Raw genomic sequence first — 57671 nt, forward strand, 5'->3', positions numbered from 1 at the left:
AATCATGGCAAATTCCATGTCCGGACATTGCAGGGCAAAATTGGCATTTTCATGTGGCAAGGTAAAACTGTCATACTGGCCACAGGCCACCAGCACCTTGCACTGCGGAATAGGAACGTGAGTCAGGCGCAGCAGACGATTACAATTGATATCATAGCGTTCCTGTTCGGTGGCGGTGAATTCGGCCATTTGCCGGAAGAACAGCCGCTTGGCGGTTGGCGACATGCGGGTCGCTTCCAGCTTGGCATGATTGACCAGATATAAAATCACCGCCTGACCAAACTCATCCATACGCTGCTCTTTCATTAAATGCAGCGATTCTTCCAGCAGCATACGCCAGCTTTTCCGGGTCTTTTGCATGACACCCATCAGAATCATGCGGTCTATCAGTTCCGGACGCTGATGTGCCAGGCAGGATGCCACCACAGAACCGAGGGACATGCCCAATACCGCGACCTGACTCAAGCCAACGATATCCAGCCAGCGACCGAGCATGGCTGCCAGATCTTCCAGCTCCAGCGTACCGGCAGATACGCCGCTATCAATATTGCTGATTTGCTGGTTGGCGCCCATGGAAGGTAAATCAATCAGGATAATCGGGCCGGCATCAAACAGTTGTTCAACACAGTATTTATAGGAGTTAAAATTCTGAAAAGCGCCCCCGATAATCACCATCGGCGTCATGTGCAAGGTGTCTGGGCGAGCAATCGCCATGTATTCAATCTTCCAACCGTCAATCCAGGTTGTACGCGCTGGCTGTTTGAAACTGTGCTTATCGTAAAGATCAAAAAAACCAAAGTGAGCACTTGACTGCCCGACTTCCGAGTCCATTTGGATAATGGAATTCATATTCCTTTCCTCCATTCTCGCGCTTATTTTTATTGTGCAAGAGATGATTTCTAAAATTGAGCAAAAATCGCATCCTGCTCTTTCATTGTTATTTGTATGACTTCAATGTCCATCGTGTTTCATTCTATACAGGTGTCGTTTTGACACGCAACCTCTTCTGCAACCACTTGTCTGCTTTTAAACAGGAAACAATTTCAAAATGTTTAGCGCTTTTCCGGCTTTCCTGCGGAAAATTCCATCAAACTGCTTCATTGTCCCGACCTAGACTGTTAATATCGAGGAGAAATTTCTAAGTGATCAAACCGCTATGCACGAGTCTATTGAACAATATATGCAAACGGTAGGACAACAAGCGCGCCAAGCTTCCGCAGTTCTGGCAAGTGCTTCTACCCAAACAAAAAACCATGCTTTATCTGCTATTTACACTGCGCTTGAAAACAGTGAAACAGCAATTTTAGCTGCCAACCAGATTGATATGACCAAAGGTCGCAACAACAATCTGGATAGCGCCCTGCTTGATCGCTTAGAACTGACTCCCCCGCGCTTTAAAGGCATGTTACAGGGCCTGAAAGATGTAATTGGCCTGCTTGACCCGATTGGTGAAATTACCGATATGGCCTATCGTCCGTCGGGCATCCAGATTGGTAAAATGCGTGTGCCTTTGGGTGTAGTCGGCATGATTTATGAATCACGTCCGAACGTGACCTTAGAAGCAGCTTCGCTGGCGCTAAAATCAGGCAATGCCATTATTTTACGTGGCGGTTCAGAAGCGCTGGAATCGAATAAAGCCATTGCCGAAGCCATTCAGTACGGTCTGAAAACTGCAGGCTTGCCAGAAACGGCGGTACAGGTCATCAATACCCCAGATCGTGCTGCTGTAGGCCAGTTAATTACCATGTCGGAATATGTCGATGTGATTGTGCCACGTGGCGGTAAAGGCTTAATCGAGCGCATTACCAATGAAGCCCGTATTCCAGTAATTAAGCATCTGGATGGTAACTGTCATGTCTTTGTCGAAGCACAGGCTGACTTGCAAAAAGCCCTACCGATTGCCCTGAATGCCAAAACCCATCGTTATGGCGTCTGTAATGCCATGGAAACCTTGTTGGTGGATGAAGCCATTGCAGATGAGTTTTTACCACGTATTGCCGAGCTGTATGCGGAAAAACAGGTCGAGCTACGTGGCTGCGCCGAAACCCAGCGCATTTTAGGCGACAGCGTTCAAACGGCTACCGAAGACGACTGGTATACCGAATATCTGGGTCCGGTTCTGGCCATTAAAGTGGTGTCGGGTCTGGATGAAGCGATTACCCATATCAATAAATATGGCTCACACCATACCGATGCCATTATTACTGAAAACTTCAGTCTGGCGCGTCAGTTCCTGGCCCGTGTTGATTCCAGTTCAGTGATGATTAACGCCTCTACCCGCTTTGCCGATGGCTTTGAATATGGTTTAGGGGCGGAAATTGGTATTTCTACCGATAAAATCCACACCCGCGGCCCAGTCGGTCTTGAAGGTCTGACCTCGCAAAAATGGGTGGTGTTTGGAGATGGCCAGATTCGCCAATAACTCACTTTTCTAAAGATATGAATGTTCAGCCTTTGCGGAGGCTGAACATTTTTCTGCTGTTTTCCCTGTCTATTCCACCGTACACTGTCTTAAGAATGAGAATAAGAGGTGGACAATGTTCTATTATTTAATTGTGACCACATTTGTTCTGGCACTGCTGGTGTCATTTGTGGTGATGCGTATTTTTTCCAGTTCCATTAACCGTATTCTGGCGCGTATTATTCATGATCCGATTCATGAAGCTTGGGCCAGATATACCAAATTTGCCGGTATGGTGGTTGGGACATCCTCCGGAATCCGGATTTATGACATGGAAAAATACATTACCCCGCTCACCTATAGCGAAAACGACCAGAAAATTATTATTGAACTGACGCAGGAACGCTGGTTTCTGGAAATTTACCGCACCTTAATTGAAACCCTGCAAGGCTTGGCCTGGATGATGCTGGTATTTTTTATGGTGGCGCTATTTGCCTATGTGATTGTGCGCTGGTCGGAAATGAAGTATCAGAAACCTTAAATATGAAGGAATAAGAAATATTTTCAAACAGTTCTGTCAGATGCTTTGATTCAAGGCGTGTTATGGTAAACAGAAGAACAACGCGACTGGACATGACTACTATTTTATTAATAAATGAAATCTATCAACCGATAAATTTTAGTTATTATTTCCGAAAGGGTCGATAGTGCTTAAGTCTAATCTCCTAAAGTCTATCTAGAAGCGATACCCATCCCATGATAAAAATTAGTTATTGATCAAGATTGCACCGTGTTGGAACAGGTGCAGATCAATACGGGATACAAATATTTCAATTAGAATTCGGGTAAAACAACGTGTCTAAATCAGTATTAGTTATTAATTGTGGCTCTTCTTCAATCAAGTTTGCCCTATTGCTTGAAGAACAGAATTTCCGTATTCACGGCTTAGCTGAGAACTTAGGCACAGAAAATGCCCGTATTAAAGGTGTGACTGTCGGCAATGAACCCGTCGATATTCATATTCCTTTTGCAGATCATAAAAAAGCATTAGAAGTAGGTTTAGAGCGTTTGGCGAACTACAAGCCGGATGCCATTGGTCACCGCGTGGTACATGGCGGCAGTCTGACCAAAGCTGAACTGATTACTGACGAAATTATTGAAAAAATTCGCGAAGCAACTCCACTTGCGCCTTTACACAATCCGGCTCACCTGATCGGGATCGAAGCGACTAAACGTTTATTCCCAGATTTGCCACAAGTCGCAGTATTCGACACAGCTTTCCATCAAACCATGCCGGCACATGCTTACCGTTATGCCCTGCCTAAATTCCTGTACACCGATCATAACGTACGTCGTTACGGCTTCCACGGCACCAGCCATGCCTATGTTTCTGAACGTGGTTCAGAACTGGCCGGCAGCCTGAAACAAGGCGGCTGGTTAACAGCGCACCTCGGCAATGGTAGCTCGACCTGTGCCATCTGGAACGGTGAAAGTGTAGATACCTCTATGGGCCTCACCCCACTTGAAGGCCTGGTGATGGGTACCCGTAGTGGTGATGTTGATCCATCTTTACACACTTTCCTGGCCAGCAACCTGGGTTGGGATATCTACAAAATTGACAAGATGCTGAACAGCCAAAGCGGTCTACTCGGTTTATCTGGCCTCTCTAACGATATGCGCACCCTGATTGAAGCCTCTGAACAAGGCAATGAAGATGCAGCTCTGGCCATTGAAGTGTTCTGCTACCGTTTAGCAAAATCTTTAGCAGCATTAAGCTGTGGCTTACCGCGTCTAGATGGCCTGTTCTTCACAGGTGGTATTGGTGAAAACTCGGCTTATATCCGTGAAAAAACCCTGTCTTACTTACCACACTTCGGCTTTAACTTTAGCAAAGAGAAGAATGACAGCCTGAAACGTGGCACCGAAGGTCGTATCGATAACGGTACCGGTCCACAAATCTGGGTGGTTCCAACCGATGAAGAAGGCCGTATCGCCAAAGAAACCAGCGCGGTGGTGGAGTCTGAGTTGGGAGCAACTCCGGCAAAAAAGTCTGAATTAGAAACTGCGATTGCTTAAGCAATCGCAGTTTTACCCTGTTTACTTTTGGCTGATTTGAATAATACCTTATGAAAACAATTCTACTTGTCCCAACTGGAGAAGGTGTTGGTCTAACATCTGCATGTTTAGGTCTGGTGTATGCTTTGGAATGCCAGGGCATTAAACCCGGTTTCGTCAAACCTTTCTCTCAAGAATTACAGCCTGAAAACGAACGGACAACAGCGCTGTTTGAGCATGTCTCTAAAACCAAAACGGTTCAACCCATTCCTTATGCACAGGTGGTGCATCAACTAAGCCATGACCAGCAAGATGAATTGCTGGAAGAAGCGGTTCGCTTACACCGCCAAGTGGCCAAACAGCATGACCTGATTATTGTCGAAGGCCTGTTACCGAATTTCCGTGACAGCTTCGCAGATGACCTGAATGCCCTGCTGGCTCAAGCCCTAGATGCACAGGTAGTGATTGTCAGCGGTGCCGACATCAACAATCCGCTTCGCTCTGCTGAACGAATTGAACACCAGATTCGTAACTTCGGTGGTGCAGAATCGAACCGTTTACGCGGTGTGCTGTTTATGCGTACCAAAGGTTTGCCAGAAGATTCTGCGCAAATTCCTGTGACGATTGATCCAAACCTGCGTTTACTGTCAGATACCAGCAAGTTTGTGGCCAGCATTCAGCAAACTTATAGCTACATTGGCACAGAAAAACTGCCAGTGATTGGTTTGGTACCATTTAGTAATACCCTGAGCGTGCCGCGCCTGTCTGATCTGGCGGCGCATATTTCTGCCCAGTGGATTCATGAAGGCGAAGCCAATACACGCCGTGTGTTACATAGCAGCCTGATTACTTCGAATATCGAGCATGAACTGCACAAGTTTGTGGCCGGTGAACTGATTATTACCGCAGCTGACCGTACCGATGTACTACTGGCCAGCAGTCTGGCAAACAGCAATGGCATTCCTTTAGCAGGCTTAGTCTTAACCGAGCAGCATCAACCGAATGAACAGGCCTTAAATTTCTGTCAAACTGCCATCAAGCAAGGTTTACCAGTATTACATACCCCTTTAACCACCTTTGAAACGGCGCAACAACTCTCGACTTTCGGTAATGAAATTCCGGTCGATGATATTGAACGCGCTGAACAGGTAACCCGTTTTGTGTCCAGCCATATTGATCCGGAATGGTTAAACTCGCTGATTAGCGGTGCGCATAGCCCACGTTTATCGCCTTCTGCCTTCCGTCATGAGCTGGTACAAAAATCAATTGCAGCGAAAAAACGCATTGTTTTACCTGAGGGTGATGAGCCACGTACAGTTCAGGCTGCGGCCATCTGCCAATCGCGTGGTATTGCGCACTGTATCTTGCTGGCCAAACCTGAAGCCGTAGTTGAAGTGGCCAAAGCCCGTGGTATTGAATTGCCGCATGACTTGGAAATTATTGATCCGGACCTGATTCGCGAAAACTATGTCGAGAAAATGGTTGAGCTGCGTAAAGGCAAACTTAACGAATTACAGGCACGCGAACAGCTTCAGGATACGGTAGTTTTAGGTACCATGATGCTGGCACTGGATCAGGTTGATGGCTTAGTTTCTGGTGCAGTACATACCACTGCCAATACCGTACGTCCGGCCTTCCAGCTGATTAAAACCGCACCTGAATATTCACTGGTATCTTCAGTATTCTTTATGCTGCTGCCAGATGAAGTTTATGTGTATGGTGACTGTGCGATTAACCCGGACCCGGATGCAGAACAACTGGCTGAAATTGCCATTCAATCTGCTGACTCGGCCAAAGCCTTTGGTATTGACCCGCGTATTGCCATGATCTCTTACTCAACCGGAACTTCAGGTGCCGGTGCCGATGTAGAAAAAGTAGCGCAAGCGACTGAAATTGCCAGACAGCGCCGTCCAGACCTGCTGATTGATGGCCCGCTGCAATACGATGCTGCATCGGTTGAAAGCGTTGGTCGTTCTAAAGCGCCAAACTCTCAGGTGGCTGGTCGTGCCAATGTGTTTATTTTCCCTGATCTGAACACGGGTAATACCACTTATAAAGCAGTACAACGCTCTGCCAATGTGGTGAGTGTTGGCCCAATGTTGCAAGGTTTGAATAAGCCGGTAAATGACCTGTCACGCGGTGCATTGGTCGATGATATTGTGTTTACCATTGCTCTAACTGCAATTCAGGCTGAACAGCAGTCTGCTTAAACAACTGTTTTTAACAAGCTCCGCTTCACCCACCCTGTCGAAAGATAGGGTGGTTTTTTAATTTAGACCAGACGTATCAAATACATCTCATTTTCTGTATAGGTTAGGTGGTAATCACATGCCTTTAACATTAAAAAATAACAACGAAGTTTTTAAACAGATCTTTGAAATCGCCAATCAATTTGACAAAGAGCAAGAAAATTATCTCATTGCGTATTCCCATTTTTTAAATTATTTCAAAAAAACAGATGTACTCACCCTGGATGACATTGTTATCGGCATCAGCTTTACCTATTCGTGGATGCCGACTATTTTGAAAAAAATTGATTTAACTGCAGCAGATGATCTGATCAAAATATTTAACAAAGCAAAACAAGGTCATCAATTAACAGTACCAGAACTTCAAACACTCAAAAGTGCATTCAATAACTCTCTTGTCGGTGTATCTAAATTGTTGCACTTTATTCATCCTGAACACTATGCGATTTGGGATAGCCGTGTATTTAGATTCTTAAGCGGCAACGAACCCCATAACTTCGCATTTAAACGTCCTGAAACTTATCTGGAATATCTAACGCTTCTGGACGAATTAAAAAATGAGGCGGTTTTTGAAAGTTTTTATCGTTTAATGCAAGACAAAGTGGGGTATCAGATTTCAGCATATCGAGCTTTAGAACTTGCCTTCTTTAAAGGAGGATAAAGCAAAGCTATAAACAAATTTTGAGAATTGAGAATTGAGAATTGAGAATTGAGAATTGAGAATTGAGAATTGAGAATTGAGAATTGAGAATTGAGAATTGAGAATTGAGAATTGAGAATTGAGAAAAATATTATTTTTATCAGCCTAAAATGAAAAAAGAAGATAAAGCTTAAGCTTGATCTTCTTTTTGGCCATACATCCAAGTTGCAGCGATATATACACAAAAGCCCGCAACCATCAAAATACCTGTTGTCATCTTTAAGGTCTCATTTTTGGATGTGACAATTATGCGAAAGTTTTATGACAGTTATATGACAAAACCGAAATATTTAAATTTTATTAAATAATTAAAATTCAACAACTTAATGAAATTTCATCTAAACTTAAGCTGTAATATGACATTAATTTCAGCTCAAATATGACAAAACCGCCCGCCAAATACAGTAAAAATCACCCAAAATCCTGTGTAAAAGCACCACTATAAACTTTCGGCCAATCCACTTCTAAAACGCCCACAATGCCGTCATTTTGTCTTATAATTTAGCCCGCTAGCTATCAGCCCGCTCAAGAGAATTTTGATATGACAACTATTATCAAGCAAGATGACTTGATCACATCGGTTAAAGATGCGCTTCAGTTCATTTCTTACTATCACCCACAAGATTTCATCCAAGCGATGAGCCGTGCGTATGACCGTGAAGAAAACAAAGCTGCAAAAGATGCGATTGCACAAATCTTAATTAACTCTCGTATGTGTGCAGAGGGTCACCGCCCAATCTGTCAAGATACCGGTATCGTCAACGTATTCGTTGAAGTGGGCATGGATGTTAAATTTGATTTAACAATGAGCTTAGACGACGCAATTAACGAAGGTGTACGCCAAGGTTACTTAGAAAATTCGAACGTCCTGCGTGCATCTGTACTTGCTGACCCTGCATTTGGTCGTAAGAACACCAAAGACAACACCCCTGCGGTGATCTACCACAAACTGGTTCCAGGCAATAAAGTCGACATTACTGTTGCAGCCAAAGGTGGCGGTTCAGAAAACAAATCTAAACTAGCAATGCTTAACCCATCCGACTCTATCGTAGATTGGGTACTGAAAACTGTTCCAACCATGGGTGCAGGCTGGTGTCCACCAGGTATGCTCGGTATCGGGATCGGTGGTACTGCTGAAAAAGCCATGATGCTTGCCAAAGAAGCACTCATGGAAGAGATCAACATGGACGAACTGCTTCGTCGTGGTCCACAAAATAAACTTGAAGAACTTCGTATTGAAATCTTCGAAAAAGTAAACGCACTCGGTATTGGTGCACAAGGTCTGGGCGGTTTAACCACTGTACTTGACATCAAGATTAAAGATTACCCTTGCCACGCTGCGGGCAAACCAGTCGGTATGATTCCGAACTGTGCTGCAACACGTCACGCACACTTCACTTTAGATGGTTCAGGCGTTGCCCATATTCAGGCACCACGTCTTGAAGATTATCCTGAAGTCACTTGGGACTCATCTTCTTCTAAACGTGTTGACCTCGACAACATCACCCAAGAAGAAATGAACTCTTGGCAACCAGGTGATACGCTGCTGCTGAACGGTACCATCTATACCGGCCGTGATGCTGCACACAAACGTATGGTTGACATGCTCAACAACGGTGAAGAATTACCGGTTGATTTGAAAGGCAAGTTCATCTATTACGTAGGCCCTGTTGATCCAGTCGGTGATGAAGTGGTTGGCCCTGCAGGTCCGACAACAGCGACTCGTATGGACAAATTCACACGTCAAGTACTAGAAGCGACTGGCCTTTACGGCATGATTGGTAAAGCAGACCGTGGTCCTGCAGCCATTGAAGCGATTAAAGACAACAAAGCAACTTACCTAATGGCTGTGGGCGGTGCTGCGTACCTGGTATCTAAAGCAATCCGTGAAGCTGAAGTGGTTGCTTTTGAAGACTTGGGTATGGAAGCGATCTACAAGTTTGTAGTAAAAGACATGCCGGTATCTGTCGCAGTTGACGTAAACGGTACTTCTGTACACGCGACTGCGCCAAAAATCTGGCAAGCTAAAATTGGCAAGATTCCAGTGGTTGATGCCGCTGCTGGCTAATTAACGCTGTTGAAGCGATTAAAAAAGCACCCAAATCTGGGTGCTTTTTTATTTCTCAATATCAAGCATTTTTACCAGGTGCGTGGGTCCCACAATTTAAATGGCTTGGTCAACTGCACATCGCTGGCCGGGTCATAATCAGCATGTTTGATTTTTTGTGCCTTGGAGCGAATTTTACCGGTACTCTGGTCTTCAGCCACAAAGTTATAACTGTGCGATTTCAATTGAGTAAAAGCAATTTCATTGAGGCCTACTGTTTCCGGCATCATAATTAAGGGGCCAGAAACCGTGCGGCGGGTACTGCTATTTTCTTCATCATATTTAATAAAATAGGACTTGCCTGCTTCAACGGAAAAATCCAGATACTTTGGCTTTTGAAAATGTTGCACACCTAGAGGACGACTGGTAGATAAACGGTAATCCCCGGCTGGCAATTCAATCCAGTAATAATGATTATGCAGCAGGCTTGGAATGCGTTCGCTATTGATAAATAGGCTGGAGGCTACAATTTCCTGACGGTTCCAGCGTGAATCCGGACGATATAAATACACCACGGCGGCCTGATCATGCTGCGGCTGAATGGCCTGAAAGCGCTGGCCCAATTTCTGATTGACCCAACCGCCAATGGTAAACATGCCAAAACGGTACTGTTCCAGCAAACTAGGCTTTTCGTTCTGATCAATAGCTTTTAACGTAGAGGTGGGCGGCAGCTGCGCCTCGGTTGACGACTTCCCATGACAGCCAGCCAATGCGACAGCCAGAAATACGATTGATATAGCACGCATGAACATCCCTCATTCCTTCGTTTTTATTTTTACACTTAACACTTTTTCAATATTTTTATTGGGTTTGGCATCCAGGCCCTGATGCAGAGATTAGCACTCTGTCTTGTTTTTTCAAATAAAAAACGTGCGAAAACCGTTGATTTCCGCACGTTTCTGACGAATAGCGTCTTAAGCCGTTTTTGAATTCACGACTTTTAAATCGGCTTTCGGCTGTTCTACCGCAGCTTCTTTACTTTGACGTTCCGGTTTTAATTCTGGCTTGGCCTGACCATTAATCACTGCCTCCGTGATAATAACCGTGCCTACATCACTACGACTTGGCAAGTCATACATGATTTCAAGCAAGGCATTTTCCAGAATTGAACGCAGACCACGCGCACCTGTATTACGCTCCAAGGCTTTTTTCGCCACTGCACGTAATGCGGCATCATCAAAGATCAGGTCGACATTTTCCATCTCGAACAGATATTCGTATTGACGCGTCAAGGCATTCTTCGGCTCGGTCAGAATCTGCATTAATGCATCTTCATCCAGCTCATCCAGCGTTGCAATAACTGGCAAACGGCCAATAAATTCCGGAATTAAACCGAATTTCACCAAATCTGTTGCTTCAACCTGACGGAACAGTTCAGACAGTTTTTTGCTTTCATCCTTGTTACGTACTTCAGCGGTAAAGCCAATACCACCTTTTTCCTGACGTTGCTGCACAATTTTCTCTAGACCCGAGAATGCACCACCACAGATAAACAGGATGTTTGAAGTATCAATCTGGATAAATTCCTGCTGCGGATGCTTGCGGCCACCCTGCGGCGGAATAGACGCCACTGTGCCTTCAATCATTTTCAGCAAGGCCTGCTGCACACCTTCACCCGATACATCACGGGTAATCGACGGGTTTTCAGACTTACGGGTAATCTTGTCGATTTCATCGATATAGATAATGCCTTTTTGCGCCTTTTCGACATCATAATCGGCTTTTTGCAGCAGCTTCTGCACGATGTTTTCAACATCTTCACCCACATAACCGGCTTCGGTTAAGGTGGTGGCATCGGCCATGGCAAATGGAACATCCAGCAAACGCGCTAAGGTCTGTGCCAATAAGGTTTTACCCGAACCGGTTGGACCCACCAGCAGGATATTACTTTTGGCAATTTCGACTGCATCATTGGTTTTCTGACCGTTATGCGTCACTTTCAGACGCTTATAGTGGTTGTAAACTGCCACTGATAAAGTCTTTTTCGCCAGGTCCTGACCAATCACATACTGATCCAGTGCAGCGCGAATTTCATGCGGTTTTGGCAACGGACGGGCGGCCCAGTCACTCGACTCAACTTGTTGACTGGTCTGAACCAGATCCAGGCATACGTCCACACATTCATTACAGATATATGCGTCCTCGCCTGCAATCAGCTTCCCGACTTCAGACTGCGTTTTACCGCAAAATGAACAATGTTTTTGTCCTTGAGGATGTTCGGACATATTCTCTCCAATTTAAATCTTTAAAACTTATGGACGCTTAGATAACACTTCGTCCACTAAACCGTATTCTTTGGCCTGCTGTGCAGTCATAAAGTTATCACGGTCGGTATCTTTGGCCACTTTTTCATAGTCCTGGCCACTGTGCTCTGCCATTAAACGGTTCAAGCGCTCTTTAATGAACAGGATCTCACGCGCATGAATTTCAATATCAGAAGCCTGACCACGGAAACCGCCTAAAGGTTGGTGAATCATGACCCGGGCATTTTCCAGGCAGTAACGTTTGCCTTTGGCACCGGCATTCAGCAGGAATGCACCCATGGACGCTGCCTGACCCATACAGTAAGTCACCACATCTGGCTTGATAAACTGCATGGTGTCATAAATCGCCATACCGGCAGTAACTGAGCCGCCTGGCGAGTTAATGTATAAATGAATATCCTTATCTGGGTTCTCTGCTTCTAAAAACAACATTTGCGCCACAATCAAGTTGGCCATGTTGTCTTCAACCTCACCCGTTAAAAAAATCACCCGTTCACGCAAAAGACGTGAATAAATATCAAAAGAACGCTCACCACGAGATGATTGCTCAACGACTACTGGAACCAATGCGTTATCAATTGATGGAACATACATACGTTTATTTATTCCTAAATTCTTGTGAGTTCACCCATGATCACAATATGAGGGATAATCATCTAAATTGCAAAATATTCACCCACAATTCATGGATATTTTTTGCATAAGCTTTGTAAACTTTAAAACCATCCAAGTTTTTATATTATATAAAAAAGGCGCCTTAGGCGCCTTTTTTACTTCAGCTGAAATTAGCCTTGTTGACGAGCTTGTTGCTCTTTCAATAAGTCTTCGTAGCTGACTTGTTTGTCAGTCACTTTTGCAGCTGCAAGAATGTGATCAACCACCTGGTCTTCTAACACAACTGCTTCAATTTGAGCACGTTGCTGTTTGTCATTTTTGAAGTATTCAATTACTTCGTTTGGATCTTCATAAGAAGATGCCATGTCTTCGATGTAAGCATCAACACGTGCAGCATCCACTTCAAGTTTCGCGTCTGCTAAAACTTTGCTCACCAATACGCCAAGTTTTACAGATTTTTCAGCTTGTTCTTTGAACAGTTCGTCTGGAAGCATGCTTGAGTCAAATGCTTTCGCACCTTGCGCACCAAACTGCTGCGTGAACTGTTGGATCATTTGTTGACGTTGACGGTCAATTTCTTGCTTAACCATAGATTCTGGAACTTCGATTTCGTTCGCAGCAACCAGCGCATCAAACGTTGCACCTTTCACCTGGTTACGAAGACCGTTTTTCACTTCACGTTCCATGTTTTTACGAACGTCAGCTTTTAACTTTTCAACGCCTTCTTCTTCAGTTAAACCGAAGATTTTTAAGAATTCAGCATCAACTTCTGGAAGCTTTTGTTTTTCAACCAGTTTTACATTGATTTTGAACTGAGCTGCTTTACCTGCCAGCTGTTCAGCTTGGTAGTCTTCCGGGAAAGTTACATCAATAACTTTCTCTTCACCTTTTTTCATGCCCACGATGCCGTCTTCAAAGCCCGGGATCATACGGCCAGAACCTAATACCAGTTTGAAGTCTTCAGCAGAACCGCCTTCAAATTTCTCGCCATCTACTGTGCCTTCGAAATCAAAAGTCACTTGCATGTCTTTTTTCGCCATGCCTTTGGTTTCAGCCCAAGTTGCACGCTGTTTTTGCAGATTTTCGATCATTTGATCTACATCTTTGTCGCTAACTTCAGATGCTTTACGCTCAACTTCTAGACCTTCGAATTTCACTTCAACTTCTGGATAAACTTCAACAGTCGCTTCATATACTAAAGCGTCGTCTTTCATTTCAGTTTTTTCAATATTTGGCATACCAACAGCATTGATTTTTTCTTGTTGGATTGCTTCAAATACGGTGTCACGAATGATGTCGTTGACAACTTCTTGATAGATACCCGCGCCATATTCACGACGTACAACGTTTACAGGCACTTTACCTGGACGGAAGCCGTTAATCTTCGCAGTTTTAGCTGTGCGTTTTAAGCGAGCTTCGAACTGCTCGTTAATACGGCTCGTCGGTACAGATACATTTAAACGACGGGCAACGCCCGAAACCGCTTCAGAAGTTACTTGCATGGCTTCCTCGATATTTAGTAATAACAGTTTTTAAAAAAGTGCCATATTATATGACAACATTTAAAGATATACAAAATAACAAGCGATCAGAACAATTTTTCGGCTTAAATTCTTCATATTCCCTTCGCTATTTTTATCTATTGTCTAATATTTGTTGCAAATGATAAGTACTATCATTAATATTCAATGGTTTTTAACTCATATTTTTAACTATTCTTCTTATATCCCAATACTGGAATTCGGTTATGCGCACCTTTAACCTTCGCCCGCTTTCGCTCGCGATTCTTGGAATTTCTGCTAGTTCCGCATTTGCAAATACAACCACTGAAACTACAGCTGACCCGACACATCAATTATCCACGATTGTGGTTTCTGCGGCAGGTTTTGAACAAGATATTAAAAATGCACCTGCTTCTATTAGCGTGGTCACAAAAGAAGATATTGAAAAGAAAAATGCCACCAGTATTGCTGATTTGTTAGTTGATGTACCTGGTATTGATATTCGTGATGGTGTAGGCAAAACCTCCGGCTTAAATATTAAAATGCGCGGTTTAGGTAACGAATATTCTTTGATTTTAATTGATGGACGTCGCCAAACCACCTCTTCTGATGTTGCGCCTAATGGTTTTGGTGAATCATCAAATGGTTACTTACCGCCTCTTTCATCAATTGAACGTATTGAGGTCATCCGTGGACCAATGGCAACCCGCTATGGCTCAGAAGCGATGGGTGGTGTAATCAACATCATCACCAAAAAAGTCAGTAATGAATGGAATGGCAATGTCACGGTTAGTGGCAATGCAATGGAACATAATGGTGAAGCTGATTCCTGGAAAACTAGCGTTGTTGTTAATGGTCCGATTATCAATGATCGACTTGGTATGCAACTACGTGGCTCATATTTAGACCGTCAACGTTCAGAGCGAGTACCTGGCTCAACAGGTCGTGATCCACGCCCAAGTAAAGCAGACAATTATGATGCAGGTGCTAAGCTTACTTACCAGTTAAATGATACAAATACTTTATGGATAGACGGCTTCCATTCCAGTCAAAAATATAAAAATGAAGACAACCGTTTAGGTAATATTGATAAACCTAACAAAGCAAATGGCTATAAAGATGAATTAGAGTTTAACCGTACACAAGTTTCTGTAGGACATGATGGTGACTATAGTTTTGGTCAATGGAAAACTTATGTTAGCCATACTGAAACAGAAACTATAGGCCGTACGATTCCTAATGGCACCTTCCCAAACAATGCATATGAAGGCCAAGATCGTACTTTAGAAAATACAGACTTAGTTGTTGACTCACACATTGTCATGCCTTTGGCAAATCACACCGTGACTGCAGGTGCTGAATATAAAGATGCAACAGTTGCTGATGATATTGCAGGTATTGGCCAAGAATTCTCTAAAGATTCCTGGTCGTTATACGCAGAAGATGAGTGGGCATTACGAGATAATCTCCGTTTTACCTTTGGGGGACGTTACGAAGATCACTCAGGTTTTGGTGGACAATTTAGTCCACGTGCTTACTTAGTTTGGAACACCAACGATATCTTCACTGTGAAAGGTGGTGTGAGTACAGGTTATAAAGTTCCATCTCCAAAAGCTTTACATGACGGAATTATTAACTACAGCGGACAAGGTGAAACTCCGACTTTAGGCAACTCAAACTTAAAGCCTGAAACTTCGATTAACTATGAATTAGGTTTTAATTTCCAACCTAGTGATCAATTAAATCTAACTGCAACAGCTTTCTTTAACCAAATTGAAGACAAAATTATATCTTCACGATTCAACTGCCCGGCCTCTCCTGAATGTGCCAATTTAGCTACAGGTGTGACCGAATACACACAAAGTGCCAATGCAGATGAAGCTGAAACAAAGGGTTTAGAAGTTAGCCTAAATTATTCAATATTGCCAGAATGGGATATTAAAACAGCCTATACGCTGATGGAAACTGAGATCACCAAAGGTAAAAATAAAGGCGCTTACTTCAGCAACGTACCAAAACACGCGCTGAATACGACCTCGACTTGGCATATTAACCCTGCTTTAGATATCTGGTTACAACACGAATATCGTTCAAGTAAAGACCGATTCCAGACCCAACCCAAAACACCAGCATCTGGACTTGGTTCTTCAGACTATCAAGAGTCTTTGATTTTTGGAGATAAATTTGCAGGCTATAACGTGTTTAACTTAGGTGCAAGTTATACAGTGAATGATCAGATCCGAATTAATATGGCGGTAAATAACTTATTAGACAAAGATTTTACTGAAGACAATCAAACCTACCAATATGATTCAACTGATAAGAACGGTAATCCAATTATCGCCAGCGCAACTGCTTACAAATACTTAGACATTGCCTCTGGTATGTCTGGTACTTACCTCCCAGGCCGCAACTACTGGTTATCTATCTCTTATGACTTCTAATCCAGATTTCACATAAGAACCCAAAACCCTGCCCCGGCAGGGTTTTTTAATTCTTAAAACCGATCAAATTAAATCAAAAATACGATTATTCAAATATTCTTATTGATTTATTTCATTAAATGCGAGCAATCCATAAATATTTTCTTGATTGTTTAGCTTGTTTTAACCAATTTCCATATTGTTACTGAGAATTATTATCACTAAAATTCGCATTACTTATTGAACGCATACAATAAGTCCATCATTACTCTGCATTTGAACTGCGCACTCAAATCATTGTGGTAAGGGAATTTTGTCATTCATATCAGGAAATACACCACCATGGCACAGATTAAGAGCCGTAAACATCAACGCACTGCATCATTCGTTGCCCTTGCAGCCACCCTGCCGCTCATGGCACATGCAACCACAGCAACCGAAGAAGTCACCCAGCTTCCTGAAATCACGGTGAAATCTCAGGCTGAAAATAAATATAAAACCACTCAGCTCAGCTCCGCGAAACAGACCCAGCCACTGGTCGATACCCCACAAACAGTTTCTGTTATTAATCAAACCTTATTAAAAGAACAAGGCGCGACGTCACTGGTTGAAGCGCTACGCAATACCCCGGGCATTACCTTACAAATGGGTGAAAATGGTAATACCAGCGCCGGCGATACCTTCCAGATGCGTGGTTTCTCTACCCAAACCTCTACCTATGTCGATGGTATCCGTGATTTGGGCGCAGTCAGCCGCGATGTATTTAACCTGGAACAGGTTGAAGTCGTGAAAGGCCCGGCCGGTGCCGAAGCCGGTCGGGGTTCAGCATCCGGTTATATCAACCTGGTCAGCAAACTGCCGCATCTGCAAAACAGTAGCGAAGTCTCTGCCAGCTACAACACCGCAGAAAATGCCCGCCTCTCGGCCGATATCAACCAGGCCATCAATGACAATACCGCTTTTCGTCTCAATGTCATGGGACAAGAAGGCGGCGTGCAAGGCCGTGATGTGCTCGAAAACAACAGCTATGCCATTGCCCCATCTGTTGCCTTTGGCCTGAACACCCCGACCCGCCTGTATTTATATTCACAACACGTCCGTCAGCGTAATATTCCAGACGGCGGTATTCCAACCATTGGTATGGAAGGCTTCTGGAATGCCAATCCGGATATTGCCCAAGCTGGCAAGGTTAATCGTGAAAACTATTATGGCCATGTAAATGACTACGAAGATGTCGATGCCGACATATTCACCGCAAAAATTGAAAGTGATCTGGCAGATAATCTGAAACTGACCAATATCACCCGTTTGGGCAAAACCCAGATGAACCGAGTCCTGACCGGGATTAACACCATTTCTGCACATGATTCGACCAATCCAGCCGACTGGACCATCAGCCGTTCACGTCAGGGCGTCGATCAGGAAAATAAAATTCTGGCCAACCAGACCACTTTAAATCTGAACCTGAAAACCGGTGCCATTGAACATGATGTGGTGGCTGGTCTGGAATTTTTAAAAGAGCAGCAATACACCCGCAATCTGGCCACCCAAATGCCGGATGAACCAACAGCATCCACCACTGAAGCCAACCTGTATAACCCAAACCCCAATGATCCAATGGCCGACCTGATCTATAACGGTGCTTATAGCGATGGTGAAACCCAGACGGCTGCGGCTTATCTGTTTGATACCTTAAAGTTTGGCGAACGCTTCCAGTTAAACGGTGGAGTACGGGTAGATTATTACGAAACTGACTATCAAGGCCTGTCCTTACCTCGCGGCACAAATGCCCTTGTAGCTTCAGATATCAGTGCACATGACACCCTGCTGAGCTGGAAACTTGGCGGTCTGTACAAACCAACTGCTTACAGCAGCGTTTATGCTTCTTATGGCAAATCCTTAACCCCACCGGGCAGCACCAACTTTGTGATGTCTGAGTCGGGCATTAACAGTGCAGCGGCAGAACCACAAGAAACCCATCATTATGAACTGGGTACCAAATGGGATCTGCTTGATGGTCGTCTAGCCCTCAATGCCGCAGTCTATCGCACGGAAAATGAAAACCAGTTTACCCAGGATGCGATTACCCAGGAATCCATCCAGGAAGGTAAAACTATTGTCGATGGGGTTGAGCTGAGTGCAGTCGGCCAGATTACCGATGCCTGGAATATTTCTGCCGGTGTGGCGCATATGAAAACCAAACAGGAAGATCAGCAAAGTTTCCGTGACAATGTCATGACCCGTACCGATAGCGTGCGCTGGTCACCGGAATGGACCGCCTCATTATGGACCACCTATGACATTGCCGGCTTTAAACTGGGTCTGGGTGCACGTTATGTCGATGAGCAAAAACGTGTCGTCACCGACAGTACTGCTCCAGCCAATATGCCAAGCATTCCAAGCTATGTGGTGTTTGATGCCATGGCCGGTTATCAATTCAATGAAAATGCCTCACTGAACCTGAATGTCTATAACCTGGCAGATGAAGAATACATCAGCACCTTGAACAACGGCGGTTCGCGTATGACGCTTGGTCAGGAGCGCAGTGCCAGCCTGACCTTTAACTATAAGTTCTAAGTTTTATTTTGTTCTGTTGAAGCAGCATTTATCTGAAATGCTGCTTCATTTTTTATTTGGCTTTATGATGACAGACAGCGCTCTGTCTGAAGGATGATTCAAGTCTCATGATGCTGCATGTTCCTCAAGTTCTCAGTAAAGCGGCCGTGGCTGACATTCGTCAGCAGCTCGACCAGCACACCGCCTGGATTGATGGCCAGCACAGTGCCGGGCCACAGGCAAAAAAAAGCAAACACAATCTGCAATTTGACCCACAGCATCTGGTGTATCCAGCGCTGGCTGAACAGATTGAACAGGCACTGAGACAGCATCCGCTGGTACAATCTGCGACCTTAGCCAAACATATTCTACGGCCGATGTTTAACTGCTATCAGCAGCAAGGGACGTATGGCAATCATGTCGACAGCGCCGTGCATTATTCGGCTGCACATCAGCAGCTGATTCGTACTGATGTTTCCATGACCTTATTTTTGTCTGAACCGGAAGAATATCAAGGTGGCGAACTGGTGATTGAAGACACTTACGGGGCTCATGAAGTCAAGCTGGATGCCGGTGATGTGATTCTCTATCCCGCCACCAGCCTGCACCGGGTAGAACCGGTCACTGCCGGGCGGCGCATTGCCGCCTTTACCTGGGCACAAAGCATGATTCGCGATGACTGGCAGCGCAGCATGCTGTTTAATCTGGATATGACCATTGGCCAACTGCGTCAGCAACTTGGCGATAATGAACAAGTGCTGCAACTGACCGCGCATTATCATAATCTGCTGCGTCAATGGGGCGAACTATGATGCCTGCCCAGCCACTGCCGCCACTTACCCAGATTCCAGCCTATCTGCAAACCATTGCTGACTATGAAGCTCAGGCCAGCAAACATTTAACGCCGGCCACCTGGCACTATTTACAAGGCGGCGCCATGGATGAGCGCAGCCTGCAACAGAATCTGGACCAGTTTCAGCAGCTGCAACTGCTGCCCAGAATGCTGCGTGACCTAAGCCAAGGCCATACCCGCTGCGAACTGTTCGGGCAGGAATTTCCCCATCCAATTTTTCTAGCCCCGGTTGGCCATCAGCAACTGTTTCATCCACAGGGTGAACTAGCCACTGCCCTCGCAGCAGAAGCGGTGGGCAGTAATCTGGTCCTGAGTCATTTAAGTACTACCGATCTGCGTGAAGTTGCGCCAACAACCTCTCTTAAATGGTTTCAGCTGTATTGGCAAGGCAATCGCGAACAATCGCTGGCACTGGTGCAACTGGCAGAGCAACAACAGTTTAAAGCCATTGTGGTGACCGTCGATTCACCGCATAGCGGCGTTCGTGACCGTGAACGTCGGGCCGGTTTTCAAGTGCCGGCGCATCTGCCTCATCCGCATCTATCTTCCTTTACATCCCCCATCCTCAGGCCAGAGCAACATCCCCTGTTTGATGGTCTGATGCAACAGGCACCGACCTGGGAAGATATCGCCTGGCTAGTACAGCAAACGTCTTTACCGGTGCTGCTCAAAGGCATTGTGCATCCTGAAGATGCTCAACTGGCATTGCAATACGGTGTACAGGGACTGGTCATTTCCAATCATGGTGGCCGGGTGCTAGATGACTGCATTAGCCCGCTAACAGCTCTACAGATGATGCGTACACAACTACCGGCAAATTTTCCCTTATTGCTAGATGGCGGCATCCGCCGCGGCTCCGATATTTTTAAGGCGCTGGCCTTGGGCGCATCCGCCGTGCTGATTGGCCGGCCGTATATTTATGGTCTGGCAGTAGCCGGTGCGTTAGGTGTGGCGCATGTGATTAAAATTTTGCGGGAAGAACTGGAAGTGACCATGGCTTTAATGGGAACGGCGCGCCTGCAAGAGATCAATAGTCGCTATATTTTTCACAAAAACTAGATCCAGTGAAATTTTTTATCTCCACAACCTTTAATGATGCAAATTAAGAGAATAATTTCCACTTCAGTTGGCTTATATTTATCTTAGGAATTTGCAAGACCGCGAACGGTACCAGCCAGGTAGCAACTCTTTCTGAGAATGTGGACTGATCCTAATATTTTCCGGAAATACGCTTGTAAATTGATACCATAGATACCATCTATATAAGTAGTACGTTGCTTTTTTATAAGCTTAAGCAACCCATGCTTCACAAGGAGTTACCTCATGATGTTGGCTGATCCAAGTAAAAAATATCGTCGCATGTATCAACGTGTTGACTTGCCAGACCGTCAATGGCCGAATAACGAAATTACAAAAGCGCCTATCTGGATGAGCACCGACCTGCGTGATGGTAACCAGGCAATTTTCGAACCAATGAGCATTGAACAGAAGTTCAAAATGTTCCAGATGTTGGTGAAAATTGGCTTTAAGCATATTGAAATTGGCTTCCCGTCTGCTTCACAAATTGACTTCGATTTCACCCGTAAATTGATTGAAGAAAACCACATTCCAGATGATGTGTATATCGAGGTTTTGGTTCAGGCACGTGACCATTTGATTCAGCGTACCTTTGAAGCATTGGAAGGTGCAAAACGCGCGATTGTACATATCTATAACTCCAACTCGCCAACCTTCCGTCAAAAAGTCTTGAATGTTGATGTCGCGGGTGCCAAACAGTTGGCCATTAACGCTGCTGAAAAAGTGAAAGAATACGCAGCGCAATATCCAGAAACGGACTGGATTTTCCAGTACAGCCCGGAATGTTTCACCGCAACCGAATTGGAAGTGGCTAAAGATGTCTGTGACGCCGTGACTGAAATCTGGGAAGCTTCTCCTGAAAACAAAGTCATCTTAAACTTGCCTGCGACTGTAGAAGTTTCGACTCCAAACGTATATGCCGACCAGGTCGAGTGGATGCACCGCAACATCAAACGTCGTGACGGGGTGATCATCTCTGTTCACTGTCATAACGACCGTGGCTGTGGTATTGCTGCCTCTGAATTGGCAATTATGGCCGGTGCTGACCGTGTTGAAGGTTGTGTGTTTGGTAACGGCGAGCGTACCGGTAACGTTGACGTGGCAGCAATTGCCTTGAACATGTACACCCAGGGCGTGGCACCAGAATTGGATTTCTCTAACATCAACGAAATTATTGCGACCGTAGAAGAATGTACCGGTTTACCTGTGCATCCACGTCATCCATATGCCGGTGATTTGGTCTTCACGGCGTTCTCGGGTTCACACCAGGATGCAATTAAAAAAGGCTTTGAATACCAGAAAAACGAAGAAATCTGGGATATGCCTTACTTGCCAATCGATCCGAAAGACTTGGGCCGTGACTATGATGCCGTGATTCGGGTGAACTCGCAGTCAGGTAAAGGCGGGATTGCTTACTTGTTAGAATCGAACTACAACGTGGTGTTGCCGCGTCGTGTACAAATCGAGTTCTCGCAAGTGGTGCAGCAAGTGACCGATGAAGAAGGCACTGAAATTTCAGCACAGCAAATCTGGTCATTGTTCCAGCAAACCTATGTCGATGCCAAAGATTCACATTATTCTGCCAAGAGCTATAAATTGTCTGATGACAATGGCAAACAGGTAATTGAACTTGAAGTGGTGGTGAATGGCTCGACACAGCAGTTGCGCGGTGAAGGTAACGGTCCGATCTCGGCCATTTTGGATGCCTTGCAGTTACCAATTGATGTCTTGAACTATGAAGAACGCGGCATCAGCTCGGGTGCCAATGCCAAAGCCTTGGCCTTGGTTGAGTTGCAGGTGAAAGGTACCGGTAAATCTGCCTTTGGTGCCGGGGTGCATGACAACATTGTGACTTCATCCATTGAAGCCATTATTGCCAGCACTAACCGTCTGATTGATCAGGGCGTATTAAGCAAAGAACAATTGGTTGCTGCTGCCGTTTAAGCACATAAAGTACTTTAGAAAGGATACCCCAAGTGGTATCCTTTTTATTTATTCATTCTAAAGATTCTAAGGCGAATTATTCCTGTGTCTTTCCCTGCTAACTCTGTGGGTGTCGTAACGCCACAACAGTTTCAATTTGAAGAGCCGTTAGAGCTGGAATGTGGACGCATTCTGCCACGTTTTGAACTGATGGTTGAAACTTACGGAAGCTTGAATGCCGACAAATCCAATGCCATTTTAATCTGCCATGCCCTGTCCGGGCATCATCATGCGGCGGGCTATCATCATGAAGATGATAAAAAGTCTGGCTGGTGGGACAGCTGTATTGGTCCGGGCAAAGCCATTGATACCTCTAAATTCTTTGTGGTGGCACTGAACAATATTGGTGGCTGTCATGGTTCGACCGGTCCAACCTCACCCAACCCGGAAAATGAAAACCGCCCTTATGGTCCGGATTTCCCGCTGGTGACGGTGCGTGACTGGGTCAAAACCCAGGCCATGCTATCAGACCGCTTAGGCATTCAAAAATGGTATGCAGTGATTGGCGGTTCTTTGGGGGGCATGCAGGCCTTGCAATGGTCGGTTGATTATCCGGACCGTCTGGAAAAATGTGTGATTATTGCCAGTGCGCCAAAACTGTCGGCACAGAATATTGCCTTTAATGAAGTCGCGCGTCAGTCGATTCTTTCTGATCCTGATTTTCATCATGGCCGTTATCTGGAACATGACAGCTATCCAAAACGTGGCCTGATTCTGGCGCGGATGGTCGGACACATCACCTATCTGTCTGAAGAAGCCATGAAGCAGAAATTTGGCCGTGACCTGAAACTGGGCAAATTCATGTACGGTTTCGATGTCGAGTTTCAGGTGGAAAGCTATTTGCGCTATCAAGGTGAACAGTTCAGCCGTAACTTTGATGCCAACACCTATTTAATTATGACCAAGGCGCTAGATTATTTTGATCCGTCGCGTGAATACGAACAGTCGCTGGTACAGGCCATGGCCCATACCCAATGCCAGTTCCTGGTGATTTCGTTTACCACCGACTGGCGTTTCTCGCCTTCGCGTTCACAGGAAATTGTCGATGCGCTGATTAGCAACCATAAACCGGTCAGCTATTTAGATATTGATGCCGAACAGGGCCATGACTCCTTCCTGTTCCCGATTCCGTTATATGTCAAATCTTTAAGAGCATTTTTGGGAGGTGCAGAACACCTCAAGGCAACCCCGCAGGAGGCTGTGTAATGCGTATTGATCAGCAACTTGCCGAAAAGTGGATTAAGCCCGGTTCCCGCGTTTTAGACCTCGGTTGTGGTGATGGTGAACTGCTGGCCCACATGAGTAAAAAGCACAATATTCGTGCTTACGGCCTGGAAATTGACCAAGAAAAGATTGCAATTGCCGTCAGTCGGGGGTTAAATATCATCCAACAAGACTTAAACCTCGGTTTAAGCCGCTTTGCCGACCAGTCTTTTGACTATGTGGTCATGGCACAAGCCTTGCAAGCTGTAGATGCACCTGACGTATTATTGCGTGATATGGTGCGTGTCGGAAAACAGGCGATTATTACCTTTCCGAACTTTGCCCACTGGAGGACCCGTTCTTTCCTGGCACTGAAAGGAAAAATGCCGGTTTCAGAAGCTTTGCCGTATATGTGGTACAACACCCCGAACATCCACCTCTGTACTTTCCGTGATTTCGAAGCACTCTGTGCTGAAAACAATATCCGTATTATTAATCGACTCGCTGTGAATGGGGATCAACAAGTTAGTTTACTCAGTAAACATATCCCGAATCTGTTTGGTGAAGTCGCAATTTATCGAGTGAGCGCTCTATGAAAAAATTATTATTAAGCACGACGCTACTGGTTGGACTTTTTAGCCTGCAGGTGCATGCAGATTATGTGGCACCAGGCAGCTCGGTGTCGAGCCAGGCCGCCCAGTATTCGGTGATGGACATTCAGGGTCTGATTAAAGCCGCCAAAGCCGGTCAGGCCGGTGCGCAGTTCTATCTGGCAACCAAATATCTGCATGGTCAGGATGTCGCCAAAGATGAACGTCAGGCCTTTGCCTGGTATAAAGCCGCTGCCGATCAGGGACTGTCTTCAGCCCAATTGAACGTAGGCCGTATGCTGGCTGATGGCATTGGCACCAAAAAAGATGAAGTCCTGGCCCGTCAGTATTTTGAAAAAGCGGCCAGTCGCGGTGATAACCGTGCCAGCTTTAACCTGGCGATGATGGAAGAGAAAAAGAAAAACTATATGGGCGCTTATCAGTGGTATGAACTGTCTACCCGTGATGGCATGCTCGACAATAAAGTAATTTCTTTATCTGAAGGCAAAAAAACGGCCTTGGCCGCCAACCTGACCCAAGAACAGATTCGTCAGGCACGTGACCGTGCCGACAAATGGATTCAGGCACAATAAGCCAGGTTCAAAAACACTAGCACCTTCGGGTGCTTTTTTCATGCCTGCTGTCTGGCGGTTTTCGGTTAAACTAGCCTGCATGTTTTCAATCATGAGTAATTCGAGATGACTGCACCTGCTTGGCTCTCTCAAGTCACCCTGGTTCTGGCCAGCAATAACAAAGGCAAAATTGCGGAATTTGAAAAACTGTTTGCAGAACTGAATTTACCGGTTGATGTCATCCCGCAAGGCCAACTCAATATTGAAGATGCCATTGAAGATGGTCTGAGCTTTGTTGAAAATGCGATTATTAAAGCGCGTCATGCCTCTAAAATTTCTGGCAAGCCTGCGATTGCTGATGATTCTGGGATTTGCGTACCGGCACTGGGCGGCGCACCGGGAATTTACTCTGCCCGTTATGCTGGCGCACATGGCAACGATGCTGCCAATAATGAAAAACTGCTGGCAGACTTACAGCCTTTACGCAAAGACGGAACCGCTATTGAAGGCATGTTTGTCTGTGTTCTGGCCCTGGTGCAGCATGCCGAAGATCCTTTACCACAAATTTTCCAGGGCATCTGGCAAGGTGAAATTCTGGATGCACCACGTGGTGAAAATGGTTTTGGTTATGATCCACTGTTCTGGTTACCGGAGCTGGGTATTTCCAGCGCCGAGATGAGCAAGGAAGAAAAAAATAAGATCAGCCATCGAGGTCAGGCGATGCAGCTGTTTAAAGCGAGTTTGGAGAAGTAACATCCTTTTAAAACTCCTCCCTTTGAAAAAGGGAGGCTGGGAGAGATTCTTCTATACATCTTTCTTCTGACGCTAAAATATTGCTCATTTCTACAAAGGGTTTCCGTAAATCCCCCTCTTTAATAAAGAGGGACTTTCAAAAACTTTTATACCCTCTCTCTAACTCTCTCCCAAAGGGAGAGAGAACTTTTTGATTTATAAACCCGGCACCAATATATGCACCACCACGCCATATACGCCAATCAAAATTGCACTGGCAATCGTTCCTGAGGCAATATATTTGGCCGAATCACCGGTGCCCTGATAATGGGTTTCTAGTGCCACAATATTGGCAGCCGGTGGCAGCAGGAAAAACATCAGCATGACGGCATAAATCAAGGTCTGCTGCGGAATGGGTAAACACCAGTACGCCACAGCACATAGCAACAAGGCCAGCGGAATACGTGCGACCAGTAAACCCAGGCTACGCTTTAAGTCAGCCCAGCCAATCCGAACTTTACTCAGCCACATCCCCAGCACGCACATGCCGGCAAAGGTCACCAGTACTTTATTGCTTTGGTAAATCACTTGTAGCCAGGTCTGATGTTCAAACTGGCTCACATCCCAAAAAGATAGAATACCCGCCAGACTCAGGGCAATCACCGGCGGTGAAAGCAGCACATTTTTAACAATAAACTTTAATTCTTGCCGGGTTTGGCTCACCGCCATCACCGCACAGACATTGCCAAATAAGGATCCGCCAATATACAGCGCCACAATAATACTGCTGGCCGCAGGTCCAAACAGGGCCAAGGCAAAGGGAAAACCCAGCCAGGCCCCATTTAAATAACTGAAGCACAGTGCGATCAGTTTATCTTTTTGCAAGACATAAAAGACCGCAAAGAAAAGGATGGAACTGATCAGACTAAAACCAATCAGCCACAAGCTGCCGTCCTGATAAAACACCATGTTGTAGATAATCAGTAACGGAATAAACAGCCGGGCCAGTAACATCGCTAGCACCGGACGCAACGGCTTTAAATACGCGACCCCGAAGTATCCAATCAGAAATGAAATTAGCGGAAGCAGCAGCGCCATGCGGGTACACAGGAAGGCAGAAAAGTGGTGATTATCCTAACATAATTGATGGCACAACATGCTTTTAGCCCATCTGCTGTCTTTGAATCGCAATATTCCTGTCACCTCGCTGTCATCTAGACCTGTTGAGATATGTCTTGAATTAAAAAGAGGTAAATATTATGGCTGGTTTATCGATCTGGCACGTTCTGATTTTTGCAATTGTGGTAATTCTTCTGTTTGGTACATCTAAACTGAAAAACCTGGGTAAAGATGTGGGCGGTGCGGTTAAAGACTTTAAAAAATCAATTAAAGATGATGAAACGACCACTGCGGCCCTAAACGAGCCACGTACCATTGAACATCAAGCGACATCATCTGATGTTAACACGACTGTAAAACAATAATTTTTCAGGTAATTTTGTTATGCTCAATATTGGAATGGCGGAGCTGCTGTTTTTCGGCATCATTGCATTATTGGTGCTGGGTCCAGAAAAGCTGCCTGAAGCTGCACGTTTTGTTGGAAAGTGGTACGGCAAAATTAAACGTACCATCAGCAATGTGCAAAATGATATTGATCGGGAACTTCGACTTTCTGAACTGCGTGAACAGATGCAACAGGAAATGGCACGTATTCAGGAACTTGAGCAAAAAATGCAGTCTCAGATGCATGAGCTAAAACAACAAAAAATATTCGCGGAAGAACAACCGAACCAGACCGCTGCAACGGATAATAAAAATTTGCCGACGCGTTATACCTTTATTGCCCCGCAACCTTCGCTGTTGCTGCGTCCTCAGCATCAACCGCTAACCGCGACTGAAGCTATCCCTCCGACCACGTCACAATTTACCGATTATAAGGTGGCTGTATGAGTCAAAGTTCTCCTTCTCAATTGCCAGCGACGACAGTGGGCGAGCAGGCTGCTTTAGAAGAAATGCCGATCACCAAACATCTGGTGATTCTGCGCAAGCATTTATTTAAGATTGTGGGCCTGGTTATTGCGCTGTTTTTCTGCTTATTGCCTTTTGCCAATCGCACCTATCAGATTTTATCTGAACCGCTGCGTGCGCAGTTGCCGACCTCATCGACCATGATTGCTACCGATGTCACGGCCACCTTTATGGCACCGTTTAAGCTAAATTTTTTTGTGGCGTTGATGATTGCGATGCCGTTTATTATTTATCAGCTGTGGGCTTTCGTAAAACCGGCCTTATATGAAAAAGAGAAAAGTCTGGCATTGCCATTGCTCATAAGCAGTATTGCCCTGTTTTATATTGGGATTTCATTTGCTTACTTTATTGCACTGCCGTCAATTCTGCACTTTTTCATCAGTGTGTCACCGGAAACAGTTGCCCCGATGACGGATATTAATAGCTATCTGACTTTTTGTTTGAAACTGTTTTTGGTGTTCGGGTTTACCTTTGAAATTCCGATTATTACCCTATTGCTGATTTTAATTGGTGTGGTTAGTACCCAGCAGCTGGTCGAAAAACGTCGCTTTATTATTGTTGGCTGTTTCTTTGTTTCGATGTTTGTGACCCCACCGGATGCGCTGTCGATGATTATGCTGGCCATTCCAATGTGGATGTTATTCGAATTGGGCTTATTTGCAGGCAAGCTGATTGAAAAGCGTCGGCTGGCTGCAGAATAAGTTTTTACAAACCCGATTAAAAAAGAGCAGCTCCGGCTGCTCTTTTTTATTTTAGTAAACCATTGTTCTTATTTAACTTTTTTGAAATATTTTCTTCAAGGTACTGTCATATTCAGCGGGTAGTTTATTTCTAGCTTTTAAGCAGCAACCAAGCCATTAAAGAAAAGCTAGGACTTTTAAATGAACAACGATGAAATGATTCCGTGTCAGGATCTGACCGAAGATAGTAACACTTCAAATAATACGCATTTTCAAACGATTCTTGATCAACATATGAATCGTCGTGGTTTTATTGCAAAAACTACAAGTGGGGCAATGGCATTAGCATTTGCAGCAAGCGTGAGCGGCTGTTCAGATGATGATAATGATTCTGCTAATTCAGGTGAAAATCCAACTACTCCTCCAGACACAACCTCTCCTGACCAGCATGAGTGGAGCGATCTGAACGCCCGCCCGAATAAATTAACCTTTGAACCTGTGAGAAAAAATACAGCGAACTTCTTCAGTGTTCCTGCAGGCTACCAGCTAAAAGTGTTATATGCAGTAGGCGATCCAATTAACCCTACTTATCCAGAAAAAACCGATGCTGAACTACCATCAGGTGCATCTTATCAATTCCGTGCCGGCGATAACCATGATGGTATGAGCTTCTTCGGTATGCATCCAACCAACAAAAACTATGCTGCCAAAGAATCAAAACAAGGCTTGCTGGTATTAAACCATGAGTATCTGCAGCAATCTCAGTTACATACCCCTGTGGGCACGATTTCAGTAGATGGCATCCGCCCTGAAGATCAGGTTTTACGTGAAGTAAATGCTCACGGTGTATCTGTTGTTGAAATTAGCAAAGATGAAAATACCCAAGACGTTAAAATTAATTTAAATTCTGAATTTAACCGTCGTATTACTGCCGCAACTGAAATGGAAATCCGTGGTCCAGCGCGCGGTTCTGATCTGGTTAAAACCCGATTCTCTCAAGACGGTACTTTAACACGTGGTACATTTGCAAACTGCGGTAACGGTTATACACCTTGGGGGACATATCTGACTGCAGAAGAAAACTGGAGCGGTTATTTCGCTCGTCAAGCCAATGACACACGTGCCATTGCAAAAGAAGAAATTGCCTTATCACGTTATGGTCGTGGTGGTGCTAATGCCCGTTCTTCGCAATATTTATGGAATACGCCAGTTGCCGAGTTAACTGGTGACAAAGATCTGTATGATCGTTGGGATATTTCAGTTAAAGGTGAAAACGCGCTAGCAGACTACCGTAATGTCATGAACACTTGTGGCTTTATTGTTGAAATTGACCCGTTTAGCGCAACTGAACGTCCAGTAAAACGTACTGCACTCGGCCGTTTTGCACATGAAGATTGTCGTTGTAGTAACCCGATCCCTGGTCAGCCATTAGCGTTCTATATGGGTGATGATGCGACAGGTGAATATATCTATAAGTTCGTATCAGATGCAGTGTGGGACCCTAAAGATGTCAACGGCGGCTATGCCGCTGGCGACAAATATATGAATAACGGTACATTATATGTTGCCAAGTTCAATGATGATGGTACCGGTGAATGGTTAGAACTGTCGCATAACCAGAATGGCCTCACCTCTGCGAATGCAATCTATCCTTTCTCCGGTCAGGATGATGTCGTTGTTCATGCCCGTCTTGCTGCAGACCACGTTGGTGCAACCAAAATGGACCGCCCAGAATGGGTTGCAGTGAACCCTGAAAATGGCGAAGTTTATGTCACCTTAACCAATAACAGCAGCCGTGGTCGTTCGTATCCAACTGATGCCGCTAACCCACGTAGCTATATTGACTTCAAGGGCACAAGCGCAAGTAGTTCCGGAAACATGAATGGCCATATTATTCGCTTCCGTGAAGAAGGCGACACGGTAGCCGCTACAGCATTTAAATGGGATATCTTCTTATTTGGTGCTGAAGCACGCGCTGAGTCAAACATCAACCTGTCTGGTCTAGACGATATGAACGACTTCTCTAGCCCGGATGGTATGTGGTTTGACCCACGTGGTATCCTTTGGATTCAAACCGATGATGGTCAATATACAGATGAAACCAACTGTATGATGCTTGCAGCACTTCCAGGTTCAGTCGGTGATGGCGGTACCGCGATTGCAGCAAGTACCAAAGCAGGTGGTCAAGAAACAATTGTGGGCGCACAGCTTTCTAATGACCGTGTCCGCCGCTTCCTGGTTGGTCCATCTGGCTGTGAAATTACCGGGGTAACCATTACACCTGACTATAAAGCGATCTTTGTCAATGTTCAGCATCCAGGTGGTGCTTGGCCAGCAAACCAAAGTACCCGCTACAGTGCGTTAGGTAAAGTTCCTCGTTCAGCTACTGTAGTCATCACCCGTAAAGACGGTGGTCCGATTGCAGGTGAGGCACTAGAGCAAGCATAAAACGCTTTCTCTTAAGCATCCTTAAACTTAAAAATACCGGCTTGATGCCGGTATTTTTTATTTCTGTAGTGGAATATTCAGCTCCACGATCTGTCCGGCGGTTTCACCCTGCTGGCTTTTCTCTAACCAGTGCCATTGCTGAGCATTTAATCTTAAAATATTGGAACAGCGTGTACCATACGCCGGACTCTGAATAAAGGTCGACGACAATAACTCTTCCAGCTCGACAGAAATACCGGTTTCTGGCAATAAATCTGCAATCACCTTGCGTTCATCTTCCAGAATATCCCAGGCAGCATGCTGCAGATCTGCTTCTGGCATCTGGGCTTGCTGTAACATCGGTAAAAATTCCTGGGTAAAGCGTTTACGCAAATGGCCAGTTTTTTCCCAGTGCTCGCCCATTAAGCCATTGGACACTACATATACGCCTTTGGCTAGTACTTGCGGCGCTTCCCCTCGGTTGCTCATATACACCGCCTGTTCCCGGTCGCCGACAAATAAATTAAAGCCGGCATAATCGCACTGGCGCGGCTCCAAGGCTTGCGCAAAGCGAATTGGACTTAATTCAGATTCTAGAAAATCCTGAATCAGATGCCCGCGTGAAGTCGGATAATTGTGCTGATCCTGTCCATTACGAAAATTGGTAACAATGGCCCAGCGGCCGCTGGCGGTCACGCCCATCCAGGTGCCACCCGACTGCAAGTCCTGTCCGGCATAAATCGGGCTATTTTCCCAGGCATGCAACGCCGCAGTCGGACGCTGATAAAACTCATCACGGTTTGAAATTAAACATAAAGGCAGCTCATCCAGAACCTGCCAGGCAAAGGCCACAATACACATAATTTCCTGCTCGCTATCTTTACACATTGAATGTACAACATTTTTCATCTTATTCAGCTAAAATCTGTGCAAAACAGAATGACAAGGAACAGGAATGCTGACCTATCCAAATATTGATCCGGTGGCGATATCGCTGGGTCCCTTACAAGTCCACTGGTATGGACTGATGTATTTACTGGCCTTTTTATTTGCCTGGGGTCTGGCCACCTATCGCGCCAAGCAGCGTGGCTGGACGCCGGACATGGTTTCGGACCTGATCTTTTACGGCGCGCTGGGGGTAGTCATTGGCGGCCGTGTCGGTTATGTGTTCTTTTATGGCTTTGAGCAGTTTCTGGCTAACCCGGTGTGGCTGTTTCAAGTCTGGACCGGGGGCATGAGTTTCCACGGTGGTTTCCTGGGGGTCATGCTGGCCATGCTGTTCTGGTGCAAAAAATACCAGATGACCTGGTTCCAAACCCTGGACTTTATTGCACCTTGTGTCCCGACCGGGCTGATGTTTGGACGCATCGGCAACTTTATTGGTGGCGAGTTATATGGCCGTCCGGTCAGTGATCCAAACTTTGCACTGGGCATGATTTTCCCGACCGATCCACTACAGCTGGTACGTCATCCATCACAGTTGTATCAGGCGCTGTTTGAAGGGCTGCTGTTATTTATTCTGCTGTGGTGGTTCAGTTCCAAACCGCGTCCACGTATGGCAGTTTCGGCACTGTTCCTGATTGGTTATGGTCTGGCGCGTTTTGTGGTGGAATTCTTCCGCGAACCGGACAATGGTCAGCTATTTATTGCCTGGATGAGTAAAGGCCAATTCCTGAGTCTGCCAATGATTCTGGTCGGTCTCTGGATGATGTGGTACGCCTACCAGAAAAAAATCTATGACTGGGGCCCACAGAAAAATAGTTAAACCGGAGCGAGGCATTGGCCTCGCTTTTTTTATGCCATTTTTGCTAAAGTGCATGCACCCTTGCACAATTCATCTGGTGGGCTATGCTCGAATTCTGGTTTAATCCCAACGTATCCGTACTGCAAAAACTCATGCTGTTTATTCTGATTGCAGTGGTCACCGGCGTTTTATACTGGATGCAACCGCTGGCCTATGATGCCATCCTGATGTTTATGGGCACCGGAATTATTTTTCTGATTTGCCGTTACTGCAAAATTCATTTTGCGGCACAACGTCCCACCGGTTTACTGTATCGCCTGCTGACCTGGATTCCGATTGCCCTGCTGTTGGCACTAATTTTCATGAATATGCAACAGGGTGAAATTTTATTGCCGGGCGCGCAAGGTTTAGGCTTTATGGCTCTGGCAATTTGTCTGTTCTCGCCACTGTCATTGCTGCATCAACATCAGGATCAGGCATAAATGCTCAGTTTCTGGTATTCCGCGCGTTGTCATCGCCAGCTCAAACTGATGATCTGTATTGGTACCTGTCTGCTGATTTATCTGGCCTCGACGCAGGCACAGCTGCCACCGTTTTGGGTCATCCTCAGTCTGATTCTGGGCATGGGCTTACATCTGCTGTATCAATGGATCGACCGTCGTTCCTGGCCAGAACATCAGCGCAGACTGATGTACGGGGGATTGAATCTGGCACCGCTGCTCCTGCTGGCCGTATTGCTGCTGTTTCTACCGAAAATGCAACTTTGGGCCATGGCCTTGCAAGCACTCGGCTTTATCTTGGTAGGACTGTTTATGGTGTCGATCTACCAGCAACGTGCCAAACGGTTTGACTCCTAAGCTTTATTTTCCTGTCCAATTTTTTGCATTTTAATAACCTGTGTAGCAGTTGCTGCACAGAAAACCGGGCTGAATTTACACTGCATACATGCCGAAACAGGAGCGCTAACAACAATAACCCGAATCCCGTTCAGCCTGCTTAGAATAACTGCAGTCTTTATGAAAATCATTCAGGAAGTTGTTTATGAATTCAGAACTGAACACCATTTCCGGTTTTAACCTGCAACGTTATTTGGGCACCTGGTACGAAATTGCCCGTTTGCCAATGCGCCATGAACCCGAAGACAGTACCGATATTTCCGCCACCTACAGCCTGAATGAAGATAGCAAAGTGCGTGTGCAAAACCGCCGTCTGGATGGTCAGGGTCAACTAGATGAATCGATTGGTGAAGCCACCCCGGTCGATGCTGAACATGGCAAGCTGGAAGTCAGCTTCTTGCCAGAAGGCCTGCGCTGGATTCCGTTTACCAAAGGTGATTACTGGATTTTAAAACTTGATCCGGAGTATCAGACCGCACTGGTCGGTGACCCGAGCCGCAAATACTTATGGTTGCTGCATCGTCATCCACAGCTGGATGAAGCCACACAAAATGAATATCTGGCGCAGGCCAAAAGTCTGGGTTATGACCTGAGTGACCTGATTTACACCCCGCACACCGGCCGGCCAACCGCATAGGCTGTTCCTATTTTGCTGAGGCATCTTTTTTAAGATGCCTTTTTTAATGATGATGAATATTTATCTCGGCCCGGCATCAATGTTATGATGGCTGCAATTTTATGTGCTCATTTAAAGCCAAGATCTTCAACACAGCCAGCCTTTTGCGCTGCAATGAAGGTCGACACAGGAGCCACATCACTATTTGATTGAGAGAATTTCATGCGCCAATATCTTGACCTGTTACAACATATCCTTGACCACGGCGGCGACAAAGGCGACCGTACCGGCACGGGAACCCGTTCTGTATTCGGTCATCAGATGCGCTTTGATCTGTCTCAGGGTTTTCCGCTGTTAACCACCAAAAAAGTGCATTTCCGTTCAATTGTGATTGAACTGTTATGGTTCCTGAAAGGTGATACCAACGTTCAGTATCTGCAGGACAACAAAGTTACGATTTGGGATGAATGGTCAACTGCAGAACAGACCGCGCGTTTCGGCCGTCCTGAAGGCGAGCTTGGTCCGGTATATGGCCATCAGTGGCGCAACTTTGGCGCCAGCAAAAATGCCGATAACAGCTATAATCAGGATGGTTTTGACCAGATTTCCTGGCTAATCAATGAGATTAAAACCAACCCGAATTCACGCCGTTTAATTGTATCGGGCTGGAATCCGCAGGAAGCCGGTCAGGTGGCATTACCACCTTGTCATACCCTGTTCCAGTTTTTTGTTCATAACGGCAAACTCTCTTGCCAGCTGTATCAGCGTAGTGCCGATGTCTTCCTGGGTGTACCATTCAATATTGCTAGCTATGCGCTGCTGACCCATATGATTGCCCAGGTATGTGATCTAGAGGTTGGTGATTTTGTCTGGACCGGCGGCGATACCCATTTATATGCCAACCATTTTGAACAGGCACAACTGCAACTCAGTCGTGAACCGCTGGGGCTGTGCCAGCTGAAACTGAACCCGGACGTCAAAGATCTGTTCGCGTTTAAATTTGAAGATATTGAAATTGTCGGTTATGAGTCACATCCGGCAATTAAGGCCCCGGTAGCGGTTTAAAGCCAATTAATTCCGGACAAATGCCCCATCCCCCTTTCATCGAGGGGGATTTTACATTTTAATAGGGTTAATTTTTCGCATGAGATATGGATGAAACAGCATGGCATTTCAAGGTTTAGAAGTTGTACACGTGGTGGCCATGGATCAGCAGCGCTGTATTGGAAAAGCCAATGATTTGCCATGGCATATTTCTGCCGACTTAAAACATTTTAAGGAAATTACCCAGGGCGGCGTGGTAGTGATGGGCCGTAAAACCCTGGAATCAATGGGTCGTGCCTTACCGAAACGTGTCAATTGGGTGATTACCCGAGATCCAAATTGGGCCTTTGAGGGCACCAAAGTCGCCTATTCAATTGAAGAAGCTTTAACTCAGGCCGTGGCTGATGTGCAGGCTTCAGAAAAGCCGGACAGTATTTTTATTATTGGCGGTGGTGAAATCTTTAAACAGACCATGGATATTGCCGACCGTCTGGAACTGACCCATGTCGAGCTGGATGTGCAGGGCGATGCGCATTATCCGGAAATTCCGGCAGCGTTCCAGAAAGTCAGTGCCGAGCAACATTTGGATGACAAAACTGGCATTGCATTTGAGTTTGCCAGCTACCGAAAATAAAGCTTATTTTTCTGAATGAATTCATCAGCATGCAGACACCCCAACAGCCCGAACTGGCACAGCGTTTGATTCAAGGCAGTTTGCATGGCCTGTTTAGCCTGTTTGTAATTGGCAGCTCGATCTGGCTGGTGCTGATCCTGTGGTTTCAGCAGCCGTTTGGACTGCTGTTTAGCCGGATCCTGATTGGCCTGTGGATTGCCTTTGCCATGAGCATTCTGGGCATCTATATCAGCCGGCATCTGATTAGCCGTAAACTGGATGTGCTGATTTATCTGCTGGTGTTTCTGTGCAGCCAGCTCTGGTATTTTGGCCTGCCACCTCGCCAGGACCGCGACTGGAATCCCGAGGTGGCGCAGCTGTTACATTCCGAGCGTCACGGCGATCAGGTCATTCTGCACAATGTGCGTAACTTTAACTGGCACAGCGATGGTTCCTACGAGCAGCGCTGGGAAAGTCGCCATTATGACCTGAACCAGATTCGGGGCGTCAACATCATCACTTCCTACTGGATGGGACCACAAATTGCCCACACCCTGGTCAGTTTCGATTTTGCCAATGCCGCACCGCTGACTTTTTCGATTGAAATCCGCAAAGAACGCCATGAAGAATTTTCTTCGCTGGGCGGATTCTTCCGCAAATATGAACTGAGTCTGGTGGCGGCGGATGAAAAAGATATTATCTATACCCGCAGTAATATTCGCGGTGAACAGGTCTATTTTTTCCCGCTGAAGATGCCGCAAGAAATGCAAAAAGCCCTGTTTCTGGAATATCTGACCAAAGCCGATGAACTGGCACAACAGCCCAAATGGTATAACACCCTGACCAGTAACTGCACTACCCTGGTCTTTGACATGGTGCAGGCAGTATCCAACCAGACCTTGCCCACCGATTATCGCCTGCTAGCTTCGGGTTATTTACCCAATTATTTGTATGATTTACAGGCGCTTGATCAGAGCTTGAGCATTGAAAGCTGGTATCAGCGCGCTTATATCAATCCGCGTGTGGAACAGCCGGGCCAGCTGGATAGTGCACAATTTTCAGCACTAATCCGGCAGGGTTTGCCCGCGCCATCCGCTCCTGGCGCTCCGTCAAATCAATGATACAATTTTAACTGGCGATCAAATTTAAAATTGGTTTAGATACATCCATCAGCTTTAAAATAAAGAGAAATCCATATGCTTAAACATCTTGCTGCCGTTGCCCTTTTAGGTTCAGCCCTAGTTTTTAGCGGCTGTGAAACTTTACCAACCCCGGGTGCTACCGTTGAAACTGCCAATCTTGTCCAGCTGCAAAACCGCACTTGGATTGTGACCCAGATTGGCAATACCGCGGTTCGCACCGAACCGACTGCCCACAATATTCCAAGCCTGCAATTTGATAGCGCCACCCAACGCGTTAGCGGTGCCGATGGCTGTAACCGGATTATGGGCAGCTACAGCGCCGGCCGTGACACGCTAACGCTAAGCCAAATGGCTGGCACCCGTATGGCCTGCCTCAACAGCAATGGCATTGATCAGAAATTCAATGAAGCACTGGCCAAAGTGACCCATTATCAGGTCTTTGGTAAAACCCTGAAACTGCTGGATCGTTATGGCAATTTGCTGATTCAGCTGGAAAGTGCCGTACAACCGCGTTAATACTGCACCGGCCTGCACCTTTGCAGACCTTTTTTATGAACGATTGAAAACAGAAGGCTGACCCTATGCAACAGGCAATTTTTGGTGGTGGATGTTTCTGGTGTACCGAAGCGGTATTTCTCCAACTGCGCGGTGTGGCCAAAGTGGTGAGTGGCTATGCCGGCGGCCAGATGGACAATCCAAATTATGAAGCGGTGTGCAATGGTGATACCGGCCATGCTGAAGTCATTCTGATTGATTTCGATGACAGTCAAATCAGCTATACCCAGCTGTTAAATGTGTTCTTTGCCACCCATGACCCGACCACGCTTAACCGTCAGGGCAATGATGTCGGCAGCCAGTATCGTTCGGTGATTTATTATTTAAATCCGAAGCAGCAGCAACAGGCCGAACAGATGATCCAGCAGCTCAAGGCAGAAGGCATCCCTGTGGTCACCGAAGTGACCGCTGCACCGCGTTTTTATCCGGCAGAGGCCTATCATCAGAACTTCTTTGCCAATAACCCGACGCAAGGCTATTGCAACTTTGTAATTCCACCCAAACTGATGAAGCTGCATAGCAAGTTTCAGGATTTACTCAAAGACTGAAACCAGGAAGGCTCGAAAAGCGCCATAAAAAAGGACTGCAATTGCAGTCCTCGTCGTCTGGGGAGGCGGTTAAGCCTGAACAAAAGTGCTCCAGACAAATTCCCGGGTTTTGCCCTGCAAACGCATACTTAACTGGTCATTGGCCTTTAAGGCACCCACCCCGGCCGGAGTACCGGTCATTACCACATCGCCCGGCTCCAAACTAAAACTGTGGCTAATTTCAGCCAGTAGCGCACCAATTTCAAAAATCAGCAGCGCGGTATGCCCCTGCTGACGCAGTTCGTCATTAATATGCAGCGTATAGTGCACATCTTTCCAGTCATTAATTTCTGCAACATCGACCCAGTCTGCCAGTACACAAGCCCCATCAAAGGCTTTGGCTCGTTCCCATGGATGGCCCTTCTGTTTCAGTTCATCCTGCAAGTCACGCAAAGTGAGGTCCAGCCCCAAAGTCACCGCCCCCACGGCCTGCAAGGCTTTTTGCGGATCGGTTTCTGCCTTTAAGGGCTGGTCAATACGCAGGCTGAGTTCACATTCATAATGACAGCTGCCCCAGGCCGGATTCCAGGCAATCCCGGCAGATAACGGACGCAGGCTGCTCGGCGGTTTGATAAACAGCACCGGACGATCAGGAACCGCATTGCCCAGTTCTTTGGCATGATCCGCATAACTGCGACCCACACAGACAATTTTCGATGGACGTGTATTCATGATCTTCCCTCTTATGATGTGATGGTTTTAACAGGCTTATTTTTTAAAGGTATTTTCAAACAGGGTCTGATCGGCTGTGCTTTCAAACACGCGTTTTGGCACAATAATCACCATGCGGTTTTTCAGCTCAATCATATAGGTCAGCTTGCCTGAAGCAAAATTCTGCACTTCGTTATAATGCACCACTTTGTCACGGCCATTGGCAGAAATCTCGGCATAATCCTGATACAGCGCAATGCCCTGTTCGCTTTTTCCAAACTGGTATTTGACAAACTGACGCTTAAACATCATCGGCAGGAACCAGTAGCGCATCAGCATCTGTAGCACCAGAAAAAATACCCCCAGCGCCAGATAGTAACGACCTACACCATCGAGGCCCAAATAAATGCCCCAGGCAATAATCCCGACACTAATTAATGGAGTAATAAAACGGGTAAACTGTTTTTTACCAAAGGTGGCCAGAGCAAAGCCATCCTGAGATTCTTCCAGATTTAAAAAATAACGTAGCGACAAGGCAGGCTTGAGTTCCGACATCGGCTCATCATCAAATCAGTTAAATTACGCTAAATATTACACCAGAATAGGTGATTTCCTTATTCTTTTTCTCGCCAGTGCTGTCATGATGATGCTGCAACCACCATTCAAAAAATAACCCTATTCAAAACGGGATGATTCGCTCATCTCCACAGCAAAAACAGGATGTTTTATGCCACAGACGCACACCCGATTGATCGCCCTGCTTTGCAGTCTGCTGCTGCCGGTTTCTGCCTGGGCCAGTTTAGTTCGCTGGACAGGAAAAATGCCAGGCAGTTTACAAGGCTATGGCAGCAGTGCCGAGCAGCTGGCCGCGCTGACCGGAGATGGAATTCTGATTTATGCGCATGCCGCGCAACCGATTCAGCTGCCAACTTTCGCATCCACAAAACGGGGTAAATTTTATAGTGCTGCGGTGGTGCTGCCAGTGCCCAGTCACAAAGTTGCGGCACTGCTCAGTGATTATTCAGGCTATGCCCAGCTGTTTCCGACCTTCAAAAGCGCCAAGATGCTGGAGCAGCGCCAGCACATCAGTCAGGTCAAATACCGGATTCATATTCCCACGCCCATTCCGGTGCTGAACTTTAAAGACGATGTGATTCTGCAACATCAGCGCACCGACAACAGTATTGAAACCCTGGTGATTGACGCACCCATTCCGTATGGCGCCGGAAAAATAGAATGGTTTGCCTTGTCGGCCCATCAGACGCTGGTCACGGTCACGCACTGGGGAGATTTGGCGCAGCCCAAAGGCTTTTTATTTCGTACCATCCTGAATGCCCTGCCCGATGCCAAACTGGGCCTGCCGGCCGGCACCAATGCCTTTATTCTGGAAGCACTGCAACGTAAATTTAAAAGCACCACACCCCGAGCCTTACCCGCCGGCGACGTACCAGCCCCTGAATTAAGTGTCAGCCAGATGAACAAAATCCGGCAGATCAGCCAGAAATCACAAGAACCCGTATCCTTTATTTTACCGGCCTATCAGGTGTCCTATGGTGCAAAGCAGGAAATCATGCGTTTTAGCAGCAGCTATCAGTACTATGCCCAGCCGGCCAGCAAGCTAAAACCCTGGCTTGAACCGCAGGCCTACCAGCACCTGTTTCCACGGCAAATTAAAAAAGTTCATATTCAGCAGTCCTCTGCCCGGCAGCTGGATGCCGACTATAAAATTTCGGTCGGACTGGGCGTGATTCAGATTCCGTTTGATTTTAAACTGCGTTTTCAGGCACAAGGCGCTCTGGAGCAGCAGTTTCAGGCGGTGGGTGGAGATTTACGCTATGTGCAAGGCGGCATGCAGATTTTGCCGCAAGTTGAGGGCAGTTTACTGAATGTGACCAGTGCCATGAACATTGATGCGCAGGCACCGTTTTTATTACGCGCCATGCGCAGTATGCCGTATCACGAGCTGCTGCCGGCATTGGGTGGCAATACTGTGCTGACCTTAAAGATTCAACAGAAGATCAAATAATGCGGGAATGTTTTAGTAAATTATAGACACAAAAAAACCGCAACATGTGCGGTTTTTTCAGAATTCTTTATCAAGATTGGTGCGCTCAGAGAGATTCGAACTCCCGACCCCTTAGTTCGTAGCCAAGTGCTCTATCCAGCTGAGCTATGAGCGCGACGTCTTGATGGGGTGCATTATACGGGCTTTTCGGTATTTGTTAAGTCTTATTTCATAAAAATGCAACCAAATGGATAGATATTGGACAAATCATGTATTTGTGCGCTGATTTTATACAGGTTTTAAATTGCAGTTGAAATTGTAACAAATAAGGAAGCCGGCGGATGCAGCTGAGTAGCCAAATTGCAGGCACAAAAAAACCGCAACATGTGCGGTTAATTGTTCAAGTTGGTGCGCTCAGAGAGATTCGAACTCCCGACCCCTTAGTTCGTAGCCAAGTGCTCTATCCAGCTGAGCTATGAGCGCGTCACTTGTGTCGTCTATATCAGACTGCGTTATTTCCCGGTTTACTTATTGGTGCGCTCAGAGAGATTCGAACTCCCGACCCCTTAGTTCGTAGCCAAGTGCTCTATCCAGCTGAGCTATGAGCGCGACATAAGTAAAGTGGCGGTGAGAGAGGGATTCGAACCCTCGATACAGTTGCCCGTATGCGTCCTTAGCAGGGACGTGGTTTCAGCCACTCACCCATCTCACCGTAACGTGCCGCCATAATACAAATTTAACTGTAGCACTGCAAGCGCAGTCACTCTATTTTTTGCAGTTTTTTGCTCAATTAAATATTTTTTAAACAATTTATTGCTTCTAGCCTGGCATTTTCTGCAAATTTACGGGGAATGTGATTTTATCTACTCGCAATCATCTTAAAATAAAGACTTAAAACACATTATTGCAATCATTTACGTGCAGTCTGACGCTGCATGACTTATGCTAAACCTATCTTCTGACTTGAAGCCAAAGACATGATGAAAAACTGGGTCGATCCTGAAGCAAAAGCTGAAGCCGAACGTTACGATAATCCGATTCCAAGTCGCACACTGATTCTTGAAAGTATTGAAAAACTGCAACAGGCCCAGTCGCATGCCGACTTGGTTGAATATTTTGAAATTGCCGATCAGAAAAGTATTGATGCCCTGAGCCACCGCTTAATTGCCATGGTGCGTGATGGCCAGCTCATGAAAGACGGATTCAAGTTCCAGCTTGCCGCCGAGCAGCCTACCCATGAAGCCACGGTCTACATTAATAGCAAAGGTCTGGGTTCTGCTCATATTGACGGACAAAATGACATCCTGCTACCCGAGCGTGAATTGCGTCTGGTGTTTAATGGCGATCGCGTCAAAGTGCGCCAGACCTCGGTCGATCGCAAAGGCAAAGCCTGGGGCTTTATTACCGAAGTCCAGCAGCGCCGTGTGAAACAGATCATTGGCAAACTGTCGATGTATGACGGTGAATATTTTATTCAGCCGGGCAATCCGAACAGCCATCAGCCGGTGACTTTAGAAAAAGAGCTGGTTGAACACGCCAAACTGAATCTGGGCGATTCAGTTCGCGTCGCCATTGATGACTATCCAAGCCGTGAAGAATTTGCCACCGGCCATGTGGTGCAGTCGATGGCCGATAAAGCCGACACTGAAATCATCATTCCACAAACCATTTTAGAGTTTGGTTTGCCGTATGAATTTCCGGACAATGTCTTAAAAGATGCCGACAGTTTTAAAGAACCGTCAGCCAAAGACCGTGAGGGCCGGGTCGATTTACGTGATTTAGCTCTGGTCACCATTGATGGTGAAGATGCCCGCGACTTTGATGATGCGGTGTATGCAGAAAAACGTCCAGGGGGTGGTTACCGCGTAGTGGTCGCGATTGCCGATGTCAGCCACTATGTCCGCACGGGCAAACCGCTGGATGATGAAGCTCAGGAACGCGGCACTTCGGTCTATTTCCCGCATTTTGTCTTGCCGATGTTGCCAGAAGCCTTATCAAATGGCTTATGTTCGCTAAATCCGCAGGTAGATCGTCTGTGTATGGTCTGTGACCTGAACCTGTCCCGTGCCGGCCGGGTGACCAAATTCGAATTCTATCCTGCGGTAATGCATTCCAAAGCCCGTCTGACCTATACCCAGGTGGCGCAATATTTTGACGGCGACAGCGCTGCCATTCCGGAAGACCGGGATGTACGCAAATCGCTAAATACCCTGTTTCAGCTGTATCAGGTACTCAAAGGTTTACGTGCCCAGCGTCATGCTATGGAATTTGAAACCGTCGAAACCTATATGACCTTCGACGAACTCGGCGGGATTCAGGAAATCCTGCCGCGAACCCGTAATGATGCGCATAAACTGATTGAAGAGTGCATGTTGCTGGCCAACGTGGCGGCGGCAGAATTTGCGCTCAAAAATGATATTCCGATGCTGTACCGTGTGCATGAACCACCTGAGTTTTCACGGATTCAGAAAGTTCGTGAATTTGTAAAACTGCTGGGACTGAATTTCCCGGAACAGCCAACCCAGGCCGATTATCAGGCCGTGATTGATGCCACCAAAGACCGCATTGATGCGCCAAGTATTCATGCGGTGCTGTTACGCTCGATGATGCAGGCCTATTACGGCGCGGCCAATGCCGGCCACTATGGTCTGGCCTATGAAGCCTATACTCACTTCACCTCGCCAATTCGCCGTTATCCGGATCTACTCTTGCACCGTGCCATTAAAGCGCATCTGGCCCAGAAACCATATCCGATTTCGGGTGCCGCGCTGGATGATGCCGGTGAGCATTTCTCGCAAACCGAACGTCGTGCCGATGAAGCTTCCCGCTCTGTGACCATGTGGCTGAAATGTCATTATATGCAGCAGCATTTAGGCGAAGAATTTGTCGGGGTGATTTCTGCCGTGACCGAATTTGGTCTGTTTGTCACGCTGAAAGATCTGTATGTCGATGGCATGATTCACGTCAGCCAGCTGGGCGATGACTTCTTTATGTTTGATCAGGCCAGCCAGTCACTGGTCGGTCAGTCACGCGGTCAGACCTTTAGTCTGGGCGATGAAGTCAAAGTTAAAGTGGCCGGAGTCAACCTGGAAGAACGCAAGATTGATTTCGAGCTGGTCAAGCAATTGACCCATGCCGGCCGCGCGATCCGCAGCCGTGCACCACGTGTGGCGAAAGCCGCGCCGCGTGCTGAAGCCACCGAAGAAATCTCCAATGATCGTCCAGTCAAGCTTGCCCTGAGTGAAGATGGCGAACAGCCATTGAAGAAGAAAAAGGCCAAATCCAAGCCGAGCTCTTATGGCAAAAAGCCGGCGAAAAAAGTCACTGCCAAGGCCGAAAGCAAAGACAAGGTCAAGAAAAAAGCCAAAGTGAAAAAGAAAAAATCCAATGCCAAGTCCAAACTGGACTAAGCAACCCATCAGAAACAGAGCGCCACGGCGCTCTTTTTTGTATGAAGTTGAGCAATTCTGTACACACCGCTTGATTTCCCACGCTGGAGGCCCTACATCTATTGCTAAGACAGGACTTCAACATGGAAAAAAGCAATGACATTAGAACAGGCAACCCTGCCAGTACCCCAGTTTGACCAGATTACGCTGCCCCAATTAAAACAACAGGTTGAACAGACCATCACCCAAGGGCAGGCCTTTTTACAGCAACTCCAAGACATTCCGGCCAGTAGCGATGCACAGTTGCAGGTTCTGGCGCAGGTCGATCATCTGGAAAACCAGATGAGCGAAAGCTGGGGCGTACTCTCGCACCTGAATGCGGTGATGAACAATGCCGAAACCCGTGAAGTCTATCAGGCACTGTTACCTGGCCTGAGCGAATACTATACCCAGCTCGGTCAGCACACGGTGCTGTATCAGACCTATCAGCAGGTTCATGATGCAGTGACGTTTAATGACTTACCCGCAGCGCAACAAAGCGCAATTAAACTGGCGCTGCGTGACTTTAAATTGTCAGGTGTGGCCTTGGAAGGTGAAGCGAAAAAACGCTATGCGGAAATTTCAGCGCGCCTGTCGCAGCTGTCCTCTGACTTTTCCAACCATGTACTGGATGCAACACAGGCTTACTTTAAACCGCTCACAGAAGCACAACTAGCCGGCCTGCCTGCCAGCAGTGTGGAATTACTCAAGCAGTATGGCCAGCAACGTGAGCTGGAGCAGCCGGTTGCGACGCTGGATTTCCCGTCCTATCTGGCCATTATGACCTATGCTGAAGATCGCAGCCTGCGTGAAGAGTTATATAAGGCTTATACCACCCGTGCTTCTGACCAGTCGGCCGATCAGGCCTTTGACAATACCGCGGTGATGGAAGAAATTTTAAGCCTGCGTCAGGAAATGGCCCAGCTGCTCGGCTTTAACAACTATGCCGAACTGTCATTAGCCAGCAAAATGGCACCAAGTGTCGAAGCAGTTGAGCAGTTCCTGGTTGAGCTGGCCGAACATGCCCGTCAGCCAGCTGAACAGGAAATTGCCGAACTGAAAGCCATTGCCGCAGCAGATGGCATTCAGCAGCTGCAACCGTGGGATACCAGTTTCTATTCAGAAAAGCTGAAACTGGCCCAGTTCAATCTGTCTCAGGAAGCACTGAAACCGTATTTCCCGGCGCCAAAAGTGGTTGATGGCTTATTTAGCATCGTTAAACGTCTATACGATGTGGATATTATCGAGCGTGAAGCACCAGTCTGGCATCCAGACGCCCGTTATTTTGAACTGCAAGATCAGGGTCAGGTAATTGGCGGTTTCTATTTTGACCTGTATGCCCGTCAGGGCAAACGCGGCGGCGCCTGGATGAGCGGTTTCCGTTCGCGCATGCAGCAAAGCCAGGGCCTGCAACAGCCAATTTGCTATATGGTCTGTAACTTCACCCCGCCCGTGGGGGATCAGCCGGCCTTACTGACCCATGATGAAGTACTGACCTTATTCCATGAATTTGGGCATGGCCTGCATCATATGCTGACGGAAGTCGACAACATTGCGGTGGCCGGCACTCACGGCGTAGCCTGGGATGCTGTGGAACTGCCAAGCCAGTTTATGGAATTCTGGGCTTGGGACAAAGAAAGCCTGGATGTACTCAGTCAGCATATCGACACACAGGCCACCCTGCCGGATGATTTACTGCAGGCGCTGCTGAATGCGCGCTTCTTCCAGTCCGGCATGCAGACCCTGCGCCAGCTGGAATTTGCCCTGTTTGACCTGAATATTCACCGCATGACTCCGGCCTTGACCGCCAGCCAGATTCAGGATGTGCTGAATGAAATCCGGTATAAATATGCGGTGGTGCCAACCACCGATTACAACCGCTTCCAGCATAGCTTCAGTCACATCTTCGCCGGGGGCTATGCGGCCGGTTATTATTCCTATAAATGGGCCGAAGTTTTGGCCAGCGATGCCTTCGATCGCTTCGAAAATGAAGGGGTATTTAACACCGAGACCGGAAAGCAGTTCAGGCAGTTTATTCTAGCAGTTGGCGGAAAAGATTCAGCACTTGACGCGTTTATCAATTTCCGCGGACGCGAGCCAAAAATAGATGCATTATTGCGTCATCAAGGTTGGACGAAGCCAATTAAAAACGCTTAAACTAGGGCCTTAATTTGAACACAGGATCAGTATGATGACCATCAAACGTCGTTTCATTGCAGGCGCAAAATGTCCAAAATGCCAGGCTATGGATCGGGTGGTCATGCTGACCTCAGGTGATGATGAATGGATTGAATGTATCGACTGTGGCTATAGCGAAAATCGCCCAACCCATGTCGATGAACCTCAGCCACCGGCAGCGCCTGATGAAGTGGGTGTGATTCAATTTAAACCACGTCATCCTAAGTAAAAAATTAAGGTTCATTTATTCATGACGCTTGATCAGAGAAATAGCTCAAAACTATTATGGGCCATTATTGGGGGCCTGATCGTAATCGTACTTGTGGTGCTGTCTTATCAATGGATGAGCCAAAACCAGAGCGCAGAGGTAACACCTGAAGCCCAGCTGCTAAGTCAGCCGGCCGCACCTGCGGCCAAAGCCAAAGCAGAACCAGCGGTGCAGCTGGAAGAAGTACCACAGCAACTGGTGAGTGAAGATATTCTGAAACAGCCGGTTGCTACCAACGCGACCCTGGCCAAAGAAGAAATGGCCAAACTAGAAGACCTGCAGGCACAGCTAGATGATCAGGCCGCACTGCTCAATGCCCAGCACGCCGATGCTGATGAACTGATTCGCCTGAAAGAAGAACAGATTCAGCTGCTCGAAGCCCAGCTCAAACAGCAATAATTATGACCGGCAGTCTGCGTTAAACCGGCTAGAATACATCCTTATTCCTCGCCCGGGTTGATGATGACTGCCTCCACGCCTCAGCATGATCTGATCAAAGCCATTGGCTTAATCACCCTCTCTGCTTTTCTGTTTTCGCTCATGGGCGTGTGTATCCGCTACGCCTCGCATACGGTCGACAATGCCACTATTGTGTTCTTCCGTAATTTTATTGGCCTGTTTATTTTTCTGCCGCTGCTGTTCAATAAAGGCCTCGGCTTTTTTAAAACCCGGCGTCTGTGGATGCATACCTGGCGTAGTGTGGTCGGTCTGCTGGCGATGTATGGCTTCTTCTATGCCATTGCCCAGCTTAAACTGTCCAACGCGATGGTGTTTACCTATTCTTCCCCGATCTTTATTCCACTCATTGCCTGGTTATTCCTGAAAGAAAAAGTCAGTGCTGCCATGCTGATCGCCGCCCTGTTTGGTCTAATGGGCGTACTCTGTGTGGCCAAACCAGATGTCGGCCTGTTCAATCATCTGTCGATCATTGGTCTGGGCGCCAGTTTTCTGGCCGCAATGGCCTTTGTCACTGTGCGCGCCCTGACGCAAACCGAACCACCAGAACGGATTGTGTTTTATTTCTGCCTGATTGGCACCCTGATTTCAGTCATTCCAATGTTCTGGCTATGGCGAAGCTATCAATGGAGTGAACTGGGCCTGCTGATCAGTGCCGGGGTGCTGGCCAATATCAGCCAGATTTTTATGTCGCGGGCCTATAGTCTGGCACCTGCTGGTCAGATTGGGCCGGTAAATTATATTGCGATTATTTTTGCCGGCATCTGGGGCTTTTTGTTCTGGCAGGAATTGCCAGATCTGTCTAGCCTGCTCGGCTTTGGCCTGATTTTAATTGCGATTTTACTGTGCAGCCCGCTGTTTAAAAAAGCCAGTCCTACACAGGCGCCATAAAAATACCCTGACCTTTCGCAAAAGATCAGGGTATGGTCATCATCACGGTTGAACGGCTGGCTTACTGATACCAGCCAAACAGTTTAAAGAAGTATGGTACATAGGCAATGATCAGCATCGCTGGCAGCATCACCAGAATCGGCAGAATCCAGCGCTCAAAACGATAGTAGAAGGATTTGTGGCGCACTTCGGCATCTGCCGCCGCCACTTCTTCATCGCCAATCGACTGCCTCGCCAGCAAGTGATTCAGCGCGACCGGTGGGGTGATATAACCCATTTCAAAGCCAATCAGGGTAATCATCCAGAAATGTACCGGTTCAATCCCATACTGGTAGGCTACCGGTGCCACCGTGGCAGAAATCAGGATGACCGCACCAAACGGGTCCATAATCATGCCGACCAGTACCATCACCAGTACAATCAGGCTAATCACAATAAAGGTACTACTGATATCAGTCGGGAAAGCCTCCATGATTTCAATCCGTTCCAGGAAGCCGCCGACACTGACCGATAAGGCCATCAGAATCACCAGCGCGCCAATATGCCCCACGGTTTCACTAATGGAAATGTGCATCGACTTCCAGAAGCCAACCTCACGCTCCGGCTCGGACACCGCCACGCTATGATCCGCCGACATGCCAGTATCCTCAGTTGCAGTATGTACGCCATCGCGGTATTCCACACCACTGACTGCACTGGCGGTCGCCAGCGCCGGTTGCGATGAATCGGTATATTTTGCTGTCAGGCTTTCATCCCAATGACCTACTGGTGGAATTGGCGCCGGTTCATGCCGCAATTTATCAAACAGGACAATTAACAGCAGAATCACAGGCATCATCACCGGCGCAGTAAATTCGTTCAGGTTGGTGTCCAGCGCATATTTGTAGAACATCCAGATCAGCACGAAAATAATCACATACGGCACCACCGCACCCATGGCACGTAAAGATCGTGGTGCAGCCACAGCTGGTGAAGCAATCCGGAACTTACTTTCAGCAAAGAACAGCGATACCACCAGGAAAATGGTCGTGGTCAGCAGGAATACATACACGCCATAGTGGTACAGCACATCGGTGGTGACTTCCTTGTTTAAAGAGGCAACAACCACAATCAGCAGACATGGACGTAAGACTACCCCCATCGAACCAGATAAAGCCGTTGCTGCCAGGGCAAACTGACGGCGCCCGCCAGCATTCCAGACTTCTTTATAAATGATGGCACCGGCCGCGATCACAAAAATCCCCGAGGCACCGGTATAGGCTGTCGGTAATGCCGCACCAATCAGGATTAACCAGGTCAGGGTTTCGGGTGCCAGATTCCATGGCCGCATGATGTTCAGGAATTTATCCACCACACGGGTCTGTTTCAGCAGCATACCGGCCCAGATAAACAGCGCCAGATTCAGGAAGATGCTGGAGAATTCCACCAGCTGGCCCAGGTAAATCCCCTGCCCCATTGGATAATCCATGAAGAAGGTAAAGGCAATACCGGTAATAATGGCCATATAGGCATACAGCGGTACACTCAGGAAAGCCAGACCTAGACTGCCCCCTTCTCGCGTTGGTGCAGGCGGGCGAATAAACTGCCATAAACTGATGAGGGTCAGCGCACTGAACAGGATCATCCACAACCAGTAAATGATCTGCATTTCACCGGTCATCGGCACCCCGGAATTTAGCACCGAACGATACTGGCTATAGGCCGAGAACGCCAGAAAGGCATTGGCCACGGTCATGCAGGTGGTATATATCCGATAATCAATTCGTGTGGCAGGCCCACGCAAACCAATATGATGGGTTTTTAAAGTGGCACTAATCGCCGCAAACACCACCATCAACACCAGCAGCAAGGCACGGTTTTCCGTACCAAATTTAAAGATGCCAAAGAAAGTGGTTTCTACACTGCGATAGGTGCGTAAACTTGGATGCGCCTGCATATGCTGCACAGCCTGATCATAGAACACATATTTTTCTTCACAGACCTGCTGCGCGGCCATAATTGAGGCACGCACATCCGATTCAGACGGGGTTCCAAAAATATCGGCAAATTCATCGGCCGCGTTAGCTTTCATTTGTGCCTGCACCTGGCCGTCAATATCTGGATTACGGTCACAGTCAGGGGCACTTGGTTCAGCGCGCAAGAATGAATACTGCATGCCGGTGGCAGGATCACCGTATAGACGTTCGCCCATACGCAACAGCTGGCCGTGAATCATCTCACCGGTTCCAATGATCAGCGTCAGCAGCAGCAGCACCAGAATCACAAAGGCAGAAATCCATTCTGTCCATATATATCTGAGCAGATCCAGTCCGGATCTGCGTTGTCCTTGATTTGACATATTTTTTCCTGTTTTTTTATTTTCGGAAACGGCAACAGGGCCGTATTTCGCGCATCCTGTAGCAAGCAGCCATCCTGCTGCTATTCAAATCTTGTTGTCATTCTTTTCGAATGTGCATCAAAGTACATTCATTTAAAATGACAATATTCATTTTCTTTTTGGTAGAAATGGTCAACTGGATCACTTTTTCAAGCTGTAGGTATAGATCAGGTAGACCATCGCCAATCCCGCACCCCAGATCACGCCCAGCAAATGTGCCTCGACCAGTACCGGGCTACCAATCAGCTCGGCCGTTTCCTTACTGCCAAAGGTATTTTCCCACAGCAGTTTGGCCAGAATCAGCAGCAATACCAGCGCAGCAAACCGGCGTTCTTGAGCATCAAGCAGATGCACTACTGCCACCGCCATATAGGCTCCATGCAGCACCCCAGACAGGCCGGCATAGGCTTCAATATGTGGAAACAGGACATAGAAACTGAAACTGATAGCCGGAGGTAACAGCAATAACAGGCTGACAAAATGCCAGGTTTTGACCCGCGGAAAAATAAAAGGCAAACAGGCAAAGGCCAGAATATTCAGCAGATAATGCACCCAGCCCACATGCACCCAATGCGCTGTCCACAAGCGCCAGAATTCTTGTAACAGAGCAGGACGCCAATAAATAAAATGATCCGCAAACACCTGCAAACAGGCCGCCAGCGACATAAACACGGCAATAAAAATAATTTTCTTACTGAAAAAATGAAGTGTCATGTCGTTGTCCCTGTTGAATCTTTTAAGTATAAAGCGTCCTCCTCGTAGCGACTATTTACAGATTGTTGAGTTCCGTATCTGGATCAGCGCTTGTATCTTCACCAAATAAATCATCCAGTTCAGACGCATTGTCCTGCTCATCCCAGAAACGGCTCATGCCATCATCGGCAGTACGTACCCCGGTATTTTCAGTCCAGTAACGGTCTGAAATCCCCTGCACCATGGTGGCAGCCATGCTGTCAATTAGCTTGAATTGCGGGTTAATTGGTTTTTCTTCGGTGCGTGCAGCCGCAAATGATTTTAGCGCATCACGAATCTTGGCATCATCGCCGCTGGCCTGCGCGGCCACTGCATACAGGGCATGCGACAGGCGCACACCTTTCTGCTCACCAATTTGCATCGACTGTTTCAGGGTCTGATACGGCTCCGGTTTGCCATCTCCCGCACCTGGCAACAAGGTCCAGATCACGGCACGGGTGGCTTGTGGTGCACCCCAGAATTTTTCATTGTTCAGACAGGTCATGCCACGCTCGACCACGGCAGCAATATCTTTAGGCACATGCACCGCACCGCCAGAGTTAATATCATTGGTCATGGCCTGTAAACCACTGATCATGCCAAGCAAATACACGGTCTGATCAATATCGCTGTTCATTTTCGGGCAGCCTTCACCCAGTGGTTTTCTGTATTTCTTTTCCCAGCGATTCTGGAATAACTGATAACCGGTATATTGGCGCTGTGCCGCAATAGCCGCCCAGCGTTTCTGTTCAATCCGGGCATCTTGCGCTTCACTGACCTGTCCGGCTTTTGACGCACGCAAATAACGCAGCTCGGCATCTAGGGCACGGTTTTCCGCACAGATACCGGCGGCTGAATACATCAGCACCGCAACCCGGGTCGGGTCTGCCCCCATATCTTTGGTGGCCATAATTGCAGGGGTCAAGGAATTGCCGCTGCTACAGACCATTTCGGCATCATCCATAGCCAGAATGGGAGGAACAATATGTTTTTCTGTAAAACCTAAAGCCACATTGGCACCGGTTTTCACCACTTGTGAACAGCCGGAAAGAAGTGTTGTTGTGAATGCAATAACCGCCACACCCTGGCAGATTTTTTGGACTTGCGACATTTTCCTGTCCTCTATAATTGTGTTTATGTCCATGGCAACAAACATATCAGATGCATTATCTGAATAAAAGAGCATTTACTCTAATCTGAGAGCTGTACTTTGACATGAAAAGCGGGCAAGAAAATTGACTGAATTTGCAGGAAAGCCAAATTTTAGGCAAAAAAAAGTAGCATTGCGACGGTTCAGCACATGCTACTTATTAACTGGAACCCAATTACGGGCATTTTATTGGTGCAATTCGTTCCTTCAGCAAGCTTCCTCATCATCCAGCCACAATTGAACACAATTGCGATGACCAGAAACATTCACGTGGCGATCACCCTGGCGATTTCCCTGTTTGCTGTTGGTGTCTTTAATATATCTGGATAATTTTCAAACACAAGAGGCTTTTGTCCAACAATCGGTATTTTTTGCCAATTTACCGTGACTGTGTAGAACAAACAAAATGATAGACTTTATAAATTTATTTAAAATCAATATCTTATTTTTATATTAAAATATACAACTGTCTGACAATTAGATGGTTTTTGCCAATGTTTTTAAGGCTTTCCACTCTGCAAACGAAACTTGGTCACGCCAGATGACTGCAGATTTGACCGGTGCATGATGAAAATACAGCACCAGATACAGCTGATGATCCAGAATATGCTCGAGCAGACCGCGTTGAATCTTGGAGCCAGAATTAAACTGCAGACTCCACTCTGCCCCATCTAAATGCGCCAAGGCGGTTAATTGGGAGCGTCGCTGAAACCCGTAATAACTGACAGCCGCCAGGAGCAGACCTAGCAGCCAAAGCAGCGGATGTAATAATTGAAAACTTAAAACAGAAAATAGAATCAGCAGGCTCAGCTGAAACAGCAGTGCCAGACGGCTCGGTTTCAGCTGAAAGTCGCGCTTAGCCGTGGACATAGTGTTTTAATTTACGGATCAGCTCGCGCATTTCCGGGCGTGGCGGTTCAGACACTTCCATAAACCAGTCCAGTAAATCCGGATCTTCCTGTTCAACCAGCGCAGCAAACGTGGCTTTTTCTTCCGGATCAGCGGTTAAATAATAGTTTTTTACATAAGGATCAAAGTAGACATCAATTTCCTTTAAACCGCGACGGGCACGATAAATCACTTTACGCTCTTCTAAGCTAATGTCTTCACTCATGGTTTGGTCCACATCATATTGATATCGCAATTAGTTTAACCCAGCCCAGAAAAAGTTTCGATGAATTTATCGGACTGACCAAAACCGCCAGCAAAAAGCCAGAAATGATGTTTCTGCACATTGTACTGCCGGCTCTGTTTGCTTTAGTTTCAAGGCATAAAAATAAGTGAAGGAACTCTAACCATGCAATCTGCTGCAATTCGCCCACTCAACAACATGTTGCCACGAAAATTATTTCAGAGTGAGCATGAGGCATTCCGTGATACAGTGCGCAAGTTTTATGAAAAGGAAGTTTTGCCGAATACGGAAAAATATGAACAGCAACAGCATGTAGACCGCGATTTATGGAACAAGGCCGGTGAACTGGGGCTGCTGTGTACCACCATGCCAGAGCAGTATGGTGGCTCCGGGGTAGATCGCCTCTACAGTATGATTCTGATTGAAGAACAGGCCTATGCTGGCGACTCGGCCACCGGCTTCTCGCTGCATTCCGATATTGTCGCCAACTATATTCATAACTTTGGCAACGAACAGCAAAAACAGTACTGGTTGCCGAAAATGGCGACAGGTGAAGTGGTCACTGCCATTGCCATGACCGAACCGGGCACAGGCTCAGATTTACAAGCGGTACGCACCACAGCAGTTTTAGAGGGCGATGAATACGTCATTAACGGCTCAAAAATCTTTATTACCAATGGCTATTTATGCGATATGGCGATTGTGGTGTGTAAAACTGGCAATAGCGACAAAGGTTCGGCCAACCTATCGCTGATTATGGTCGAGGCAAATCGTGCCGGTTTTAGCAAAGGCAAACCGCTGAATAAAATTGGCATGAAAGGTCAGGACACCTGCGAGCTGTTTTTTGATAATGTGCGAGTGCCCAAAGAAAACCTGCTCGGGATGGAAGGTATGGGCTTTATCATGCTGATGAAAGAGCTGGCCTGGGAACGCATGATTGTGGCGATTATCTGTCAGGCCGGTGCCGAAGCAGCCTTTGCGCATACCCTACAATACACCAAAGAACGTAAAGCCTTTGGTAAACCGATTGGTGCCTTTCAGAATACCCGCTTTAAACTGGCGGAAATGCGCACTGAAATTGATTTTTGCCGTGCCTATCTGGACCGGTGTATGGAACTGCAGCTCGAAGATCAGCTAAGTGTTGATGCAGCAGCGGCGGCCAAATACAAAATCTCGGAGCTGTTTTCCAAAGTGGTGGATGAATGTCTGCAATTGCATGGCGGCTATGGCTATATGCTGGAATATCCGATTGCCCGTGCGTATTTAGACAATCGCGCCAACCGGATTTATGCCGGTACCAATGAAATTATGAAAGAGCTGATTTCCCGCTCCCTATAACGCATTACAAGCGTAGAACCCGATATAAACAACAAGGAAGCTCAATTGAGCTTCCTTTGTTCATTGCACGATCATGATGATGTGTGCTTAAGACACCAGTTTAGGTTTACGTGCGGGTTCACTGACTGCTTTACGGAACTTCAGCACTGGATCAGCAAATGAAGCCTGTTTTAAATCCTTGCGGTCTTTTAGATAATTATTACTCACCCGCCAAGGTGCATGTTTACCCTGCTTTGGCATCACATTCGCGGCACGGGCAATATAACCCGAAGTTAAACTGCCCATCACAGTGTCTTCCATCAACTCTGAAGGATCACCTTCCGCAATCACTTCGGTATAGCCTTGCTGATCCATATGATTAATCAGACGACAGATATAATCCGCAGCAATATCAACTTTTAAAGTCCAGGAGGCATTGATATAGCCAATAATCATGGCCATATTCGGCACATCGCTGACCATCACACCCTGATACAGCATATGTTTCGAGGTATCCAAAGGCTGATGATCAATGGTGGCTTTAACCCCGCCTAAAATCTGAATTTGCAGACCGGTAGCCGACACAATCACATCTGCGTCGAGATGTTTGCCAGATTTTAACTGGATGCCCTGTTCGGTAAAGGCTTCAATCTGGTCGGTTTCAACACTGGCCTGCCCTTCACGCAGCACTTTAAACAAATCTCCATCTGGCACCACACACAGACGCTGATCCCATGGATTATAGCTCGGGCTAAAGTGTTTCATATCCACTTTGCCTTTCAGCTGCATCTCAATTGACTTTAATAAAAATTTACGCAGCAGCTTCGGCTGTTTCTGTGCCAGCGCATACACACCGCGTTGCATACCAATATTTCGTGCCCGCGTCAGCTTATAAGCCAGCTCCTCCGGCAACACCTTGCGCATGTTGTTATAGATAAAATCTACCGATGGAATGGAAGCAATATAGGTCGGTGAGCGCTGCAGCATGGTGACATGCGCTGCACCGCCTTTGACCATTGCAGGCACCAAGGTAATAGCGGTAGCACCACTGCCAATAATCACCACTTTTTTACCAGAATAATCGAAGTTTTCCGGCCAATGCTGTGGATGAATAAAAGTACCTTTAAATGCCGACTGATTCGGGAAATCCGGCTGGAAGCCCTGATCATAATTGTAATAACCGGTACACCCCAGAACAAAATTGGCGATCCAGGTCTGTTTTTTGCCCTGTGCATTTTCAATCACGACAGACCATTTCTGGGTCTGGCTATCATAATTGGCAGACAGCACCCGATGCTGGAAATGAATTTTGGATTTCAGTTGATACTCTGCAATCACTTCTGACAGATAGTTCTTAATTGAAGCGCCATCAGCCAGAATGCTGTCTTGCGTCCAGGGCTTAAAATTAAAGCCAAAGGTCGACATATCCGAATCGGAACGGATACCTGGATATTTAAATAAATCCCAGGTGCCACCAAAGCTCTCACGACGCTCGATAATTTCAAAGGTGCGCTGCGGGCAGTGTTTGGAAAGATGCGCGGCCAGACCAATACCAGAGATGCCCGCACCCACAATTAGAATATCAACATGCTTGTCCATTTTGTTTTTATACCTGTTCAACGTTCTGTTTTTATTAAAGCACAAATTTGACAATACTCAATGTCAAGTTTAATAAAAGGCGATAAAATTTATATCAATTCGGGACACAGTAGAAAAATTGTCAGACAAATAGCCATAAAAAAAGGCCGGTTTAAAAAACCGACCTTTTTTAGAACAACTGAACTGCTCTTGCGAAATTATTTAACTTCGCGATCTACAAGTTCAACGTAAGCCATCGGTGCAGCATCACCTGCACGGAAGCCCGCTTTAAGAACACGTAGATAACCGCCGTTACGTTCTTTGTAACGAGGGCCAAGAACGGTAAATAATTTACCAACAGTTGCTGCATTACGAGTACGAGCAAACGCCAAACGACGGTTTGCAACTGTATCGTTTTTAGCTAAAGTGATTAAAGGCTCAGCAACGCGGCGAAGTTCTTTCGCTTTAGGCAAAGTTGTTTTAATTAACTCGTGCTCAACTAAAGCATTGGTTAAGTTTTGGAACAACGCCTTACGGTGGCTGCTGGTACGGCCTAATTTCACACCACTATTACGATGACGCATGGTGAATAGTCCTACTTAATTAACGGCTACGATAAGCGAAGCGGTCGTCCATGCGGAGACTAGCTGGTGGCCAGTTCTCTAAACGCATGCCGAGCTGCAAGCCTTTCGATGCCAGAACATCTTTGATCTCAGTAAGCGATTTTTTACCCAGGTTAGGTGTTTTAAGTAACTCAACCTCGGTGCGCTGTACAAGATCACCAATGTAGTAAATATTTTCTGCTTTCAAACAGTTAGCAGAACGAACAGTAAGCTCTAGATCATCTACTGGACGAAGCAAAATTGGGTCAACTTCTTCACGAGGTTCTTGAGCCACAGGTGCCTGATCTTTCTGAAGGTCAACAAAGATTGCAATTTGTTGTTGCAAGATTGTTGCCGCTTTGCGGATTGCTTCTTCAGGATCAACAGTACCGTTGGTTTCAAGATCAATGATCAGCTTGTCAAGGTCAGTACGTTGTTCTACACGCGCATTTTCTACGATGTAAGACACACGTTTGATCGGGCTATAAGAAGCATCTAACTGTAAACGACCCACTGGGCGAGTTTCACCTTCTGGGAAACGTGAGTCAGATGTTTCATAACCACGGCCTTGAGCCACTTTCAAACGCATTTTTAACGCGCCTGATGCACTTAGAGTGCCGATCAAGTGTTCAGGGTTAACCACTTCAACATTATGCGGTAAACGAAGGTCAGCTGCAGTAACGTCACCTGGA

General features: G+C 46.7%; 53 protein-coding genes and 4 tRNA genes (2 of these 57 running past the window's edge). 36 read left to right on the top strand and 21 right to left on the bottom strand.

What is annotated here, in order from left to right:
* On the bottom strand, positions 1-849 hold the 5' portion of the coding sequence (locus FTT89_RS04610) for an alpha/beta fold hydrolase (RefSeq protein WP_168384211.1). Its footprint begins 474 nt before the window's first position; the window shows 849 of its 1323 coding nt (coding positions 1-849); the start codon lies at positions 847-849; its stop codon lies beyond the left edge, outside the window.
* Positions 850-1156: 307 nt separating this feature from the next.
* Between FTT89_RS04610 and FTT89_RS04615 the strand changes: the two genes are divergently transcribed.
* From FTT89_RS04615 to FTT89_RS04640, 6 genes are all read left to right on the top strand, one after another.
* Positions 1157-2422, top strand: a complete 1266-nt coding sequence (locus FTT89_RS04615; RefSeq protein WP_104473752.1) for a glutamate-5-semialdehyde dehydrogenase — start codon at positions 1157-1159, stop codon at positions 2420-2422.
* A gap of 115 nt (positions 2423-2537) precedes the next feature.
* Complete coding sequence (locus FTT89_RS04620; RefSeq protein WP_005180148.1) at positions 2538-2942, top strand: hypothetical protein; 405 nt, start codon at positions 2538-2540, stop codon at positions 2940-2942.
* A gap of 314 nt (positions 2943-3256) precedes the next feature.
* Positions 3257-4477: an acetate/propionate family kinase gene (locus tag FTT89_RS04625; RefSeq protein ID WP_180006602.1), complete on the top strand. Its 1221-nt coding sequence runs from the start codon at positions 3257-3259 to the stop codon at positions 4475-4477.
* Between the two features lie 50 nt (positions 4478-4527).
* Positions 4528-6666, top strand: a complete 2139-nt coding sequence (gene pta, locus FTT89_RS04630) for a phosphate acetyltransferase (RefSeq protein ID WP_168395473.1) — start codon at positions 4528-4530, stop codon at positions 6664-6666.
* A 118-nt stretch (positions 6667-6784) separates the two neighbouring features.
* Complete coding sequence (locus FTT89_RS04635) at positions 6785-7366, top strand: hypothetical protein (RefSeq protein ID WP_005180155.1); 582 nt, start codon at positions 6785-6787, stop codon at positions 7364-7366.
* Between the two features lie 580 nt (positions 7367-7946).
* The gene (locus tag FTT89_RS04640; RefSeq protein WP_005180157.1) at positions 7947-9473 is read left to right on the top strand and encodes a fumarate hydratase; all 1527 of its coding nucleotides are present in this window, start codon (positions 7947-7949) and stop codon (positions 9471-9473) included.
* Between the two features lie 71 nt (positions 9474-9544).
* Here FTT89_RS04640 and FTT89_RS04645 read toward each other — a convergent pair whose 3' ends face one another.
* The 4 genes from FTT89_RS04645 to tig form a co-directional block, all read right to left on the bottom strand.
* Positions 9545-10258 carry a DUF2846 domain-containing protein gene (locus FTT89_RS04645; protein ID WP_005180158.1) on the bottom strand — a complete coding sequence of 238 codons (714 nt, stop codon included), beginning with the start codon at positions 10256-10258 and terminating at the stop codon, positions 9545-9547.
* 168 nt (positions 10259-10426) lie between these two features.
* Entirely contained in the window at positions 10427-11737 is a 1311-nt protein-coding gene (gene clpX, locus FTT89_RS04650; protein ID WP_075174636.1) for an ATP-dependent protease ATP-binding subunit ClpX, read from the bottom strand.
* Positions 11738-11764: 27 nt separating this feature from the next.
* Complete coding sequence (gene clpP / locus FTT89_RS04655; RefSeq protein WP_005180162.1) at positions 11765-12370, bottom strand: ATP-dependent Clp endopeptidase proteolytic subunit ClpP; 606 nt, start codon at positions 12368-12370, stop codon at positions 11765-11767.
* 191 nt (positions 12371-12561) lie between these two features.
* Entirely contained in the window at positions 12562-13893 is a 1332-nt protein-coding gene (gene tig / locus FTT89_RS04660; protein ID WP_075167430.1) for a trigger factor, read from the bottom strand.
* Between the two features lie 245 nt (positions 13894-14138).
* On the opposite strand from tig, the gene FTT89_RS04665 reads away from it, so the two are divergent.
* The 9 genes from FTT89_RS04665 (at position 14139) to rdgB (ending at position 25903) form a co-directional block, all read left to right on the top strand.
* Positions 14139-16337 (top strand): TonB-dependent receptor domain-containing protein, encoded by a 2199-nt coding sequence (locus tag FTT89_RS04665; protein ID WP_104471602.1) that lies wholly within the window; start codon positions 14139-14141, stop codon positions 16335-16337.
* A 321-nt stretch (positions 16338-16658) separates the two neighbouring features.
* On the top strand, positions 16659-18893 hold the full coding sequence (locus tag FTT89_RS04670; RefSeq protein WP_180006600.1) for a catecholate siderophore receptor Fiu: 2235 nt from the start codon (positions 16659-16661) through the stop codon (positions 18891-18893).
* A 107-nt stretch (positions 18894-19000) separates the two neighbouring features.
* A complete protein-coding gene (locus tag FTT89_RS04675) occupies positions 19001-19684 on the top strand; it encodes a Fe2+-dependent dioxygenase (RefSeq protein ID WP_104499714.1) in 684 nt (227 codons plus the stop codon).
* Positions 19681-20784, top strand: coding sequence for an alpha-hydroxy acid oxidase (locus FTT89_RS04680; protein ID WP_373687250.1), 1104 nt, complete (start codon positions 19681-19683; stop codon positions 20782-20784). Before FTT89_RS04675 ends, FTT89_RS04680 begins: the two co-directional genes overlap by 4 nt.
* A gap of 264 nt (positions 20785-21048) precedes the next feature.
* Positions 21049-22746, top strand: coding sequence for a 2-isopropylmalate synthase (leuA, locus tag FTT89_RS04685; RefSeq protein WP_005180175.1), 1698 nt, complete (start codon positions 21049-21051; stop codon positions 22744-22746).
* Between the two features lie 84 nt (positions 22747-22830).
* Positions 22831-23991 (top strand): homoserine O-acetyltransferase, encoded by a 1161-nt coding sequence (locus FTT89_RS04690; protein WP_005180176.1) that lies wholly within the window; start codon positions 22831-22833, stop codon positions 23989-23991.
* On the top strand, positions 23991-24584 hold the full coding sequence (gene metW, locus FTT89_RS04695; protein ID WP_005180178.1) for a methionine biosynthesis protein MetW: 594 nt from the start codon (positions 23991-23993) through the stop codon (positions 24582-24584). Before FTT89_RS04690 ends, metW begins: the two co-directional genes overlap by 1 nt.
* Positions 24581-25171 carry a tetratricopeptide repeat protein gene (locus FTT89_RS04700; RefSeq protein ID WP_075167424.1) on the top strand — a complete coding sequence of 197 codons (591 nt, stop codon included), beginning with the start codon at positions 24581-24583 and terminating at the stop codon, positions 25169-25171. The genes metW and FTT89_RS04700 overlap by 4 nt, the downstream gene beginning before the upstream one ends.
* A gap of 105 nt (positions 25172-25276) precedes the next feature.
* Positions 25277-25903 carry an RdgB/HAM1 family non-canonical purine NTP pyrophosphatase gene (gene rdgB / locus FTT89_RS04705; protein ID WP_180057096.1) on the top strand — a complete coding sequence of 209 codons (627 nt, stop codon included), beginning with the start codon at positions 25277-25279 and terminating at the stop codon, positions 25901-25903.
* Between the two features lie 195 nt (positions 25904-26098).
* On the opposite strand, the gene FTT89_RS04710 is transcribed toward rdgB, so the two are convergent.
* Positions 26099-26980, bottom strand: coding sequence for a permease (locus FTT89_RS04710; protein WP_180057095.1), 882 nt, complete (start codon positions 26978-26980; stop codon positions 26099-26101).
* Positions 26981-27141: 161 nt separating this feature from the next.
* Between FTT89_RS04710 and tatA the strand changes: the two genes are divergently transcribed.
* The 4 genes from tatA (at position 27142) to FTT89_RS04730 (ending at position 31038) form a co-directional block, all read left to right on the top strand.
* On the top strand, positions 27142-27366 hold the full coding sequence (gene tatA / locus FTT89_RS04715) for a Sec-independent protein translocase subunit TatA (RefSeq protein WP_005180185.1): 225 nt from the start codon (positions 27142-27144) through the stop codon (positions 27364-27366).
* Positions 27367-27385: 19 nt separating this feature from the next.
* Positions 27386-27832 carry a Sec-independent protein translocase protein TatB gene (gene tatB, locus FTT89_RS04720; RefSeq protein WP_160240949.1) on the top strand — a complete coding sequence of 149 codons (447 nt, stop codon included), beginning with the start codon at positions 27386-27388 and terminating at the stop codon, positions 27830-27832.
* Positions 27829-28611, top strand: a complete 783-nt coding sequence (tatC, locus tag FTT89_RS04725; RefSeq protein WP_180057094.1) for a twin-arginine translocase subunit TatC — start codon at positions 27829-27831, stop codon at positions 28609-28611. The genes tatB and tatC overlap by 4 nt, the downstream gene beginning before the upstream one ends.
* 180 nt (positions 28612-28791) lie before the next feature.
* Positions 28792-31038 (top strand): PhoX family phosphatase, encoded by a 2247-nt coding sequence (locus tag FTT89_RS04730; protein ID WP_005180190.1) that lies wholly within the window; start codon positions 28792-28794, stop codon positions 31036-31038.
* 57 nt (positions 31039-31095) lie between these two features.
* Here the strand turns inward: FTT89_RS04730 and FTT89_RS04735 are convergent, their stop codons facing one another.
* Complete coding sequence (locus FTT89_RS04735; protein ID WP_180057114.1) at positions 31096-31878, bottom strand: NRDE family protein; 783 nt, start codon at positions 31876-31878, stop codon at positions 31096-31098.
* A 94-nt stretch (positions 31879-31972) separates the two neighbouring features.
* Here FTT89_RS04735 and lgt point away from each other — a divergent pair, with 94 nt between their 5' ends.
* The 9 genes from lgt to msrA all read left to right on the top strand — a co-directional run bounded on the left by lgt (position 31973) and on the right by msrA (position 38175).
* Positions 31973-32782 (top strand): prolipoprotein diacylglyceryl transferase, encoded by an 810-nt coding sequence (gene lgt, locus FTT89_RS04740; protein WP_005180193.1) that lies wholly within the window; start codon positions 31973-31975, stop codon positions 32780-32782.
* Positions 32783-32865: 83 nt separating this feature from the next.
* Positions 32866-33243, top strand: a complete 378-nt coding sequence (locus FTT89_RS04745) for a hypothetical protein (RefSeq protein ID WP_016658550.1) — start codon at positions 32866-32868, stop codon at positions 33241-33243.
* Positions 33244-33618 (top strand): hypothetical protein, encoded by a 375-nt coding sequence (locus FTT89_RS04750; protein ID WP_168382356.1) that lies wholly within the window; start codon positions 33244-33246, stop codon positions 33616-33618.
* A 184-nt stretch (positions 33619-33802) separates the two neighbouring features.
* Entirely contained in the window at positions 33803-34294 is a 492-nt protein-coding gene (locus tag FTT89_RS04755) for a lipocalin family protein (RefSeq protein ID WP_005180198.1), read from the top strand.
* Between the two features lie 201 nt (positions 34295-34495).
* Positions 34496-35338, top strand: a complete 843-nt coding sequence (gene thyA / locus FTT89_RS04760; protein ID WP_005180203.1) for a thymidylate synthase — start codon at positions 34496-34498, stop codon at positions 35336-35338.
* A 100-nt stretch (positions 35339-35438) separates the two neighbouring features.
* Entirely contained in the window at positions 35439-35951 is a 513-nt protein-coding gene (locus FTT89_RS04765) for a dihydrofolate reductase (protein WP_016658548.1), read from the top strand.
* A 29-nt stretch (positions 35952-35980) separates the two neighbouring features.
* On the top strand, positions 35981-37051 hold the full coding sequence (locus FTT89_RS04770) for a DUF4105 domain-containing protein (RefSeq protein WP_160240947.1): 1071 nt from the start codon (positions 35981-35983) through the stop codon (positions 37049-37051).
* A gap of 75 nt (positions 37052-37126) precedes the next feature.
* A complete protein-coding gene (locus tag FTT89_RS04775; RefSeq protein ID WP_005180208.1) occupies positions 37127-37588 on the top strand; it encodes an META domain-containing protein in 462 nt (153 codons plus the stop codon).
* 65 nt (positions 37589-37653) lie between these two features.
* Entirely contained in the window at positions 37654-38175 is a 522-nt protein-coding gene (gene msrA, locus FTT89_RS04780) for a peptide-methionine (S)-S-oxide reductase MsrA (RefSeq protein WP_168390906.1), read from the top strand.
* A 69-nt stretch (positions 38176-38244) separates the two neighbouring features.
* Here msrA and FTT89_RS04785 read toward each other — a convergent pair whose 3' ends face one another.
* Positions 38245-38886: a fumarylacetoacetate hydrolase family protein gene (locus FTT89_RS04785; protein WP_016658545.1), complete on the bottom strand. Its 642-nt coding sequence runs from the start codon at positions 38884-38886 to the stop codon at positions 38245-38247.
* A gap of 36 nt (positions 38887-38922) precedes the next feature.
* A complete protein-coding gene (locus FTT89_RS04790; RefSeq protein ID WP_005180217.1) occupies positions 38923-39420 on the bottom strand; it encodes a YcxB family protein in 498 nt (165 codons plus the stop codon).
* Between the two features lie 172 nt (positions 39421-39592).
* On the opposite strand from FTT89_RS04790, the gene FTT89_RS04795 reads away from it, so the two are divergent.
* Positions 39593-40891: an SRPBCC family protein gene (locus tag FTT89_RS04795; RefSeq protein WP_180006598.1), complete on the top strand. Its 1299-nt coding sequence runs from the start codon at positions 39593-39595 to the stop codon at positions 40889-40891.
* Between the two features lie 77 nt (positions 40892-40968).
* On the opposite strand, the gene FTT89_RS04800 is transcribed toward FTT89_RS04795, so the two are convergent.
* The 4 genes from FTT89_RS04800 to FTT89_RS04815 all read right to left on the bottom strand — a co-directional run bounded on the left by FTT89_RS04800 (position 40969) and on the right by FTT89_RS04815 (position 41582).
* Positions 40969-41045, bottom strand: a tRNA-Arg gene (locus FTT89_RS04800).
* Positions 41046-41276: 231 nt separating this feature from the next.
* Positions 41277-41353, bottom strand: a tRNA-Arg gene (locus FTT89_RS04805).
* 49 nt (positions 41354-41402) lie between these two features.
* Positions 41403-41479, bottom strand: a tRNA-Arg gene (locus FTT89_RS04810).
* A 13-nt stretch (positions 41480-41492) separates the two neighbouring features.
* A tRNA-Ser gene (locus tag FTT89_RS04815) sits at positions 41493-41582 on the bottom strand.
* Between the two features lie 265 nt (positions 41583-41847).
* Here FTT89_RS04815 and rnr point away from each other — a divergent pair.
* The 5 genes from rnr to FTT89_RS04840 all read left to right on the top strand — a co-directional run bounded on the left by rnr (position 41848) and on the right by FTT89_RS04840 (position 48091).
* Entirely contained in the window at positions 41848-44280 is a 2433-nt protein-coding gene (rnr, locus tag FTT89_RS04820) for a ribonuclease R (RefSeq protein WP_168405330.1), read from the top strand.
* 135 nt (positions 44281-44415) lie between these two features.
* Positions 44416-46455, top strand: a complete 2040-nt coding sequence (locus FTT89_RS04825) for a M3 family metallopeptidase (protein ID WP_180006597.1) — start codon at positions 44416-44418, stop codon at positions 46453-46455.
* Positions 46456-46495: 40 nt separating this feature from the next.
* A complete protein-coding gene (locus FTT89_RS04830) occupies positions 46496-46705 on the top strand; it encodes a YheV family putative zinc ribbon protein (protein ID WP_171065117.1) in 210 nt (69 codons plus the stop codon).
* Positions 46706-46726: 21 nt separating this feature from the next.
* Positions 46727-47143 carry a hypothetical protein gene (locus FTT89_RS04835; protein WP_016658541.1) on the top strand — a complete coding sequence of 139 codons (417 nt, stop codon included), beginning with the start codon at positions 46727-46729 and terminating at the stop codon, positions 47141-47143.
* 60 nt (positions 47144-47203) lie between these two features.
* Positions 47204-48091, top strand: a complete 888-nt coding sequence (locus tag FTT89_RS04840) for a DMT family transporter (RefSeq protein ID WP_373684864.1) — start codon at positions 47204-47206, stop codon at positions 48089-48091.
* 61 nt (positions 48092-48152) lie between these two features.
* Here FTT89_RS04840 and FTT89_RS04845 read toward each other — a convergent pair whose 3' ends face one another.
* The 3 genes from FTT89_RS04845 to FTT89_RS04855 form a co-directional block, all read right to left on the bottom strand.
* The gene (locus tag FTT89_RS04845; RefSeq protein ID WP_168407008.1) at positions 48153-50429 is read right to left on the bottom strand and encodes a TRAP transporter large permease subunit; all 2277 of its coding nucleotides are present in this window, start codon (positions 50427-50429) and stop codon (positions 48153-48155) included.
* A gap of 180 nt (positions 50430-50609) precedes the next feature.
* Positions 50610-51182: a rhombosortase gene (gene rrtA / locus FTT89_RS04850; protein WP_168393915.1), complete on the bottom strand. Its 573-nt coding sequence runs from the start codon at positions 51180-51182 to the stop codon at positions 50610-50612.
* A 55-nt stretch (positions 51183-51237) separates the two neighbouring features.
* Positions 51238-52311 carry a hypothetical protein gene (locus FTT89_RS04855; protein WP_005180236.1) on the bottom strand — a complete coding sequence of 358 codons (1074 nt, stop codon included), beginning with the start codon at positions 52309-52311 and terminating at the stop codon, positions 51238-51240.
* Between the two features lie 189 nt (positions 52312-52500).
* Between FTT89_RS04855 and FTT89_RS04860 the strand changes: the two genes are divergently transcribed.
* The gene (locus FTT89_RS04860; protein WP_127801044.1) at positions 52501-52680 is read left to right on the top strand and encodes a hypothetical protein; all 180 of its coding nucleotides are present in this window, start codon (positions 52501-52503) and stop codon (positions 52678-52680) included.
* Positions 52681-52827: 147 nt separating this feature from the next.
* On the opposite strand, the gene FTT89_RS04865 is transcribed toward FTT89_RS04860, so the two are convergent.
* Positions 52828-53220, bottom strand: coding sequence for a hypothetical protein (locus FTT89_RS04865; protein ID WP_005180237.1), 393 nt, complete (start codon positions 53218-53220; stop codon positions 52828-52830).
* Positions 53207-53464 (bottom strand): succinate dehydrogenase assembly factor 2, encoded by a 258-nt coding sequence (locus FTT89_RS04870; RefSeq protein WP_005180238.1) that lies wholly within the window; start codon positions 53462-53464, stop codon positions 53207-53209. The genes FTT89_RS04865 and FTT89_RS04870 overlap by 14 nt, the downstream gene beginning before the upstream one ends.
* Positions 53465-53647: 183 nt before the next feature.
* Here FTT89_RS04870 and FTT89_RS04875 point away from each other — a divergent pair, with 183 nt between their 5' ends.
* Positions 53648-54820, top strand: a complete 1173-nt coding sequence (locus tag FTT89_RS04875; protein ID WP_075167404.1) for an acyl-CoA dehydrogenase family protein — start codon at positions 53648-53650, stop codon at positions 54818-54820.
* A gap of 87 nt (positions 54821-54907) precedes the next feature.
* On the opposite strand, the gene FTT89_RS04880 is transcribed toward FTT89_RS04875, so the two are convergent.
* The 3 genes from FTT89_RS04880 to FTT89_RS04890 form a co-directional block, all read right to left on the bottom strand.
* On the bottom strand, positions 54908-56398 hold the full coding sequence (locus FTT89_RS04880; protein WP_104483957.1) for an NAD(P)/FAD-dependent oxidoreductase: 1491 nt from the start codon (positions 56396-56398) through the stop codon (positions 54908-54910).
* 197 nt (positions 56399-56595) lie between these two features.
* Positions 56596-56961: a 50S ribosomal protein L17 gene (gene rplQ / locus FTT89_RS04885; RefSeq protein WP_004754212.1), complete on the bottom strand. Its 366-nt coding sequence runs from the start codon at positions 56959-56961 to the stop codon at positions 56596-56598.
* 19 nt (positions 56962-56980) lie between these two features.
* Positions 56981-57671, bottom strand: the 3' portion of a protein-coding gene (locus tag FTT89_RS04890; protein ID WP_005180245.1) for a DNA-directed RNA polymerase subunit alpha. 317 nt of this gene lie beyond the right edge of the window; the window shows 691 of its 1008 coding nt (coding positions 318-1008); its start codon lies beyond the right edge, outside the window; its stop codon occupies positions 56981-56983.

The sequence above is a fragment of the Acinetobacter sp. YH01025 genome, assembly GCF_013420185.1.
Classification (GTDB): domain Bacteria; phylum Pseudomonadota; class Gammaproteobacteria; order Pseudomonadales; family Moraxellaceae; genus Acinetobacter; species Acinetobacter indicus.

Coding starts and splice junctions, on each gene's coding strand:
- FTT89_RS04735 (WP_180057114.1), bottom strand. CDS start 31,878: ATGTGTATTGTGGCCTTTGCCTGGCAGGTTCTGGATGAGCTGCCTTTA.
- FTT89_RS04640 (WP_005180157.1), top strand. CDS start 7,947: ATGACAACTATTATCAAGCAAGATGACTTGATCACATCGGTTAAAGAT.
- leuA (WP_005180175.1), top strand. CDS start 21,049: ATGATGTTGGCTGATCCAAGTAAAAAATATCGTCGCATGTATCAACGT.
- tatB (WP_160240949.1), top strand. CDS start 27,386: ATGCTCAATATTGGAATGGCGGAGCTGCTGTTTTTCGGCATCATTGCA.
- FTT89_RS04615 (WP_104473752.1), top strand. CDS start 1,157: ATGCACGAGTCTATTGAACAATATATGCAAACGGTAGGACAACAAGCG.
- clpX (WP_075174636.1), bottom strand. CDS start 11,737: ATGTCCGAACATCCTCAAGGACAAAAACATTGTTCATTTTGCGGTAAA.
- FTT89_RS04675 (WP_104499714.1), top strand. CDS start 19,001: ATGATGCTGCATGTTCCTCAAGTTCTCAGTAAAGCGGCCGTGGCTGAC.
- FTT89_RS04875 (WP_075167404.1), top strand. CDS start 53,648: ATGCAATCTGCTGCAATTCGCCCACTCAACAACATGTTGCCACGAAAA.
- FTT89_RS04770 (WP_160240947.1), top strand. CDS start 35,981: ATGCAGACACCCCAACAGCCCGAACTGGCACAGCGTTTGATTCAAGGC.
- rdgB (WP_180057096.1), top strand. CDS start 25,277: ATGACTGCACCTGCTTGGCTCTCTCAAGTCACCCTGGTTCTGGCCAGC.
- FTT89_RS04870 (WP_005180238.1), bottom strand. CDS start 53,464: ATGAGTGAAGACATTAGCTTAGAAGAGCGTAAAGTGATTTATCGTGCC.
- FTT89_RS04825 (WP_180006597.1), top strand. CDS start 44,416: ATGACATTAGAACAGGCAACCCTGCCAGTACCCCAGTTTGACCAGATT.
- FTT89_RS04865 (WP_005180237.1), bottom strand. CDS start 53,220: ATGTCCACGGCTAAGCGCGACTTTCAGCTGAAACCGAGCCGTCTGGCA.
- thyA (WP_005180203.1), top strand. CDS start 34,496: ATGCGCCAATATCTTGACCTGTTACAACATATCCTTGACCACGGCGGC.
- FTT89_RS04750 (WP_168382356.1), top strand. CDS start 33,244: ATGCTCAGTTTCTGGTATTCCGCGCGTTGTCATCGCCAGCTCAAACTG.
- tatA (WP_005180185.1), top strand. CDS start 27,142: ATGGCTGGTTTATCGATCTGGCACGTTCTGATTTTTGCAATTGTGGTA.
- FTT89_RS04765 (WP_016658548.1), top strand. CDS start 35,439: ATGGCATTTCAAGGTTTAGAAGTTGTACACGTGGTGGCCATGGATCAG.
- FTT89_RS04745 (WP_016658550.1), top strand. CDS start 32,866: ATGCTCGAATTCTGGTTTAATCCCAACGTATCCGTACTGCAAAAACTC.
- FTT89_RS04670 (WP_180006600.1), top strand. CDS start 16,659: ATGGCACAGATTAAGAGCCGTAAACATCAACGCACTGCATCATTCGTT.
- msrA (WP_168390906.1), top strand. CDS start 37,654: ATGCAACAGGCAATTTTTGGTGGTGGATGTTTCTGGTGTACCGAAGCG.
- FTT89_RS04845 (WP_168407008.1), bottom strand. CDS start 50,429: ATGTCAAATCAAGGACAACGCAGATCCGGACTGGATCTGCTCAGATAT.
- FTT89_RS04840 (WP_373684864.1), top strand. CDS start 47,204: ATGATGACTGCCTCCACGCCTCAGCATGATCTGATCAAAGCCATTGGC.
- FTT89_RS04620 (WP_005180148.1), top strand. CDS start 2,538: ATGTTCTATTATTTAATTGTGACCACATTTGTTCTGGCACTGCTGGTG.
- FTT89_RS04790 (WP_005180217.1), bottom strand. CDS start 39,420: ATGTCGGAACTCAAGCCTGCCTTGTCGCTACGTTATTTTTTAAATCTG.
- pta (WP_168395473.1), top strand. CDS start 4,528: ATGAAAACAATTCTACTTGTCCCAACTGGAGAAGGTGTTGGTCTAACA.
- FTT89_RS04835 (WP_016658541.1), top strand. CDS start 46,727: ATGACGCTTGATCAGAGAAATAGCTCAAAACTATTATGGGCCATTATT.
- FTT89_RS04710 (WP_180057095.1), bottom strand. CDS start 26,980: ATGGCGCTGCTGCTTCCGCTAATTTCATTTCTGATTGGATACTTCGGG.
- clpP (WP_005180162.1), bottom strand. CDS start 12,370: ATGTATGTTCCATCAATTGATAACGCATTGGTTCCAGTAGTCGTTGAG.
- lgt (WP_005180193.1), top strand. CDS start 31,973: ATGCTGACCTATCCAAATATTGATCCGGTGGCGATATCGCTGGGTCCC.
- FTT89_RS04680 (WP_373687250.1), top strand. CDS start 19,681: ATGATGCCTGCCCAGCCACTGCCGCCACTTACCCAGATTCCAGCCTAT.
- tig (WP_075167430.1), bottom strand. CDS start 13,893: ATGCAAGTAACTTCTGAAGCGGTTTCGGGCGTTGCCCGTCGTTTAAAT.
- FTT89_RS04880 (WP_104483957.1), bottom strand. CDS start 56,398: ATGGACAAGCATGTTGATATTCTAATTGTGGGTGCGGGCATCTCTGGT.
- rnr (WP_168405330.1), top strand. CDS start 41,848: ATGATGAAAAACTGGGTCGATCCTGAAGCAAAAGCTGAAGCCGAACGT.
- FTT89_RS04775 (WP_005180208.1), top strand. CDS start 37,127: ATGCTTAAACATCTTGCTGCCGTTGCCCTTTTAGGTTCAGCCCTAGTT.
- rrtA (WP_168393915.1), bottom strand. CDS start 51,182: ATGACACTTCATTTTTTCAGTAAGAAAATTATTTTTATTGCCGTGTTT.
- FTT89_RS04730 (WP_005180190.1), top strand. CDS start 28,792: ATGAACAACGATGAAATGATTCCGTGTCAGGATCTGACCGAAGATAGT.
- FTT89_RS04665 (WP_104471602.1), top strand. CDS start 14,139: ATGCGCACCTTTAACCTTCGCCCGCTTTCGCTCGCGATTCTTGGAATT.
- FTT89_RS04785 (WP_016658545.1), bottom strand. CDS start 38,886: ATGAATACACGTCCATCGAAAATTGTCTGTGTGGGTCGCAGTTATGCG.
- FTT89_RS04645 (WP_005180158.1), bottom strand. CDS start 10,258: ATGCGTGCTATATCAATCGTATTTCTGGCTGTCGCATTGGCTGGCTGT.
- rplQ (WP_004754212.1), bottom strand. CDS start 56,961: ATGCGTCATCGTAATAGTGGTGTGAAATTAGGCCGTACCAGCAGCCAC.
- FTT89_RS04855 (WP_005180236.1), bottom strand. CDS start 52,311: ATGTCGCAAGTCCAAAAAATCTGCCAGGGTGTGGCGGTTATTGCATTC.
- metW (WP_005180178.1), top strand. CDS start 23,991: ATGCGTATTGATCAGCAACTTGCCGAAAAGTGGATTAAGCCCGGTTCC.
- FTT89_RS04860 (WP_127801044.1), top strand. CDS start 52,501: ATGCTACTTATTAACTGGAACCCAATTACGGGCATTTTATTGGTGCAA.
- FTT89_RS04635 (WP_005180155.1), top strand. CDS start 6,785: ATGCCTTTAACATTAAAAAATAACAACGAAGTTTTTAAACAGATCTTT.
- FTT89_RS04755 (WP_005180198.1), top strand. CDS start 33,803: ATGAATTCAGAACTGAACACCATTTCCGGTTTTAACCTGCAACGTTAT.
- FTT89_RS04700 (WP_075167424.1), top strand. CDS start 24,581: ATGAAAAAATTATTATTAAGCACGACGCTACTGGTTGGACTTTTTAGC.
- FTT89_RS04795 (WP_180006598.1), top strand. CDS start 39,593: ATGCCACAGACGCACACCCGATTGATCGCCCTGCTTTGCAGTCTGCTG.
- tatC (WP_180057094.1), top strand. CDS start 27,829: ATGAGTCAAAGTTCTCCTTCTCAATTGCCAGCGACGACAGTGGGCGAG.